Here is a 50,101-nt window from a genome sequence, read left to right as displayed (position 1 = left end):
CGCGATATCTTGACAAATGATAAAAATTATGATAAGATTGATTTGGATGAAATCTGATCACAAATAGATTGATGGACTATCTTTTATTGTACCAAGTTAAACTTTACTTATCAATCTATGTTTACATGATGAATGACATGAAAGTCCTGCCTTGAGGGCAGGACTTTTTGATTTCTCCGCTACTCGTCGGTCGCTGCAGTGGAGTGATCTGCCAACCGGTTAAGCCGCTCCAATTGGTGACCGTATTCGTACATTTCAGCTGATACGATAGATAAACGCAACACACCGGTTCGCTCAGTCGCATATTGATCCAGCATCCGCCGCAGAAATTCGTCGTTTTCCGTTTCAAATTGCATCGATTCGCTATAGCTTGGCTTCAGCTTGTCATCAAACTTCAGCATAACATGTTCGTGGAACTTCGTAAGCTTCTCCAAATGCTCGTCGAATTCCTGATTTAATTCCGGCGTACGGGCGGCCTGGAAATAATGCTGCTCCACCGCATTCAGCACCTCAACTCCTTGACGAAGCGTGCGCAGCATTTGCTTATACACGACCAGCTGACGATGATCGCTAAATTTCGGTGCTTTGATTTTCTTCTGATCTTCTTCCATCAGCTTATACTTATCCGCTAATTGAGTGATCGTATCCTCAAGTTTACGCTTATCAGACCGGAATACTGCTTCTTTAATCTCATCGGAGATCGCCGTTCTTAGCAGCAACGACAGCTGATCAAACGTCTGCCGAATCTGTTGCTCGAACTGTACCTTCGGCTTAGGCGGGAACAAGACGATGTTAATGATAAACGCTGAAAAAATACCAATTAAGCTAAGCAAAAAACGGTTTAACGCAAATTCCCATTGGCCCGACGCTTCCATTACGGACACGACCGTAACCAGTGTAATACCGATCGTATCCCCCATTTTCAGCTGCAGACAAATCATGATCACTATAATGCAAACCAAACCTACGGCGATGGGTTCATTCGAGAAGACCATGCCGCCCAGCATCGCTAACACAGCCCCCAGCGTATTCGTCTGCAGCTGATCGATCAAGTAACGCCAGGAACGATAAATGGTTGGTTGCATGGCAAAAATCGCAGCGATCGCTGCAATTACCGGCGAAGATAAGCCCAGTAAGGTACCGGCATATAAAGCCAGTGTTACCGCAACCCCCGTCTTTAGCATTCTCGCGCCAAATGTCACTTCCATTCCCCCTACGTCCCCCAGCACATTCCAATTATTTTAAGCAAAATTTTAACTAATATTAAGGTTCAACTCAGATATCCTGCCTGTTTTTGGTCAAAACTGATAAAGGCAAGGACCAAATAATTCTATACGAAGAGGTGAAAAATGTCCATGTTTATGGAGAACTTGAAACCGATAGCTGGCAAATTGACCCTTGCACTCCTGCTGGCTGCCGGTTCGGCTGCTGCGGCAGGAACCGCGTATGCGGAAACCGGAGCTCCGGCGGATCAAACACCGCAGGTGAGCCCAAGTCCGTCGCAGACGGAAAGCAAGCCGCATAAGCATCATCCCCACGGCCATTTCCGCGGCGGGCACATCGTCAAAGATACCGCCGAAATGCTGGGTATGGAGCCCAAAGCTCTGGTCGACCAACTGAAGCAAGGCAAAACATTGCTTCAGGTCGTGCAGGCTGAAAAAGGCTGGAGCGAAGAGGAGTATCTGAAGAAGCTGACCGACTCCGCGAACAAAAATATCGACAAAGCGCTGGCTGAAGGCAAAATCGATCAGGAAAAAGCGGACAAAATGAAGTCCAAACTTCCGGACAAGCTGAAGAAAATCATCAACCGCAACTGGAAGGACCGGATCCCGGGACAGCCAGCAGCGGATTACCAAAATAACAAGGTCAACTGGACCCATATGTATCACTGATGGCGAACACCACGGACAACCGTGAAAAAACCGCTGGGCGGCCAAAAAGGCTCGTTCAGCGGTTTTGCATTTATCGAATGAATTATTTCTCTTCCGACGATCCTGTATCCACTGCAGCTTCCGTTGTTTGATGCGGACCCCCCCCTACGGGAACCTCAACGATGTCCAGCAGGAAGATGAAGATCGGTACACCGACGATCAGTCCCCAGACCCCCAGGAAATGCTCGGAAACCAGCAGAATGAGGAAGGTGAAAAAGATCGGCAAGTGCGTTTTATTGGACATAAATTTCGGGTTTAGGAAGTAGGTTTCAACGGCATGAACCAGTGCAATCATGATCAGGACATAAACGATTTTGATCAATCCGCCAATTTTAAAAGCAATCGCACACAATGGAATCAGCGAAATGATAACCCCCATGACCGGAACGAGCCCGAGCAAGAAGATCATTATCGCTAGAGCGATCAAATTCGGAAACCCTAGAATCCATAGGAAAATCGTCGATAACACTGCATTTACCGTTGCAATCAGAAATTGAACTTCAATCACTTTACCGAAGGACTGAACGAATTTACGTCCGAAGTACTCCAGTTCCTTGAACAATCCCCCGATTTTGCTTTCTCGAAACTGGACGGTAAAGTTCGTCACCTTCTCTTTCTCCAGCAGGAAGAACAAGCTGAGCACGATCGCGATGAACAGATTTAAGCTCCATTCGCCGATATCGGTTAACGTGCTGAGCAAGAAGGTAAACCCGTTGTTAATATATGCCGATAGATCGATATCTTTCAAATATTCCACGATGTAATTCAAGATCGGGTTATCCGGTAACATCGGTGGATTCGAGTAGAACGAGATCACCTGGTTGACCAAGTCGGTCAGCTCGGTAAGCAGCACCGGCATATAATAGTAGACGGCCGAACCAAGCAAGGAAATGAGCAAGACGTAAATAAACAGCACGGTGATGGTTCGATTGATGCGAATCACCTTAGCTACGTTCCGGCTGATGAAGTTGTGCAGCCGATTGGTTAAATACGTCAAAATAAACGTAATGAGCAGCATATTCAGCATACTGCGGGCGAAATACAAGACGAGGACGACAAACAGCAGGGCAAGCACCCTGCGGAATCCCGCCATTTGAAACAGTTCCTTAAAAAACGTCATGAGTCACAAACGGCCCCTTCACAGTTACTGGAGGATATTCCCCTGCGTTAATCTTAAGCGAGCCATTAAGACTTTGCAAATAAAATAGTTAGAACCATGCCGGCTTAACGCAAACTGGTTTGGATACGGATGCGGTCTGGCCCGTAAACGTTAGGCGACCGCTATCGGAATCCACTGTAAAGACTGCCAACAAGTTGTTATCCCGGTTCGCCGCTATCAGATATTTACCGTCAGGAGTCAGCGCAAAATGACGTGGATGACCACCTTCACTGGAGACATGTTCAACTAAAGTGAGCCGTCCACTCTCAGGATCGATCGCATATTGTACGATGCTGTCATGACCGCGATTAGATCCGTATAGGTAACGGCCATCTGCCGAAATGGCGACCTCTGCGGTGGTGTTCTCTCCCGTGTAATCAGGCGGAAGCGTTGGGACGGTGTCCTGCAAGGCCAATTCACCCGTTGCTGCGTGATAAGTGAACAGAGAGAGCGAGGAGTTCACCTCATTGATGGAATAGAGCCACTGCCCGTTCGGATGGAAAGCAAGATGTCGCGGACCTGCTCCTGGCGGCGTAGACGTTTCACTCTGATATACCAACTTTCCGGACTCCGGTTCAAACGAGTATACGAAAATACGATCCAACCCCAAGTCGGCGACCAGCGCGTAACGGTTATCCGGGCTGAACGTAACGGAATGGGGATGCGGACGATCTTGGCGCACCGGATCAGCCCCGTGACCTTCATGCTGACGCTCGTCAACCAACTTGCCTGCTGTTCCGTCTGCCTGAAGCGCCACAAGGCCTACGTTCGCGCCGTGATACCCCGATACGGCGGCAAATTTGCCACTGCGGTCCAGTTGAATGTGCGAGGAAGAAGGGCGAATCGTTACTCCCCGGTTTAATTCAGATAGCTTGCCGCCTGAATCCACATCAAATGCAACAATCTCCCCGATCCGCTCCCCTTCCAGCGTCGTTTCGGAAATGGCGTACACCTTCCGGGAATCTTGCCGGATGCCTAGAAATGTAGGGTTCTTCAATCCCGACGCTTGATCCAGCAAACGGAGCTCCCCTGTATCCAAATTCATTTCATATGTGTAAACTCCGGGATCGCTCGCTTCAGCATACGATCCCACAAAAATCAGCAAACGTTGTTGTGAGTCTGACAAGTGAAATTCCTCCTTCATCGATGAAGCATGTTTAAATGATGTCCCCTATATTTTTCCGTAATTCATCTAAAAAGTCCAGTGTCTCACCCGGGATAAAATGAAATATTGAAACTCCAAATGAGGCCAGCTACCCAAAACAGTTAAAATATGATATACTGTAAGCGCTTCCGAAAGCATCTTCTAAAGGGGGATTTGGAATGATGAACGTCGGACTCGAAGAAAGAGGCGTTTATGAGGATTTTAATCCTTACGAGACGTATTTCTTCAAGATCGGAGCTCACGGACTGGTTTGCTTCCATGGACGGAATTACAGTATTAAACAGAGATTATCCGCCGAACAGACCTCGAAGTTGATCTCAGACCCTCGCTTTTTCCGCATCAGCACGAACTGCTATGTGAACCTGACCCAAGTCTCGGAAATTCGCGATAACGTTGTTTGGTTCCGGGATGAACGGCATGGGATTAAGACGATTTCTGTCCCCAGACGTAATCTGGAGCAATTGAAACGGCTTATCCCGTCTCAACGTGGCAAAGTCACTGCTGGAGTGAACTAACCCTCCGCTGACCTGCCCAGCCAACGGCAAAAAAGCAGCCTGACTCGCACCGTCGGAAGACGGCCGGGTCGGCTGCTTTTTCCGTTATTCCTGATTATTTCACGTAGAGACGGGCGCGTTCTTCCCAAATCTCACCGGGAAGCAAGCTAAACAGACCGATCTCCTCAGCCGGTAAATTCGACTTCGGTGCATTCACCAGATTGATCTGCGGCTCTGGACAGAAGAAGCCTTCCGTCGCCCCGTTATTCCAAATCATCCATTGCTTGTAGGAGGTCCCCACATCATACACAAGCGTCTTGCCCAGCTTCGTATCGGTCAGTTCCATCCGATTTCTGCCGTTTTGCGGCACCGCCGTATAATGGTTATCCATCGAAGCGAAGAACGGATAGACGCCCTCCCCTTTCATCTGCTCCTCTTCAGCCGTCAGCGGTTGGAAGGATCCGGTCGGGAGCATCCGCTCACTCATTTGCCAACGCTGCCCGATCGTCAGTTTAACCTTGTAATCCTTCGCCGTACTTTCAGGTGCAAACGGTGCATTCACGGCAGTATGAAAGGCCAGTAAGCATGGCATCTCTTTGTCACCTTCATTGCGAATGAACACTTGCTGAGCCAAGCCATCATCGCTCAACGAATATCTGAGTCGAATTGTAAATTTAAAAGGAAGGTACCGATACACCTCGTGGTTCTCGTCAACCGAGACTTTAACGGAAACATAGCTCTCCACCGGGGTCTGTCCGAAGTCCTCAACCTCCCAAGCCGTCGTATGTAGAAATCCGTGCAAATGGTTGTGGGTTGCAGCCTCGTTCACCGGGAATTGAAGAACTTCACCTTTCCAAGGGAATTGTCCGTCTTCATACCGGTTGGGCGGGAACAGCACCGGGATCCCGTGGACGCCGGGGTTGCTCTTGAATGCCTCCATCTCCTGTTCGCCCGGCTCCCGCAAGAAACGGTAACCGCTTTCGACATCGCGGTAAGCGATCAAATTGCCGCCGATTTCCGGCAGCAATACTGCCTCATAACGCCCGGATTTGAGCCATACTGCCTTTTCTCCTTGATAAGTTCCTTCATAAGCCGTTCTTTGTGCCATGGATGATAATCTCCCTTCATTGCTTAGCGCTCATCTTGTAATATACCTTAAAGCGCCTTCAAAAGTCACCCCTGTCCATCACACCATGGGCTGCAGATCATTCTGCCTCCATCTGCCATACATCATGCATCGCGCAAAATTTTGCGCCCGAAGCTTGCAGCCAAAACGATCATGGACGCTCCAACGATCAGTTGCATGCCAAAAATTTGCGTCCACAGCGGCCACGATTCAATCCATTCCAACACCTGCCCGCCAATCAGTGGACCAAAGAATGAAGCTACCCCCGTGATCGCCGAATACATCGCCATATACATCGGACGCTCCGATTTGGGTGTGTCGCCAATCATAAAGTTAAAGGCCAGTTGGTTAAAACCGCCGACACCAACCCCAAAGATCATATGAGCCAGGAAGAGCACGGGCAACACAGGCAGTATAGACAGTCCGCCCCAGCACAAAATTGCCAGTGCAATAATCGGCAGCGTCCAGAACAGCAGGCGACGATTGCTGTATCGCGCATTCAGATTTCCCCACACGTAAAAGCTTGCCATCATAAAGATCGTCTGCGTCACATTTAAGAGTGAAATGGTCTGATAATTAATGTTCAGCAGCTCCAGCATCACATACGAGTACAGCGGCACGACCAGGTTTTGCAGCAGCAGGAAGCCGGCCAGAAACAACGTAGCCTTCATAAAGGCTCCGTCCTGGAGCGGTTTGCGCAGCATCGGCATGAACTTGCTTTCCGCGGAACGCTCGAAAGCAGCATCGGGATAGAACATAAACACAATAATGTTGGCGATCGCACAAATCCAAATCACGATATACAAGTAGAAGAACCCTTGCGCCTCCGGATAATGGTCCAGCACCATCCCGCCCAAAAACATCACCAACGTGTTCAGCGCATTCAGAAACGTATTACGGATGCCAAAATATCTTCCCCGTACGCGCGCTGGCACGATATCGCTTATTAGCGAGTTCCACAACATCGCTCCAACCGTATTAAAAATAAACGCCGCGATATATAGAGCAATGAATCCGGTTACCCAATACTGATGCGGTAAAACAAACGGAACAAGGCCCGTTGCCCCCCACAGAATACGATGCAGACCAACGAACAGCACCAGAGCCCATTTGCGGCTGGTTAAACGCTGGATGAGATAAGCGACAGCGATCTGAGCAATATTCACGAACGTCGTGATCGCTAAAACAAAGCCAATTTGGGCTGAATTCGCCCCAAGGTACAGCAGGAATCCCGTCAGAAATTGACCGCCAAGCAACGTTTGGAAGATCGTGGAGGGAACACCCTCCCAGGTCGCGATCGCCAAGTTGCGGCGCTGGCGGGACGGCTTTCGCGATACCAACGATTTTTGCATAATATTGCTCTTCATGTTTGTTGGATACTCCTTTGGTTTCTCTCTCCGAATAGTTCTGTCTCTTTTTTTACATACTTCAAGTGATTCGTTAATCTGAAGGAATGGAGTGCTAATGAACGTATGCGGATACCCTTGAGGTTTGGGATGCTTCTTGTTAGTCTGACTCTGCCGCTGACCATGATCACTTCCTGCGGCCAGCAGGATCGAGTCCGATCAAATTCCGTCCCTCCGTCCGGCAATCCCCCCGTGAAAACAGAAGCGATCACCGAATCCAACGGTACAACTTGGGTACCGTTAAAGCTGGTGGCTCAGAGCCTTGGCTTGCGACTGCAGGAGAACCGAGACAGCGCGAATCTCGGTTATAGCGATGTGATGTTTACCGTTCAGCCCAGCCAAAGGCATGCGATCTCCTTCGGTCAGCCGATCGCACTGCCCCAGGCGCCGGTGCGTGAGAACGGCCAGCTCTATATGACGATAGATGCCGTATCCGCCTTGCTTCAAACGAAAGCAAAGATAGATACCCGCACAGGGAAGCTTAGCTTTGACCGCATCACCCCGGCGGGCAGCAACATGCCGCCGCAGACAGGAACGAGCCGATACGGAGTTCTAAGCGTTGCCGATCAACAGGATGAAATGGTCGCTTATGCCAAGCAATTTTTGGGCGTACCTTATGAATTTGGCGCCGCACCTTACGAACAGTCCAAAGCGTTCGATTGTTCGTCCTTCACTCGTCATGTCTTTAAGAAGTTTGGTCAAGATTTGCCGCGGCTGGCTCGGGATCAAGCCAAAGAAGGCGTACCGGTGACGCGGGATCAACTGCAAGTGGGAGATTTGATCTTCTTCACAGTCCCCGGTCGATTTCAATCCGACAAAATTCCAGGCCATGTCGGCATCTATGTCGGCGACGGCAAGTTTATTCATACCTGGGGGGAACCCGGAGTTCAAATCAGCCCGCTGGACAGCGGGTACTGGAGCACGGTGATTCTTTCCATGCGCCGGGTTCGTTAATTCCGCCCCAGAGCCTAAAGCAAAGGCCGGGAAACCGTAAGGTTCACCCGGCTTTTTTCCTGCCAATCAGCGATTTCCCTTCGATACAAATACAAAGTATAATGAAAGTAGGCATCACTTTCCATATAATAATTTATACATTAAAACCTGATGGATTTAGAGGAGAAAGACGATGGACAACGACAATCTGAAACAGGCTTATGAGGTGCTTGGACTGCCCGAAAACGCTTCCCGCGAAGAACTGGAGAGAGAATTCGACATTTTGTTGCGCAGATCCCGTTCGCGTAACCTCGATCCCGGCGAAGCCGAGGAAATTGAGCGTAAGATCCAGGCTTACAAGCAGATCGTGGAGACGGAGGAACAGCGCAAGCTCGCGGAGTTAACCCGCAGGCGTTATGAGAAATGGGGCAAGTTTGCAGGGACCGCTGAGAAGGTTGACGATTTTTTCCGGCTTTATCGCAATTATGTGATTATTGGAATCATCGCTATCGCAGCAATCATTTGGGGGACAAACGCTTATCTTAATCATCTCGAGGAACAAAGACGGCTGGCCGCCCTGCCTCCGATCGATCTGTCGATCATCATGGCGGGCAATTATATGACCGATGACCAGAACGGCGGCGTCGACGCTCTAGAGCAAGCGATGACAGCACAAATCCCCGGATTCCAAAGGGTGGAAATTGAAATGCTGTACTTACCCATGCAAGGAGAAGCCCTGACGACTGCAGATATCGCATATCAGCAAAAGGCGATGGCCGTGATCGCTTCCACAAGTCCGGATATTTATATTACCGATGCACCTACCTTTGAGTGGTTATCAAATGGCGGCGCCTTTCTCAGCCTTGACGATTTGGTTAATGGAGAACTAAAGGATTTTCTGACGGAGGACTCCCTTGTCAAGGATGTGTCCGATGAAGACAATACGGAGCATGTGTACGGCATTAAAGTTACCAACAGCCGTCTCGTCAAGGATCTGCCGTTAGGTTATACAGACTTAATTATTTCGCTCCGCGTTGACGCGAAGAACAAAGACAAAGCGATCACAATGATCAAGACTTACTTGGAAAATGTCCCGAAGGCGGCGGAATAGCCGCCTTTTTTTTCGTGCATTTTTCATAATTGATTAATTGCAGGGGATGCTATACAATAACCCTATAAACGCGCGTTTACGAAAGTGGGGACAAACCTTTATGCGCAGTGAAGACATCGCCAAACTGGCCGGGGTGTCCCGCAGCACCGTCTCACGGGTGATCAACAACTATCCGAACGTTCCGGAAGCAACGAGGGCTAAGGTGCTCCGCGTCATTGAGCAGCACCATTACGAACCGAACAGCTTTGCCCGGGCGCTCGCCGGCAAACGGACGGATACGATCGGCCTGTTCGCCATCAGCATGACAGAGAAAGAAGATACTAGCCGCATCTATCAGAACAGCTATTTTGCCCCAATCGTCGACATGGTCGTCGACACGGCCAATGCCCGCGGATTTTATGTACTGATTCATACCGTTTATTCGCCGGGCGACTTCCAAAAGGTGAAGCAAGCGTTCCTGCAGAAGCGGATTGATGGCGGAATTCTAGTCGGTACGCAGAAGGACATCGAGCTGGTTCGGGAAATGGTGGATCAGGAAGCGCCGTTAGTGCTCGTCGATTATGACATTGCAGAAATTATGACCGAACGCCTGAACAAAAATCATCTGGCAGTCATCAACTCCAATGATTACGAAGGTACGGTCCAAGCGATTGAATATTTGATCGAGCTCGGGCATCGTGACATCGGCATTTTGAAAGGCAGCATGAATACTTACTCGGGCCGTGAGCGATACTTAGCTTATGAGCACACGCTTAAGAAGCACGGATTGCCGCTAAATGAAGCGTATATCCTTGAAGGCGAATTTCTGAAGGATAGCGCCTACCGCGAGACTCATCGGCTGATCGAGCAAGGAAATTGGCCAACCGCCATATTCTGCGCTAACGACGATATGGCCATCGCAGCAATGGAAGCGTTTGCGGAAAAAGGGATCAGCGTTCCGGAGCATGTGTCGATCATCGGCTTTGACGATGTCGAAATCGCTTCCCGGGTAACGCCGAAGCTGACGACCATTCGGCTGCCCATCGATGAGATGGCCAAGGCTGCCGTTTTGAAAGTGATCGAGCTATGCGAAGCAGAGCAGCCCAACTTCAGCACCGTCAGCTTTCCAACTCGTCTGGTGATCCGGGATTCCTGTCAACCCCCGGCGAAATAACCAAACACCCTACCCTCCTCCCCGATCTTCAAATGATCGCCGGAGGAACCTTTTCTCATGATAATAAACGCGCGTTCACAAACGAAGGGAGAGTTCCTGTTCATGAAATTTGGAGCATTTGACGATCAGCGTAAAGAGTATGTGATTCATACGCCGCAAACCCCTTACCCGTGGATTAACTACCTTGGAAATGAGCAATTTTTCGGTCTAATCTCCAATACGGCCGGCGGTTACACGTTCTATCGCGATGCCCGCCTGCGTCGTTTGACCCGCTATCGCTACAACAACATTCCGCTGGATACCGGTGGACGTTACTACTATCTCCGCGACCATGACAACGGCGATTTCTGGACACCGGGCTGGATGCCGGTCAAACGCGAGCTGGATTTCTACGAATGCCGACACGGTTTGGGCTATACGTCGATCACCGGAGAACGCGGCGGCATTTCGGTCACGCAATTGGCGTTTATTCCGCTGGGTTACAACGGTGAAGTACATCGTTTAACGGTGAAAAATACGAGTACCGAGACGAAGAAGGTCTCTCTCTTCTCTTTTGCCGAGTTCTGCCTGTGGAACGCTCAGGACGACATGACTAACTTCCAACGCAACCTGAGCACCGGCGAAGTCGAAGTGCTGGATTCCGTCATCTACCATAAAACGGAATACCGTGAGCGCCGGAATCACTATGCCTTCTATTCTGTGAACCGCGACATCGACGGCTTTGATACGGACCGCGAATCGTTTGTAGGACTGTATAATGGCTTGCACGAACCGCAGGTTGTTGTTGCCGGCAGAGCTTCCAACTCCATCGCCAGCGGCTGGTCCCCGATCGGCTCGCATGAAGTGACGCTGAAGCTTGCTCCAGGCGAAACGCAAAGCCTGATCTTTATTCTCGGTTACGTCGAAGTGCCGGAAGAAGAGAAATGGGAATCCCCTGGCGTCATCAACAAAAAACCAGCGCTCGAGATGATCGAGAAATTCGCAACAGACGCCGACGTTGACCGCGCTTTGGCTGATCTTGCTGCGTACTGGGACGGCTTGTTGTCCAAGTATCAAATCCAAAGCAGCGACGATAAACTGAACCGCATGGTCAACATTTGGAATCCGTATCAATGTATGGTGACGTTTAATATGTCCCGTTCGGCTTCCTATTTCGAATCCGGGATCGGCCGCGGGATGGGCTTCCGCGATTCCAACCAGGACTTGCTTGGCTTTGTGCATCAAATCCCGGAACGGGCTCGCGAACGGATTCTCGACATCGCTGCTACGCAATTTGAGGACGGCAGCGCGTACCACCAATATCAACCGCTGACCAAGAAAGGAAATAACGAAATCGGCAGCGGCTTCAACGATGACCCATTGTGGCTCGTGCTGGGGACGGCGGCTTACATCAAGGAGACTGGCGACATCAGTATCCTGGATGAACAGGTACCGTTCGATAACAATCCAGACAATACCGCAACGCTGTTCGAGCATTTGAAACGTTCCTTCTACCATGTCGTACACAACCTGGGACCGCATGGCTTGCCGCTCATCGGCCGCGCAGACTGGAACGATTGCCTCAACCTGAACTGCTTCTCCAAGGAGCCGGGTGAGTCGTTCCAAACGACCGCGAACATCGAAGGCCGCGTAGCAGAGTCCGTATTTATCGCCGGCTTGTTCGTCTTCGTAGGCCCAGACTTCGCTGAAATCTGCCGGATCCGCGGGCTGGAATCCGAAGCGAAGGAAGCGCTGGATTGGACGGAGAAAATGCGTAAAACGACGTTGGAACACGGCTTTGACGGCGACTGGTTCCTGCGCGCTTACGATCATTACGGCGAGAAGGTCGGCAGCAAAGAAAACGCTGAAGGCCAAATCTTCATTGAGCCGCAAGGCATGTGCGTCATGGCAGGTATTGGCGTTGAAGAAGGCCTGGCCGCCAAAGCGCTTGCTTCTGTTGAGGAGCGCCTTGATACGAAATACGGGATCGTGCTGCAGCAGCCACCGTACTCGAAGTATTATCTGAACCTGGGCGAAATCTCCAGTTACCCGCCAGGATACAAAGAGAACGCCGGGATCTTCTGCCATAATAACCCGTGGATTATGATTGCGGAAACCGTATTGGGCCACGGTGATCGGGCGTTTGAAGTCTACAAAAAAATCGCCCCGGCCTACCTTGAGGACATCAGCGAAATCCACCGGATGGAGCCGTATGTATACTCACAGATGATTGCCGGTAAAGACGCAGTACGTCACGGCGAAGCGAAGAACTCCTGGCTCACCGGGACGGCAGCCTGGAACTACGTAGCGATCACGCAAGCCATTCTTGGCGTGCAAGCGGACTTCAAGGGACTGAAAGTGGATCCTTGCATTCCATCGGCATGGGACGGATTCGAAATCACCCGCGTTTTCCGTGGAGACACGTACGTCATCCGCGTAAGCAATCCGAATCATGTGGAAAAAGGAGTGGCCAGCATTACGGTGGATGGCCAGCCAATTCAAGGCAACATCATTCCGCCGGCTGGCGATGGCGGCGTCCATCAAGTCGAAGTAGTACTTGGCTAAGTACAAAAATAAAAAAGGTACAACTGCTCTAATCGAGCGGTTGTACCTTTTCTCTTTATTGAGTTAAGCTTTAGCGGGCTTCATGCCGTTTTCCTCTTTCCCAGTACCCTGACCTTCTTTATTGACCTGCACTTTGCGGATAAAGAACGATAAGATGAGAGCCACCAGCGTAATTCCTGTCGCCACGACAAAGGCAAAATCAATCCCGTTGATCGTCGCATCCCGGGTGATCAATGCGACTTGTTGCGCATTAGCCGGGTCTTTCGGATTAATTCCAGCTGCGAGAATCATCTCAGCCACCTTATCCTTGGTACGCGAGGACATAATCGTTACGAGCAGTGCGGTTCCGAGCGCGCCGGAGATGGTCCGCAGCGTATTAGACATCGCGGTGCCATGGGCATTCAGCCGCGCTGGGAGTTGGTTGAGACCCGCCGTCTGAATCGGCATCATCAGCATGGACATCCCAAACATCCGGGCGGTGTACATCAAGATGAGATGAGTGTACGTCGTATCGACGGTCAAGTTGCTGAATTCCCAGGTTGTTACGGTGGTGATCGCCAAGCCGATGACCGCCAGCCAGCGGGCGCCTATCCGGTCAAAGATCATCCCGGTAATCGGCGACATAATCCCCATCAAGATCGCTCCCGGCATTAACAGCAGTCCGGATTCCACAGGGGAGAAGCCGCGAATGTTCTGCAGGTAAATCGGCACCAAGATCATCGCTGCATACAGCGCCATGGTGATCACCACATTGATGATCGTCGTCAGCGTAAACATATCGTAGCGGAAGACGCGGAACTCCAGCAACGGCTTATCGGATTTCAATTGACGCCACAGGAATAAGCCCAAGGCGATCACGCCGACAATTAGACTGACGACGACATCCGTCTCGCCCCAGCTGGTGCTGCCTGCTTCGCTAAACCCATACAGGATGCCGCCAAAGCCGAGCGTTGATAAGACAATCGACAGTACGTCCAGATTCGGACGACCCACCTGGGTTACGTTTTTCATAAAGAACACACCAAGAAGAATCGATAAAATCGCAAACGGGAAAATAATCCAGAATAATACGTTCCATGGATGATGCTCAATGATCCAACCAGAGAGCGTTGGCCCAACCGCAGGAGCGAAGATCATGGCGATCCCCATCATCCCCATCGCTTGACCGCGCTTCTCAATCGGGAAGATCGTTAAGAATACGACAGTCATCAGCGGCATCAGCACACCCGCGCCGGCTGCCTGCACCAATCTCCCGATTAGAACCATTTCAAAGCTAGAACCGATTGCGCAAATGAACGTCCCTGCGGAGAACAAGACCATCGCGGAAATAAACAGCATCCGTGTCGTAAATCGTTCCATCAAAAAGGCGCTGATCGGAATCAATACGCCGTTCACCAGCATAAATCCTGTCGTTAACCATTGGATGGTCGTCGGGCCGACCCCTAAGTCGTCCATCATTTTCGGCAAAGCAACGTTCATCAAGGTTTGGTTCAAGAGGGACACAAATGCCCCGATTAATAACGCCATGACAATCGGCCATCTTTTGAAATTTACAGCCGGTACAGCAGCAGTATTACTGTTCATAGGTTTCCTCTCTCACTTTCTCTAAGGATGCGATAATTTTCCGGTGGGTCTGCAGCATCTGGTCGATGTCTTCCCCCGCTGCCTCCAGAACCGTCGAAAACGCGCGGGTATATTCGAGGTCCGTCTTCCGATAAACCTCCATTCCCTTATCCGTGATTTGCAAAAATACGTTTCTCCGGTCATGGTCCACCCGTCCGCGCTCTACAAGCCCCGCTTTGACCAGACGATCAATCACGCCGCTGACCGTGCTGTTTCCCAATCGCATCTGTTCAGCAAGCTCCGTCACCCCGATATGCGGATGTTGATGAATTCGTTTCAAAGCCATGAACTGGATACCGGTGATGCCGAAAGGCTCAGCTTGTTTGGATAGCAATTGGTAAAAGGCTTTCTTCACTTCGCGAAAGGACTCCACGATCTCATGCATGCGTTGCTTCTGATCCAAACGGTGCTCATCCTTTAACTATTAGTTATACTCCTTAATATTTCGTATGCGAAACAATCCATTACTATATTTAACAGAGCATCAAGTTTATTGTCAATATGGGTATCACAAATATTATCAATAGACAAAATTGGATGATTTTCAACCTTCGGATAGCATTTCGCGGAAGATTTCATTCTATACCCCTGACGTGTTGAATGATATAATCATGGTAGAATTCACCTATTACTTAAGGAGGACATGAATCCCATGACATGGTTCAACCGACTTCCCTTATCCGGAAAGATCTCCGCTGCCTGTTATCTTGTGGCCGCGCTCTTTGCCGTACCATCGCTGCTCGCCTTCATCCTGCTGGGACATATCGTCATCGGTATCTTGCTGATCGTCGTGTTGGCAGCGCTTACCTTCCCGCTTTCGCGTTACCTCCAGAAAGCGCTTACGGATTCATTCGACGATATTACCAGCGCTTCGGCCAAAATCGCCAAAGGGGATTTTACCAGTCGAATTTCGGAATCCGGAGGCATGGATGATCTCAGCCGCTCCTTCAACAGCATGGTGGACAAGCTGCGCAAGATCCTCCAGGAAACGTCGGATATCACCCGCAAGGTAATGGATTCCAGCCGGAAGATTTCCGACCGCAATCAGGAGCTGATTGAAGTCATGACCCAAGTCACCCACTCCTCCAACGAGCTGGCTCTGGGTGCCAACGCCATCTCCGAAGATGTCAGCGGCATGAAGGACGCGATTGGCGAGATTGAGCAGAAGGTGAGCAATTACACCGAAGCCTCCCGTGAGATGAATCAGCGTTCCGAAGAAATGATTCATCTGGTGGAGCGTGGACGTGAGTCCGTCTCGCGTCAAGCAAGCGGGATGCGGAAGAACATCGAAGCGACCGAGAAAGTAGCTGAGTCCATTGAGGCTTTGGCGAAGAACGCGCAGGGCATTACCAAAATTACAGCAACGATCTCTGAGATTGCCGAACAAACGAACCTGCTGTCGCTGAACGCTTCAATTGAAGCAGCGCGGGCGGGCGAGCACGGAGCCGGGTTTGCCGTCGTAGCCCACGAGGTTCGCAAGCTGGCGGAAGAATCCACCGCCTCAACCAAAGAGGTATTTAACCTGGTTCGCAGCATCGAACAAGACGTAAAACAAGCCGGACAGAACATTAAAATTAATGAAGAAGTGGTTCGGCAACAAAGCGAAATGATCCAGGAAGCAGAGCAAATCTTCCAAGAAATTGTACAGAGCGTGCAATATATTAGCGAAGAAATCGCCTCCTTCGCCAGAGAGAGCGAAGAGATGCTGGAAAGCGCACAGAACATTTCCTCTGCGATTCAGAACATTTCCGCGATTACCGAGGAATCGGCGGCGGGCACGGAACAGGTCTCGGCATCGATGAACGAGCAAATTACTTCGATTCGCGCGATGGCCGAAGAGGCCGAAGCGATGAAAAATGCCGTGTTCCAGCTGCAGAAGACGATACATATCTTCAAGTTTTAATCGAACTACCCTATCGCCCAGTCCCTTGTTTGCTAAGGGGCTGGGTTATTTTTTACTTTTTCGATAAGATAAGGAGAGTGAAATGAGAAAGGAGGGCTGGTTGCACATGCCCACAACCACCAATTTGACCCAGCTTTATCAGGAGTACCGACATGCGATGACCGCCCTCTCCTACCGGCTGATCGGCTCCTGGTCGGAAGCGGAGGATCTGGTGCAAGACGTGTTCGCCGAGCTCCAGCAGAACGAGCAGCTGGACGACATTCGCCAACCCAAATCTTATCTAATGCGCGCGGTCGTGAATCGCAGTCTCAATGCGCTGAAATCGCCACGGCTGTCTCGGGAGACATATACCGGGCCCTGGTTACCCGAGCCGGTCTTCGATCCGGGGCTGGAGACGCAACTTGACCGTGTGCTGCGGGAAGAACAGGTCTCTTATGCGTTTATGGTGTTGCTGGAGCGCCTGACTCCCGAGGAGAGGACCGTCTTCGTGCTAAGAGAATCGTTCGCCATGGAATACGAGGAAATCGCTGACCTCTTGGGAAAAAGCGTCGTCGCCTGCCGCAAACTACTGAGTCGGGCTCGGCAAAAGGTCAAATCGGAGCCCGCGATGGCCGCAGCCCCCGCTAACGATCAGATGGCGGAGACTTGGTCCCGCGAGTTTTTGAAAGCGGCAAAAACCGGGGACTTCGGCCCGCTGCTGGAATTGATCCGTGAGGATGCGGTGCTGATTTCTGATGGAGGCGGCAAAGTTCGGGCAGCGATCAATCCGATTCTCTCCCGAGCACGGGTTATTGCCTTTTGGCAAGGTATTCAAGCCAAAGGCACTCTGCAAGGCGACTGGGTACCGACACGGATCAACGGGGAAACAGGCTTGGTTCATTACCGTGATGGAAAGGTCGTGCACATCATCATGTTTGAAGGGGATGCGCAAGGACGAATCCGGCGGTTCTACTTGGTCAGCAATCCTGATAAATTAATTGGCGCTCCTCCACCTGGTCACAAATAACTCCCTTCCCTTGTCTTACTTGTGTAAGCATAAATCATTTTCCAATGGAGGGATCAGGGATGAAAGTCAGAATGGATCATTATCAAGCCAACCCCAGTGTGTACCAGGCGATGAGCCAAATGGAACGGCAAGTCACAGAGAGCGGCCTCGATCGGGTCTTATATGAGCTGATCAAAATCCGCGCGTCTCAAATCAACGGTTGCGCGTACTGCCTTGATATGCACACCAAGAAAATGCGCGAGCTTGGCGAAAGCGAGCAACGCACTGCCTTGGTCAGCGTATGGCGGGAATCCCCATGCTATACCGACCAAGAGCGTGCGGTGCTGGAGTTAACCGAAGCCGTTACCCGGATCGCCGATGCCGGTGTACCGCAGGAGGTATACGACCGGGTTCGCAGCTTTTTTAGCGAGAAAGAAACGATGGATTTGATCTTGGCGATTAACGTCATCAACTGCTGGAACCGCATCGCTATTTCCACGGGGATGTTCCCCGGTTGCCGTGACTAGGTGAGAACAATCGGCAAAAAAAGACCTGAAGGAGATAACCTCCCTCAGGTCTTTACAATATTTATAGCTTTGCTTTCAGGTGAATCATCTTGCTGCTGAAATCCCCTCGCACCGAAGCCATGGACAAGCCGGCGTTCATCAAACGGTCGCCGCCATACACCTCGCCGCTTCCGACCACTTCGTAATCCTTGGCCGGGTCAAGTCCTTGCAGCTTGACACTGCGCAGCGGGCCGTTAGGTTCCGCCAGGACGCGGAAATAGAACAGCAACGCTTCGTTCTGATCCGGGCGAACGAACATCCACGCCGTCTCATTGCCTTCGAACGGGCTTTGCAGACGATACAGATCCCCTTGCTGCACCAATCCGCGGATTTCTTTGTAAATGGCGATCTGACGTTTCGCCGTCTCCTTCTCTTCTTCCGTAAACCGAGTAAGATCTAGCTCATAACCAAAATTACCGGACATGGCTACATCCCCTCGGAACGTCAGCGGCGTTGTCCGCTCAACTTGATGGTTTGGCACCGCCGAGACGTGTGCGCCCATCGTCGACACCGGATATACGATGCTGGTGCCGTATTGAATTTTCAAGCGCTCCGCCGCATCGGTGTCATCACTCGTCCAAGTCTGCGGCATGTAGTACAGCATGCCTGGATCAAATCGGCCGCCGCCGCCGGAGCAGCTTTCGAACAATATATGCGGGAACTCGCTAGTCAGACGCTCGAGGAGCTCGTACAGCCCCAGCATATAACGGTGGGCAACCTCCCCTTGCCGCTCCGCCGGGCTGACTGCTGAACCAATCTCCGTCATGTTCCGGTTCATATCCCACTTCACATACGTAATCGGTACCGTCGAAAAAATGGTGCTTAAGCGCTCATACAGATACTGGCGCACATCGCTGCGCGACATATCCAGAATCAGCTGGTCGCGAGCTTCCGTACGCCGCCGATCCGGAACATGCAGACACCAGTCAGGATGCGCCCGGTACAGGTCGCTGTCCGGGGAGACCATTTCCGGCTCGAACCAGAGGCCAAACTGCAGCCCGGTGTCCTTCACGCGGCGAGCCAGATCCGCTAGTCCATCAGGCAGCTTGCGGCGGTCCTCGAACCAGTCGCCTAACGAGCTATTATCCCGGTCGCGCCGACCAAACCAGCCGTCGTCAAGCACAAACAGCTCGATGCCCAGTTCGCTGCCCGCCTTGGCAATCGCCTCAATTTTGTCCGCGTTGAAATCGAAATACGTCGCTTCCCAGTTGTTAACGAGAATTGGCCGTTCTTGGTCACGGAACTGCCCGCGGCAGAGTCGAGTCCGGTACAACCGGTGATAGGTGCGGGACATGCCTCCCAGCCCTTCGGCAGAATATACCAGCACGGCCTCCGGGGTTTGGAAGCTTTCGCCCGGCTCCAGCCTCCACGTGAAGTCGAAAGGATTGATCCCAATCTGAACCCGGGTTGTCCCAAACTGCTCCACCTCGGCCTCAGCGGTAAAGCTGCCGCTGTAAACCAAGCTGAAGCCATAGACCTCACCCTGCTGCTCTGTCGCATCCGGCCGCAACAGCGCCAGGAACGGGTTCTGCTGGTGGGAGCTCGAACCGCGGCGGCTGCTGATTCCGGTCACACCAGGAGCGAGCCGTCTGCGCTGGACATGGCGTTCGCGCGCCCAAGCACCGGATAAATATAATGCGTCGTAAGCTGCATCCGGGAAATCTACCGAGGCGCTGAGCGCCCGCTCCAGTTGAAGCGGCTCGCTGCTTCCGTTCGTCAGCCGAGCGGAACGGGCGATAGCGTCAAACTCGGCAAACACGGTGTAGCTCAGCACAACGACGAGTCCAGAAACACGGTCTTCCAACTCTAACTCGAGCGTTTCCGCCTCATGGTCTTGCTCGACATACACGGCAGGCAGCCCCTCCAGCGCCGGTTTCCCCGGAACAATCCGGTGGGAGCGATACGTCAGCTCCGTGGCCCGCGTACCGTTCGCCAGCCGCACCTGATAAGCCGGACTCCGGAAATCGCTTGTGCCGTACTGCGGATATTCCTGCGGAAGAGAATCCAGTGAAATGGACTTATCCTCAGGGATCGGGTTCGGACTAAATGAGGCGCGTTCCTGGAAGGTCAGCAGCTGATCGAGGTTGCTGCCATGGCGCAGCTTCGCCCCAAAATAAGCGTGGGCAGGATACCCGTGAACCAATTGAATGATGTAACTTGTATTGCGGGATTGCAAATGGAAGAGACCTTGCGCTTCATCGAAAAAGATAGGCATTCTCGATCCTCCTGGTAGGTTTCTTATCTGAATTGGAATGGCGTTCATCTTCTTCCATTCTACTATCAACCCCAGGAGGAGTAACGAGAATAAAGTGATCTTCTATATGGATATTTGTGATTTATTCTGGCTTCGCCAAACTCGTTCTGTCGCTCAGCAAAGACTTCGTCGCACTTCCAAATTGCCGAGCATAATAACGGTAGGACAGCAGGATGCCGATATGCAGCAAAGCCAATACCAAGGCGACATTGGAATACACGGCGGAACCCTCAAATGGATTTAGGGGATTCCAATGTGACGTCGCTCCGAAATCTACAGCTTTGCCGTAAAGACTGATGGCCACCGTGCCGGACAAGAAGCTCAGCATCGACAACATCCCCATGCCAACCCCCGTCAGCTCTTTGGGCAAGGTGCGGGATATCGTGTTGGACAACGCTAACTGCATGAACATCTGCCCCACATTCCCAAGAATGAGAATCGCGGCAACCCAACCCGCCGGTGCCCCGGACCCCCAAGAGTAAAGCAAGAAGCAACTAATGAGCAACGACGACGCCAGATAAAACACAAAGGCATTGCCCTTGGCGTCCGCCAGTTTGCCTCCCTTCCGTCCAAGGATGGCCGAAGCGGCAGCCCCCGGCACCATCGCAAATCCGATCCAACCGGCAGGAAGCCGGTTGACTTCAGCCAACAGTTGTGGCGTAAGGAACGGCAGCGCATACCCAATCCCCATAACCATCGCTGACAACATGAGACCAAACGAGTAGCTTACATTCCGAAAGAGCCGCGGGTTCACAAACGGTTGCCGGGCACGCACAATGCGCCATACAAACAGCAGAAACCCGATGAAGCTGCCGACATACAGCTCCCATCCTCCATAGGTCACCGCAAGTAATAACAATGTAACCGTACCGGCAAGCAAGCCTCCCCCAAGCCAGTCGACTTGGACGGATTGAAGCGGTTCATCGCTGAGGTATTTCCGGTAAAACGGCAACGTCACCAGCATCAGCATCGGCACGCAGAACAACCATCGCCAATCAACTACACTCACTAGCAGTGCAGATACAACAGGCCCAAGCACGCCGCCGATGGCAAGTCCTGTAGCGGTAATTCCGAGCGCGTATCCGCGGCGTTCCGCAGGGAAATACCGCACCGGTATAATCATCGCTGCAGCTGGTACGACAGAGGCTCCAGCGGATTGCAGCGTGCGGCCCAGCAAGACCATCCAATATGCCTGCGCCGATAGTCCGATTAATGAGCCAAGGCAGAACAGGATAAATCCAAAGGTCAGCAGTTTTTTCAATGGAAAAGCATCGGCCAATTTCCCATAGATCACCGAGCCGATGGCATAAATCAGCCCATAAATTGTGGTTACCCAGCTGACCTGAGCCACGGACAAGCCAAATTCCTCTTTTATATCCGGAAGTACGATATTAAAAAGCGTGGCGCCCATGGATGATAAAGTCATTGTAAACGCCAAGATGCGGATCAGTTTTTCACTCGCAGCAGATATGCCGGTAGAAACAGCATTTTTCATTGCAATCTCCCTTCCTATCGATCTCCTCACCACTTATTGTATGATTGAATAATAATAATGAAAAATATATATTAAATTATATATTCATACACTTGAGGTTATCGATTAAAGTAAACCAGAAGGAGTTGATGTCGAGATGGAGCTGTTGCAATTGGAATATTTTCGTACTGTTGCTCGTTTGGAGCATATGACCCGAGCCGCCCAAGAGCTGCATATCGCCCAGCCGGCGCTCAGTAAGACGATCTCCAGGCTTGAGGAGGATCTGGGGGTGCCGCTGTTTGATCGACAGAACCGTCAAATTCGGCTCAACGCTTTTGGTAAAGCTTTTCTGAAAAAAGTGGAGACCGCGCTGGATGTTCTGGAGGAAGGGCGCCGAGAGGTGGCAGATCTGGCGGGGATGGAGCGCGGCAGCATCCATTTGGCGACCAATGCGCTAGGGCGTATTACAGGGGCGCTGGGAGCCTTTCGCGAGGTTTATCCGGAGGTTAATTTCCGGATTCTCCAGACGTCTCCCGCATCCGATGAAGAGATGATCCAACTGCTTGAAAGCGGGGAGGTCGATCTCTGCTTCACCGCTTCCTCCCTGGATTATCCGGGGGTGTGCGAGCAACCGGTGCTAAATGCCGAAGTGTTCTTAGCGCTCCCCCCCGGTCACCGGCTGGCGGAACACGAAAGCATCCGCCTCGAAGATGTGGCGGATGAATCTTTTATTGAATATAAGACGGGGCATCCGTTTCGTAAAATCAACGAATCGTTCTGCCATGCTGCAGGCTTCCGTCCGCGCATCGTGTGCGAGGTCGATGAACCCAGCGCGCTGGGCAGCCTCGTTAAAGCGGGATTAGGCGTTGCGTTCATGCCAGCCTGTTGGAAGGATGAACGCCCTGGCTACCCGATGCTGCGCATCGAAAGCCCGGATTGCCGGCGCATTTACTCCGTTGCTTGGCTGGAACGGCGTTACTTATCTGAAGCAGCACGGCGCTTCCGTCAGTTCCTCAACGAATATTTCAGCGAGGCTTTGCCTCTTGCGACTTAGCGATGACTGCCGCGCGGCGGCCGCTTCAGTACATAGAAGCCGGCCAACGCCGCAGTCACCAGCGGTAAGTACTTGATGCCTCTGAGCCAGGAGAGATCCCCGCGAAGCAAGGTAACCGCACTGATCGCAATGATTTCACTGAGTACCAACCCGCCTATTAAACCACCGATCAAGGCAACAACAAACCAAAGTGTTTTTTTCATCGTAAAGTTCCTCCTAAATTCTGTCGAAGATTTGATTTCATTAGTCCGGAAGATTCCCGGATTTCGTTCCCACGCGATACGGCGTCGTCAAGCCTTCATAATTCACCATCATTGTCATCCCGTTAGCTGCATGGCCCAGATTGTGACAATGTTCCATCCACAAGCCTGGATTATCTGCTTGGAAAGCGACTTCGTATTCCTCCCCGCTGAACAGGAGAACGCTGTCCGCATAAATGGGACTTCCGGTCAGCGGTTTGCCGTTCTTGGTCAAAATCTTAAAGACGTGGCCGTGCAAATGCATCGGGTGCGGACCGCCAAATGTATGCTTAAACCGGATTTTGATCCACTCCCCTTCCTTCACCAGGATCGGGGGGATCTCGTGAAATTTTTTGCCGTTAATATCAAGAATCCCGAGCTTCAGATCATAGACCCGGTCGAACTTCATCTCCGAACTAATCCCGTCATCCAGCGGAGTACCATAATTCGTAAAGTCAAAATCCGGCGCATCTTTGCTCAGTGCTTCCGGCGTCGGCCCGCTCCCCAGCCGAATGTTCCAAGCTTTGTGTTCTTTGCTGTATACCTTGACCTGCCCGCTTGCCGGCATCGTAAACAGCACATCATACCGCTGGCCCCCACCGATCGGAATCCATTGCTCCCGGAGCATCCCTGGGCCATTCAGGTCTTGCCCATCCATCGAGATGACCTGAAACTCGGCCCCGGCTACCCCGATCCATTGGACTTCACTATATGCGTTAATCAGCCGCAATCGAACCGTTTCTCCTGGTGCTGCATCAAGCTGCACCCCCTCGTTATGTCCATTGGTCAGCTTCCACTTCTCGTTCAGCAGCTGCAAGGTGACCGCATAATCACGATCGTATTTAAACGCCTGCTGTTTGGGCTCAACGATCAGTCGGCCGATCAGCCCTTTGCCTGCCTGCTCCGAGCTTTGCTGATGGGAATGATACCAGTAGGTCCCAGGATAACGCGCGATAAATTCATAAGTAAATTGCTCGCCGGGCCATACCGCGTCCTGCGTGACTCCCGCAACCCCGTCTTGGGAGCAAGGCAGAATCACCCCGTGCCAATGAATTGTCACCCCTTTGTCGATATCCTGGTTGGTCAAAGTGACTCTGACACGTTCCCCTTCCTGAACCCGTAGCTCCGGCCCCGGCGTCGTTCCGTTGAACGTCCAGGCCTCTGTCTGTTTTCCATTGTCCAAGGTCAGGTTCGACTTCGCTGCTGTTAACGCAAAGCCTCTCACCTGCTCTCCTGCGGCAGGTTGGGCCTCCTTCAACTCGGTGCAGGATACCGCTGCTGCCGATGCGCCGGGGCCAGATGTTGCGTGACCTTCGTGTTCCTGACTTTCATGGCTGCCATTTGCGGCCCCATGATGCATTTGACTCATATCCACTTCCTCTGGAAAGCGTAAATCGTTGTAGCCGCAGGAAGCTAAGAGCAGCAAAACAACAAAGCCTGCGATCCAGAGTGTTGTTTTTTTCCATATCAAGCCGATTCCAGTCAACTTCACTTCCCCCTTCTTCTTGGCTCGATCCCATCATATCCAACAAATGTTGTGAACTTATGACGATCCTTTACGGGTTCCGTGAAATCTCGGGTCGGGGATGGAAAGCATGAAGATTACGGATATAATGAGAACAAAACAGGTCTGGGAGGACAATCATCTATGCCGCACACCTTACTGCTCGTTGATGATGAGCGTCAAGTGATTGAATTTATGGAGCCCTTTTTGCAACAGGAAGGGTTTCTTACTGTTACGGCTGCAACGGGACAGGAAGCCTTGCACAAAGCCGCAATCCATAAACCCTCTCTGGTCGTTCTCGATTGGATGCTGCCGGAGATGAGTGGAATCGAAGTATGCCGGGAGCTGCGAAAGTCAGGATCGGTTGGAATCATAATGGTGACCGCACGCGTCGAGGAAACTGATAAATTAATCGGGCTGGAGGTAGGTGCTGACGACTACATGACCAAGCCGTTTTCATTGCGGGAACTGGCGGCCCGCATCCGTTCGGTACTGCGTCGAATTGAGGGGAATTCGAGCGCCGAGACGTTGCTGCAGCGAGGAGAACTAACGATTTCGGAAGCGCAGTGCCGCGTATGGAAGCGGAATGAGGAAATTGCTTTGACCCCCACGGAATTCAAGCTGCTGCTGACGCTCGCCGCCAAACCGGGGATCGTCTACAGCCGACTTCAGCTGCTGGCTGCCCTGGAAGATGACTTCGCCAACGACGAGCGAACCGCCGACGCTCACATCAGCCGCATCCGCAAAAAAATTGAGGATGATCCGGCCCATCCCGTATACATCAAGACGGTTTACGGGTTTGGTTACCGGTTTGAAGCACCGCAGTCATGACGGTTTCCCGCAAGCTGTTTCTCGTCATTGTCGCATTTATTTTTGGGGTTAGCCTGATGTTTATGTTCTTCACCTATTTCACGATTCGGGACTCGTTAGAAGTGATGCTGCAAACCTCGAGGACAGGGGAGCTGAATCAACTGGAGGAGGAACTCGAAGCCTATTATGAGCACCATGGAAGCTCTTGGGCGGCACTAACTCCTGGGGATTTGGCACGCCTCGCCCCTGAGGGCAGGTTAGAGCCAAGCATCGGCCTGATGGATGTCGACGGTCAAATGCTGGCGATCAGCAGCCCTATCGAAGAGCGACTCATAACGCGTTTAGGCATTCATCGTAAACTCACCCGCCATGACCAAGTCATTGGTTGGGTTTATTACTATGACTTGGATGTAGCCAATTTGTCCAAGCTCCGAATCGGGACACCGATCTCGGTCCTGTTTTTGGTTGGAGCCGGGGCGTTGATATTTATCCTGCTTTCACTGGGCATGGCTTATTTCGTCTCCCGCTGGCTCACTTCTCCCCTGCGGCGGCTGGTGCCCATTATCGACCGGCTGGGCCGCGGAGAATTTGGGATTCAAGCCCCGGTCAGCTCCAAGGACGAATATGGCAACGTGGCCCAAGCGATCAACGACATGTCCGTGCAGCTGGCAAGGGCAGAGGAGGTGCGCCGCAATCTCGTTGCCGACGTCGCCCACGAGCTGCGTACACCGCTCACAATCGTGCGCGGCAAGCTCGATCTCCTGCAGCAAGGCGGCGGTGAGATTCGCCCGGAGAACTTGCTGCCGATTCAGGACGAGTTGATCCGTCTCACCCGGCTCGTCGGCGATCTGCATCAGCTGTCGCTAGCAGAAGCTGGCAAGCTGCCATTGGATCTTCGACCAACGGATATGGGCAACCTGCTGCGGGACGTTGTGGAGCGAGTCAGCTGGGAAGCCGAAGCCAAGAACATCGCTGTTTCCATCGAGGAGTTAGTGCCTTGTGCGGCGGCCTACGCTGACAGAGAGCGGATGATGCAGGTATTCCTGAACCTGGTGCATAATGCGATCCGGTATACCCCGGAAGGCGGACAAGTCCAACTATCGATGCGGGAAGTGGAAAACACTCCGAAAGATTCACACGCTCCGGTCCGGATGCTCCAAATCCGGGTTCAGGACAACGGCCCAGGCATTGCGCCTGAGCATCTGCCTTATTTGTTTAACCGCTTCTACCGCACGGATGAGGCGCGGTCCCGTCATGCCGGAGGGATGGGGCTGGGGTTAGCCATTGCCAAGGAGTTCGTCACCAACCACCAAGGCACCCTGGAAGCGGAAAGCCGCCCCGGGGAAGGGACGGCTTTTATCGTCACATTGCCAATTGCGCAGTAGAACAATTCGGCGCTGTTATTTTTCCTTAATGCTTGATTTTTTGCGGCGATTAGAGACAGTTGCTTCGCGAGCTTTCTCTTTGAGTATGATGGCATGCCCGGTTCGGCTGATTTGTTCGTAGAACAGCAGCGGCTCTCTCCGGAAGAAATGCTTGGCAACATGAATGGCGAAGGCGACATTCGCCACTAGAATGATTATGGCTAACAGAATCCGGAATAAGCTTGGAGCGTAGTTGTCTGGAAAAACCAGCAGTCGGTTCAGGCCAAACACGCCCCAATAAAGCAGCCCATAACGGACCACTAAGGGCAGCAGTCCTGCGGGTTGCCGCTCGCGGCTGGCGGACAAGAAGTTGTATACGGCGGCGGCTACTCGACCGCTTGGTTTCCGCTCTCCTTGATCTGCTGGAAGACCAATGAGTTGAATTCGGACCAACCATTTGCCGGGGGTGCGTCCGCCGGTCAGGTATGGGATGAGCATGAAATAAATCCCCGTGGACACGAAGTACGCTTGCTTGATGCCGATCTCATGAATGACTGTCATCAACATGCCCAATACAATATAGTCAAACATTAAGGCCAACCCGCGCCGGGTATAGGATACGCGCTTCGTTGTCAGGTCCACTCCGCGGTCCAGATGCTCAATTCGCGGCAGATACCGGGACAGCCATTCGGCTAACAGAAATCCAAGCATGCCCCCAAGCGTGTTGGTCATCAGATCGTCGACATCGAAGACGCGGTAAGGGTGATCGTAGATCCCGTAGATACCAGTCAACTGCGTCACTTCAATGAACAAAGACAGCAGGAATGACAGGATCAGGCTCGCAATTGGACCGGAACGAAAATAATACCGAAGCATCATCCCAAACGGCACCGTCAAAGCCACGTTCAGGAGAACCTGCCAAACTGCCCGCTCCTGAAGCAACCGCCAATAGGTCGACGGCTCTCCGGGAACTATCGAGGTCTCCTTCATAATGTCATGGATAAAATGAAAAGGAATTAATTGCAACGCCCCGCCGCTGAGCGGTAGATTGTGCCGACTGGTCGGAAGCGGCAGCATTACAAGGAAGATCGCATTCATCAAATAGAGCAGGAACAAATAGAGTACCAATGCCCGTACCTTGTTGACATAACCATGCCGCCGATATTGCACTACGAGGAACGGCAAAGTGAACAGCAGTGCCGCAATTGGAAATACGCCAAAAGCAAACGTAACAGGATATAAATAGCTTTTAAACATCACGCTTCAAACCTTTCAATTCCGGGGTTTTGTTCCGTTATCTTAACATAGAACAAAATTCATTTCGTTTAAGTTTAGTTTAAGATGAAGTAAATTTGTTCCACGTACGTGATCCGCAAAAAAAGTAAGCCCTAAGGAAATTGGATTTCCTTGGGCCTACTTTTTTATTCATATGATCATTTTACCGCTCTTCCGGATGATCCACATTCTCTTGCTGCTCCTCTGTACTGGAGGTTGGATTCTCTTCCCTTTGTGGCGCGGGCGCTTGGGAAGCCTTCAGTTCCGCTCGGCGGCGTTCGCGCTCCTCCCGGTTCTTCCGGCGCTTGATCCAGATTGGGATGACGATAAGGGCAGCGATGGCAAGCGGCGGCAGAGCCCCTGCAACGAATACAACAAGCCACTGGAAGAAGATCGACAAAATGTCGAAGCTGCCTGTCAAGGCGTTTTTCATCCGCTCCAGCAAAGGTGTATCATTACCCGATGCCGCGATCAGCTTGGTTGGATCCGGCTGGTAGAGGCGAATATCAATCGTTGAATAGGACACATTGCTGTCGAGATACCGCATTCTCCCTTTAATTTGCTCGATCTCCGTTTGAATGCGCTCCAGCTCATTCACGTATTCAACCAGTTGCTTGGTCTGGGTCGCTTCCTCTACGAATTTCAAGTACCGCGCTTCCATCGCCTGCTTAACCTTTAACCGAGATTCCAGATCAACGTACTCCTCGGAGACGTCCTGTCCCTGGATGTTTCGCTGCAATGACTCCGGCTTTAGTGCCTCCAGCCGATCGAGGAACGAAGAGAAGCCCGACGCCGGAACTTTAATCACAAAGTTGCCACCCAGCTCATGCTGCGATTGATTCTCGGAAAACTCAACAATGTAGCCGCCCGCCAGCGTCACCAGATTGCGGATCTCAGATTGCGCCTTGGCGTAGTCTTTCACTTCCATCACGACATGTGCCCGGTAGATCAGCTTGCGGTTGAGCCCATGATCAGTATTGGCTTGCTGAAATCCCGGCGCGGAGTTCACCGCCGCACTGTCGCTCCCTGTACTCCCGGCAGCCGCTGAATCCGGTGCAGCCGAACCAGAGGCAGGCACGACGGCTGTATTGGCTGCTGTCTCAGCTACGCCTGCTCCATCCATTTCGCTTTCCGCCCAGTTGCTTTGATTCATCGCTTCTTTCGAAGACGCCGAATCTGAAGCAGCGTTATTGCTCGCACTTCCGCAGCCGCTAAGCAGCAAAAGCAGAAGCATCGTAATAACGCCCCAAACCGTTAGCTTTATTCCCCTTTTCCCCATCGTTATGACCCCCTGTGTGGATTAAGGTTTCAAGACTTCCGCACGATACCGGCTTTGTCGGATTCATCTGTATGTCACCCTGCGGCGTCTCTTACCTATCCTAACGTGAAAGGGCTACCAAAAGTTGCCTGTCCTGTGAAATAAAAAACCGTCCCGCAAAGGCGGAACGGTTGATTGGGGTAAACCTATTCTTCATATTTGCGAACGACGATGACAGCGTTATGTCCGCCGAATCCAAAGGAGTTGGATAACCCGATCTTCAGCTCAGCTCGGCGCGCTTCATTTGGCACGTAATCGAGATCGCATTGCGGATCAGGGTTCTGCAGATTGATCGTTGGCGGGATGAGGCCTTCCTTCAACGTTTGGACCAGGGCAATCGCTTCTGCACCGCCAGCGGCACCAAACATATGACCTGTCATCGATTTATTCGCCGTAATCGGAATACGATAAGCGTATTCGCCAAACGCCTTTTTAATCCCCTTCGTCTCTCCAAGATCACCGACGGGGGTGCTTGTGGCATGGGCGCTGATCACATCAACCTGTTCCGGCGTGATCCCCGCCGAAGCAAGCGCCCGCTTCATCGCAAGGTAGGCCCCTGCACCTTCGGGATGCGAAGCAACCACGTGGTAGGCATCGGAACTGGCGCCGTAGCCGATCAGCTCGCCATGGATGCGCGCTCCCCGGCGTAGTGCGTGCGACAGCGACTCAAGCACTACGATCCCGGCGCCTTCGCCCATCACGAAGCCATCGCGTTCCGCGTCAAACGGCCGACTGGCTTGCTCCGGTGCGTCGTTCCGCTTGGAGAGCGCAGTCGCATTCCCGAAGCTGGCCAGCGCCAACGGATGCACTGCCGCTTCGGTTCCACCGGCGATCATCACATCGGCTTCACCGCTTCGGATCAGCCGGAACGCTTCGCCGATCGACGAATTGCCGATCGAGCAAGCTGTAACGGGAGACAACGTCTCACCTAACGCGCCGAACCGGATGCTGATCTGAGCTGCCGCCATATTGGAGATCATCATTGGCACCAGACTTGGGCTCACCCGATGAGGTCCGCGATTCTCGAGCACTTTCACGTTATCCGCCAACGTTTCAATCCCGCCGATGCCCGAGCCGACATATACACCAAAGCGCTCGCGGTCGATCAGCTCCGGATTGAGATCCGCATCCTGAATTGCTTGTTCAGCGGCAAACAACGCGTATTGACAGAAAAGGTCCATTTTGCGAGCTTCTTTCCGCCCGAAGATCCCCTCGCCGTCAAACCCTCGAACCTGCCCAGCGATCTTGGTGCTGAAATCTGCCACGTCAAAACGTTCGATCGGCGAGATCCCAGAGCGCCCTTCCTTTAACCCTTGCCAAAATGTATCTACATCATTGCCCAGCGGGGACACAATCCCCATTCCGGTAATAACCACTCGTTCCATAAAACATCCTCCTTCAGACATTTCATACATAGGAAGTACAAACTTGTTATCTATTGTAGCTGCAAAGTATCCTATTACAAGTTTTTAGTTATCCTAGTATAATTGATAACATCATAAGCGCGTTTTTCCAGGAGGAACTCTGCCGATGAGCACAGAACCGAGATTAGAGGCTTTATCCAAATTTTTAAAAACGCAGCGCGCCAAGCTGCATCCCCATACCGTAGGCCTTCCAGCAGGCTCCCGCCGGCGAACGCCCGGCCTGCGCCGCGAGGAGGTCGCCCAGCTCGCCGGGGTGAGCACGACATGGTATACCTGGCTGGAACAAGGCCGGGATATTAAGGTATCTCCCTCCGTTCTGGACGCAATCGCCGGAGCGCTTAGACTCAACGCCGATGAACGCAAGTACTTGTTCGACTTGGCGTCCGACAGCGGCTTTCATCCCGATTGGGTTGAGAAGGAGCCGGTGATTACCCCATCGCTCCATAAAATTTTGCGAGAGCTGAAATATTGCCCGACGATCATCTCCGACCGCCACTGCCATATCGTAGGTTGGAATCCTGCTGCTGCCCAAGTGTTTGTCGACTTCGAACATATTCCAGAGCAGGATCGCAACCTAATTTATCTTCTGTTTGCCAAGAAAGAGCTGCGCAGCCTCGCCGTGAACTGGCCCGATTTCGTCCGGGGGTTCCTGGCTATCTTTCGCGCCTATTATGGACAATATGTCGCCGACCCTTGGTATTCGCAATTTATCGATCGGATGTCACAACAATTCCCGGACTTCCAAGAGCTTTGGAATCAAAGTGAAGTCAGCGCGGCTCCAGAGGTCATGATCGAATTCCGCCATGCCAAAGCCGGTAAAATGCTATACAATTTAACCTCACTTCAGGTTCAAGGAGATGCCGATTTACGCTGCAGTGTGTATACCCCAATCGAAGGAACCGCAACCGAATCGAAGCTAAAAAAATTGCTGGAAGATACCTTTGGCAATTGAGTATTGACAAACCAGGAAGAAATTCGTATTGTGATTCATAGTGATGATAGTGAGAATCATTATCATAAATATCTGAACAAGGAGAATCACTATATGAAGAAGCTGTTTATTCCCCTCATTTTAGCCTTCACGGTTTTGGCAGGTGCTTGCGGTAATGAAACAACACAGCAAAATTCAGCGGCTAATGCAGCGGCCAATACCTCATCGGAAGGGACGGCAAATCAGACGGGCGGAAACGACTCCGCAGGAACGGAGACGGCTTCCGGCACGGTTACATATCAATCGGAGAACGGTCCGATCGAAATTCCTGCCCAGCCGAAGCGCATCGTGGCTCTATCCTACGCTCCCAACGTTGTGGCTCTGGGTGGAACATTGGTGGGCGTTGACACCTGGACGATGAATAACCCTCTGTTTACCGAGAAATTAAAGGACGTCGCCATCGTGTCCGAAGACAATCCAGAGCAAATCTTCGCTTTGGAACCGGATTTGATCATCGCCGGATCGCATATGAAAAATCTCGATAAACTTAGCGATATCGCGCCAACGATCGTTTATACCTGGGGCAAACTGGACTATTTAGCCCAGCAAGTCGAAATCGGAAAAGTGCTTAACAAGGAAGCTGAAGCCAAAGCTTGGGTTGAGGATTTCACGAAGCGGGCCAAAGCTGCAGGTGAAGAGATTAAGGCCAAGATCGGCAAAGACGCCACCGTGTCTGTACTTGAATATGATACGAAGAACTTCTATGTATTTGGGGACAACTGGGCTCGCGGAACGGAACTGTTGTATCAGATGATGGAGCTGAACATGCCGGAGAAAGCCAAACAAGATGCGTTGGGCCCGGGCTACTACACCTTATCCAACGAAATCATTCCTGAGTACGCCGGAGATTACATCGTATTAAGTCAGAACAAAGAGGCTCAAAACGAGTTCTTGCAATCGAATACGTGGAAGAATATCCCGGCCGTCAAAAACGGCCATGTGATTGAGATCGATACCGCCGCTTCAACCTACAGCGATCCGATCACGCTGGAGTATTTGCTGGGAATCTTCAAAGAAGGATTCCTCTCATTGCCTTAACGCTGAAGTTGATCAAAATGAAAAAGGGATGTACCCCGCTATGGGGCACATCCCTTTGTTATTTGGTTAAATAAACTCGATCCACTCAATCTCCAGCCCTGGCTTGATATAATCAAACTTCAGCTCGTAATCGCCCTCCGTCAGCTCAATCCGAAGCTGCTTCTGCGTCACCCATCTGCCGAGCGTACCGTTCGTCTGTACGGTAGTCAAGAGCTCACCGTTCAGCAGCAGATTGCAAGCCGACTGCGACAAGTTCATCGCTTCGTATCGGATATGCGCAGTGACCGTGTACACCCCAGCCTCTTGAACCTTCACCACCGCAGTTTCAGCATTCGCCAAAACCTTGGCGCTTTGTGAACGAGACAGCGTATATACGTTCACTCCTGCGCTGGCAATCGGAAGATCGCCTTGAGCGGCCTGGATTAGGCGGACTTCGTGAACCGGTTTCGGTTCCCGCGCTAATGCTGGAGCGTTCAGTAAGAATCGGCAAATATTCATGGCGCACCGTTGCAATTCTCCCACCGTCAAGGTTCCGTTGGCTAACGCTTCCAGCGTATTATCCCCCAGCGAGTTGATTTCCGCCCCATCGTTGTTCACGACCATATACAGATCGTTCTGCGCGCGTACCATAAAGGACGTGTTCTTCAAATCAGCCGGTCCGCCTTCTACGCAGTCGTTCATGACCGCCCACCAGTCCGTCATGACAATGCCCTGATATCCCCATTCATTGCGGAGAATCGTCGTATTCAGATCATAGTTGGAGGCCGCCCAATGCCCGTTCACCGGGTTATAGGAAGTCATGATCGATGTGGCTTCCCCTTCTTTGACCGCCATTTCGAAGCCCTTCAAATAAATCTCGCGTAACGCGCGTTCAGAGACGACCGCATCCACTTTCGAACGCGCCTTCTCTTGGTTATTGCCGGCAAAATGCTTCACCGTTGCGGACGAACCGCCCTTCTTAATGCCCCGTGTCACCGCTGACGCAAAGCAACCTGTCAAATAAGGGTCCTCGGAAAAATACTCGAAGTTCCGTCCATTTAACGGATGGCGATGGATGTTAATCCCCGGACCAAGCAGGGTGTCGATTTCATTTTGCAGGAGCTCTTTGCCCTCCAGCACATACAACGATTCTACGAGGTCAACATCCCAGCTGGATGCCAATAACGTTCCGATTGGCAGCTGAGTTGCTTTCAAGCCGCTGTCCATACGGATGCCGGAAGGGCCATCGGCGGTACAGGCCACCGGGATTCCGTACTCCAACAGGTTCTCTCCCACTCCGCCAAAAGCGGAAGCTGTTCCAGGTGTCACCTTCGGACTGCTCATGCCCTCGCCGCGTACGATCGTAGCCAGGTCCTCATCGCTCAGTTGGGCAACGAACTCCTCCAGGCTTGCTTTACCGGCTTGCACGTCCTTTAATTTAATTCCGCGGTTCCCCGTTTGCGGATAGGCTTCCGGCAGTCTTCTTTCGATGCGTTCCTTCAGCGAAATAGTACGTTGAGGCACTTCCTCCCGGACGATCTCATACGTCCCATCCGGCTTCCGGCTACCTGGTTTCAACCGCGAGAAACGTTGCGTAGGCGCTGCAGCTTCCTCCAGTTGCTCCACAACCATCAGTTCTGCCAACTGGTAGGCTGCTTTCCCGTCCACTGTTACCCGCTCCGTATTTCGGATGCTGTTACCTACATGAAACTCATAGTCGCCAGCTTCCAACACATAACAGGATTTATGCCCGGTATAGCCGCCATCATCATAGGACGCCATCCGCCGTACCGGCAGTTGCAAGGTCAGCACATCGGACTCCCCGGGCTGAAGCAGCTTCGTTTTCGCGAACGCCCCAAGCGCCCGGGCCGGTTTGCCCAATACGCCCTGCGGGGCTTCATAGTATAGCTGAATAACTTCTTTCCCGCTAAACTCCGAGCCGGTATTCGTTACCTCCACTTGGACCTCCAGTTGGGCATCTGTACCTGCTCCTTCGAGCTTCACCCCTTGTACTTTCCAGGCAAAGGAGGTATAGGAGAGCCCATATCCAAACGGGAACAGCACCTTGTCCGGACAAAATGTTTCGAAGTAGCGATAACCTACATAAATATCTTCTTCATAGAGATTCCGCTCTTCGCTGCCAAAGTTGGCTGTGGATGGATAATCTTCAATGTGATGGGCAATGGTATCCGGCAGCTTACCGCTCGGCGTGACATCCCCCGAGAGCAGGTCAGCTACGGCGTGACCGCCAATCATCCCGCCCTGCCATACGAACATCACTGCCCGAATCCGACCTTGATGGACGGGATCGTTGATCCAGCTCATATCGATGACATTGGCTACGTTCATCAACACAGCCACTTGATCGAAATGCCGGGTAACCGTTTCCAGATTCAGGCGCTCTTGTTCCGTCAACCGGTAACTTCCCTCGGTATCGGCGTTATCCTTATCCTCACCGGCCGTCCGGCCGATGATAACGATTGCCTTGGATGATGCTTGCTTCGCTTGCGCTACGATTTCGTCGGTTAAAGGCATTTCCTTCTGACACCAAGGCTCCGCAGCCCAACCGCCTCCGCCGTTATCAAACGGATTCTCGGCAATCCACTGCTCATATTGCTTCGCCAGCTGTTCATTTACTTGGATGCGAGGATTCGCCCGTAGTCCGTCCAAAATGTTGACGACATAAGGGACGTTCACCGCACCGCCAGAGCCTGTCCCGCTGCGATAGTAATCAATTTGGCATCTGCCGAAAACGGATACAATTTCATGCGCTCGAATCGGAAGCATAGCGTTTTCATTTTTCAGCAGGACGCCGCCTTCCGCTGCCGCAATTCTGCTGTACTCGGCGAAACCTTCCAAAGGAACGCCTAACATCGATTTGCTCATCTCTCTCTTCTCTCCTATCCGTTAGTAGATCCCAGCTTGGGATACATCAATAATAGTCCTAGTTTTTACTATACCAAAACCAACGTGAGGTTGAATAGAATAACGTACATTGGGATTTTGAAATTTAAGCGAAAAAATTAGCATAAATAAAGATGCCGAGATAAGGAATCACCCATAATAGCGGCAGCAGATTCCACCAAACCGCCGGTTTGTACTTGCCTTTGGCGAAATAAGTCCAGCCCAGGATCAAAGCGAGCAGCAGACCACCAGGATACGCCTGAAGATACGCGAATAACGCTCGCATGCCTGGGTGGACCCCTCCTGAATCATGGAAGAGGTAGGCGGAAATGCCAAGCACAATCAACCATGCCACGGAAAAAAACGCATAAATGAGCTGCGACACAATTAGAAAAATGAAGGTTTTTCGTTTAGGAGACATGGGAGTCCCGCCTTCCGTTCAGGAATCGCCTCACGTTAGTCGAACCATACTTCGGTGCTGTGCCGCATCTCAAACAGGCGTTGAATCTGTTTGGGCGTATTTCGTTCAAGCGATAAAGGCGGAAGCTCGTCACGACCGAAAAATCCGACCTCCAAAGTTTCCATTCCAGCTTCTGCGTGACCTCCGCCGATCTCGCACAATATAAAGATTTTGTAGATATGGTACGCCTCCGGGGGATGATCGTGGAATTTCTTGTCCAACACCGCCATTAACCGCACCGGAAAGACGGTAAGACCGGCTTCCTCCTTCACTTCTTTAACCGCAACCTCTTTAGGCGATAGACCGATGTCGGCCCAACCTCCCGGCAATGACCACGCCCCATCAACTCGTTCTCGTACGAGCAAAATTCGGTCATCCTGAAACACTACGCCGCGCACATCCACCTTAGGGGTAGCATAGCCGGTTTCATTGGCGAACAGCGCTTTAACCTTCTCCGTCTCCACTTCGGTATAACGGCTGACAATTTCCACGCTCAGCTCACGCAACATCTGAAAGCGTTCAAGATCGTACATGTCTTTGGAATAGGCCAGCCCAGCCTGACTAATGGCCTGAATTTGCTTAGCCCACTCCAGCCATTGCAGCTGCGGAATCGAGTCCGACATCTGAATCGCAACCTTTCGGATAGAAGTCTAAATCCACTGTACCACCATAGAAATCATATATGCAGCAGGGAAGATGATCAGTTGCGCCGCTAATGTTCCGAGAAACCTCGCGCCCATCAACATATATAGATCCTCCCCAGCATTTTATTCAGCTTCACACCGGCATAGCGTATGGAATACGACAGCGTCTCCGCCGCATGAATAATCAACGTTAAGATGCATACGATTACCAGATAGGTGGTCACTTTACTTCCCTCTCCAATAAACTTCCGCTATTTTTCGTTGCCATGTTTAAAATGTCCCGTGGCTTTTGCCATGATCAGCTGGGCTTCTTTGGGTGTCGCCGCGCTTTGAATCCGCGTGATAAATTTCTCCGCTTCTTTCCCAGAAAGGGTAGTGACCATGCGCCCTTTCCAAGAAATGAACACCTTTCGATTTTTCGTGATTTCATAAGTGAAAATCTCTTCATCCAAACGATTGCGTTTATCAACGTTCCCCAAAATAAGCCTCCATGAATGAGTTAGATTTTTTTCACATATTTGGCCATCATGGTGCGATAATCGAACAGAACTTCTTCTTTTTCTTCGGTATATACAAATCCATTGGATTTATAAAAGAGCGTGCCGATGTCGTTCTCACGTTCACACCAGGCGTAAATTTCAGTGATTAATGGGTTCAGACGAATTAATTCATTCAGCAACTTCTTGCCAATGCCCTTGCGCTGATGCTCTTTTAAGATATAAAGTCGAGTCAGCTCACTAACCCCTTCATCATCCGCTTCCGACAGTTGGCCAAACCCAACGATCTCTCCTTCCCATTCCGCGACCAGGAACTTCCGCGCGGCTTGCGCTTCGTCCAGTGTGATGCTTTGCTCTAAGCTGCTCTTGGCATAGGCGTGGGTCAAATACGTGGCGATAAAATGCTCCGGATAAATCATTTCATAAGTGCTGTTCCAGGTTTCCACAGCTACCTCTCGAATGCCGTCGATGTCGTTCAGTGTTGCCGGACGGATCAGCAGTGAATCCATCAGCTTCAATCCTTTCTGTTTCGTAAATAACGGGACCCAGCTTCGGATATGGACCTATCTCCAGCCGGGTCGTATATCAATAACGTTTCACTATACAAATTACTTCTTACAAAAACTATGATACACTGACCTCAACCGAGAAAGCTACCCCTATTCATGAAATCGCTTTCTTTAATACCAATGTAGTCGGCAACGCCTTGTCTGATGCGTTTCCAAGCTAAATTTCATCTTCAGGATATCGACGAATGTTGTCAGTTTCACAAACCATATACATAAGAACAAAGGAACATGATCAAAAAGCTGGTATTCCCAACTTAATACAGAATTGAAGAACACGTGCTACGCTTATCTGGTCACGAATCCCATTGAAAAATAACTGGAGGCGATTAACTTGCTGGTGAACAATGTGAATTGGCGGGAATTAGCCTTTCATCATATCCCGCGTATGCTCATTGATGAACACGAGCCGTTCCGTCCCATTCGGGTTGGCGTTACGGTGCTGACGGAAACCGGTCCGTCTCCTTCATTCAAACGAATGTTGTTAGTGGACGGGGAGCGTGTTGGATCGGTTATTGAATATGCCGTCTACTGGGACTACGATATTACACATCTTTACGATCTGGAGCATATGTGGATCTTCCTGTCTCCACAAGGTGCCGTTGTCGATTGTGAAGCCAGTTTTCATGGTAGATACCTCAAAGGTATCGCTCCCGGCAAAACGAACGTAGGGCCAGATGGACGTATCAGCTTATATTGCCAGCCGGGAAAACACGCCTTCTCTCCAATCCGCGATCTGTTCGAGCTGCTTCCCGACCTGCACCTGGCAACCGGAGCACATGCAGGAAAAGACGGCGTTCTGGAGCCCGACATGCTGCACGGCATGTATAAGACGCTGCCCGAGGCGGACGCACTCGCAACCGAGCATCTTCGCGGCTTCCAGTTTAATATTGCCGGCACCTACCATCCTTTTGAGTGGTCCCTCGACATGCTCGTTACCTGGGAAGAGCTGAAGCGGGAAATCCCCATCCGGATGAGGGATTTGCTGAAGCGGCTACATGAGTTGAAGCAATCGGGATCGTCAGTCCAAGAAGCGATCCACTAAGCTAAAAAGCCTTCCTGTCCGTGGTAACCGCTTGGACTGGAAGGCTGTAACAACAATTCCATTGCTGCAAGGGCGGCCGAACCTATTCTTTTTTGTTCTTCGGCACGGTAGTCGAGTCCGGTACTTCATCCGCTGTCTCCCGATCATCGCGTATGCCCGTTATCTCCTCAGCAGCTTCCGTTAGCGGAGCAGGGATCGGTCGTTGGCTGGACGGAGCCGATACCCTTCCCCTTCTTTCTTTCACCCAATAGATCCCGGCAAGCAGTGCAGTTAATCCTAACCCCACCACCAACCCGGTCCCTTGTCCGGAAATAAAGGGCATGCTCACGATAATGGCGATCATCCCGATCAGACCAACCCAGGACGTATAGGGGTAACCTGGAAGCTGACATGTAGCTTCCGGAGAGCAGGGCGTTACCCGCCGCCAGCGATAATGGGAGGCCAAAATGATAAAGTAGGAGAACAAGAGCGAATATCCTCCGCAGCTGACCAGAAAGAGGTACACCTGCTGAGGCAGCAGGTACCCCATCGCCAAACCGAGCAGCATAGCGGCTCCCGAGAACAGGATACCCCTATACGGGATATCATGCCGGTCTTTCAGCCATGCCGGGGCATGGCCTTCCGCTGCCAACGAACGCAGCATCCGGGCAAGGCCAAATGTCGAAGCCAGCATCGTAGACAGAATCGCCGTAATCATCACAATATTAATCAGCGTCCCAGCCCATCCCATGCCCCAGCGGGTTAGAGCTAAAACTAACGGACTTTGGTCCGCGATCATCCCCTGTGTTGGATACAACATCAGAATCACTGCGATCGCAGCGATATACAAGGCGAGCAAACTGATCAGAGTCATATTAATGGCCCGAGGAATCGTCTTTTTCGGGTTCTCCACCTCTGAAGCGGCTAGGCCAATGACCTCAAATCCCGAATAGCTGAACATCACGATAAGCATACTGCCCGCTATCCCTGCAATCCCCCCGGGAAACCACGCTTCATTTCGCAGTTCGCCTCCCCCCGCTGCTGGAGTCCCCGGAATCCAGCCCGCTATCAAGGCCAGCCCGATGACGATGAACCCGACGATGGCCAGCAGCTTCACCGCTGCCAGACCGCTCTCCAGCTTGCTCAGATAATCGGCACCAAGCAAATTAAGCAGCGTGATTCCGACGATAATGAGCATGCCCATCGCAACCTCCGAAAAGCTCGGGAACCATTCCCTAAGAAAGGTGGACGCCGCGATCGATTCACTGGACATCGCCAGAATCAAGCCCACCCAATACACCCAACCGGTAATAAAGCCAACGCTGCGTCCCAAACTCCGCTCCGCATACGTACGAAACGAGCCTGGCACAGGGTCAGCCACCGTCATTTCCGAGAGGGCATAGAGAATGATGTAAACCAGCAATCCGCCAAGGATAAACGATAGCAAAATGCTGGGACCCGCTGCTTGAATCGCCACGCCGGAACCGAGAAAAAACGAACCCCCGACGATCGTCCCCAGCCCCAGCATCGTTAAATGAAACGTCGAGATTCCTTTTTCGCCAGTCTTGCCATTGCCCATAAGCCAAGCCTCCCTCAAGCTCTTCGTAAACTATAGGGAGTATTGGCGTAAATTAACGAAATTATGTTGAATAAGTTTAGATATGGACTACATAGCAGCTTCTTTTCGCCATCGTTCCGCTTGTTCCCGAACCATCAAGACGAATTGCTCCAATGCAGGGGATCGCCACTTCTTCCGGTGTAATGCCAACTGTGTCGCCACCCGCTGCGATTCGTCATTCCAGTTCAGCTTCACCAGCTTGCCTTCTTCAAGCTCGCTGCGCACGGTGACCCGCGGCAAGAAGGAGACTCCCAGCCCGGAGATCACACACTGCTTGATCGCTTCGATGCTCCAAAACTCCAAGTTCGAGTCGCTCGCTTTTGTTTCTGATGTTTTGCTTTATAGCCGTCATGCTGCTTTACGGAACCGGGACAATGTCACTCAGCACGCTGATCCAATTTCCGAACGCAACCTTTATTCTCACGTACATGGGCGGCTGCGCTGCCGGAATTCGGCTCCTCAAAGGCAGCCGTATCGGCGTTGTCCTCAGCTGGATTTCGTTTGCGGCTACAGCCGTCGTATTCCGTTCACCGGCTGGGCCATGCTCTACCCGCTGCTGATCGCGCTGTTATGCCTCGGGATCCAGCTGCGCTTCAGCCGGCGGAAAGCCACTTCTCTGGATATCTAATTTAATACGGTCGTCACGAGGCTGCGGCGAAACAGCATCTGGTCTGTCCATCGCAGCCTTGCTTAAATCCGTCCTTCATCAAAATAGGTGACTTCCACCCCTCTGGCCACAATGGAGCTAATCCCTTCCGGATAATAGGGCATCAGTTCGTCTGCGCGCTCCACGTCAACCCATGCGATATCCAATATCTCCTCTGGACGGGTAATCTCCGGCTTGCCCCCCGTAATTTCCGCGCGGAACGTCAGCAGGATGACATGCTCCTCGTTTTTTATATGTACAAATTCATTCACAGCCACGATCCCGTGAACCTTCACATCCAGTCCTGTCTCCTCTTTCCCTTCGCGGATCGCCGCGATCTGCAGCGTCTCGCCAGGCTCCACCGCGCCTCCAGGCAGCGTCCAGGCTTCGTTTTCATTTTGCACCATGAGCACTTTGGTTCTCGTCTCATCGGGGATTAGCAAATATACCACATCTGTTCGTTTCATCGTTAGCCTCCAAATAATAAGTCCAATATCGTCGAAAATTTACCCGATGGCTGTCCCCGAAGCACATCTGGATCGTAGATTTCCACATGACCACAGTTCAGGCAGGAGACGAATAAATAATGGTTGTGCTGGATGTCCATCAGTTTGCTCAACCCGGTGCCGGTCATGGCCACTTCTTTCACCGCAGCTTGCCGTTTTCCGCACTTGCTGCATTTGAAACGACGCTCCAGCACCTCTTCGAGATCGAAGTAATCCCCAACCCGAGGAGGATCAACAAGGTCCCCCGATCCCGGCCCGGGGAATCCCTCCAGATGCTCAGGCAGCACCTCATGTTTGCATTCAGGACAAACGTCAGCAACCAATATGACCTGTTCTCCGCACCAAGGACACTGAATCACGCTTCACGCCTCCTTTAGGATTAGGCCTCAAATATTTTGCCCATATAATACTCATCGACGTAATTTCCATCCACTCGAATCGAATTTCGTTTGACGCCCTCGACTTCAAAGCCAACTTTCTTGTACAGAGCAACGGCCCGTTCATTAGGGATCATCACCGTTAACTCGAACTTGGTGATCTCCGTCTCCGCACGCCATGCCTCAGCAGCCTGGAATAAGCGGGTTCCGATCCCTTTGCCCGAGTAGGCTTGAGTGATGCCGACCACGATGTAACCGACATGCTTCGTTCGGTTGGCTTGACCGCCAAACACGGCCAAATAACCAACCAACTTCCCTTGATCCTCCGCTACCAGAATTGTGGAGCCGGCTTCGGACAGAATCGATTGAATCCGCTCCCGCTGTTCTTCAGCCGTCGTGTTACGTTCTCCCGGTTCATAGAGCATAAATTTCGTTTCTTGGTCCAGTTGCAGGCATAGTTTCAAAAAGCGCTCAGCGTCATCCACTCGAATTTCTCGAATTTCAATCATTTCGATCTCTCCATTGGTTACTCATGCTCGTTCCCGTTCTCCTTCGCTGCCCACTTGGCGGCTACCTGATCCTCACCTTTGAAATAATCAACTTGGCCGGCGCTCTCGTAAACTTCTTGGTAGGGTAAAATATTGATCTTCCCTGAATCAGGATATTCACAAACGTCCAGCCCCATGTTCGTACGAATATCCAGGTACTTGCACGGCTTCTCCGTATGGTTAAATAGCTGATGCGCCCCCGAGGGCCCCATTTCGAAGAACACGATATCCCCGGTATGTACTTCCTGATGCCCTTCCGGCGTCCGAAGCATCGCACTGCCTTCCAGAATGACGAAGAGTTCTTCTGCATTACGATGAAAATGATAAGGAAAAGAGTACTTCCCTGGATCCAGCGAACGGATATCAAACGTTAAATGCTTGGAGCCGGCCAGCTCTGCCAAGCGCTCGCTTGTATGCCAAGCGAACTCTGGCACGGGCGATTGCTTCTGATGATACTTCACACGGTCTGCATGATATAAATGTGCCATGTCTCTCCCCCTAATAAACAAATACCCGGCCGCCGATCATTGCTTCCTGGGGCCGGGTCATACGTTGGTCTTCTCATTATACATAATTTCAGACCGATTCGAGTATTCGCTTTCGTCTACAACGAGAAAGTTTGAGCTAGAACCTCGTGAAGGCCGGGCAACCCTTCGATTTCCACGCGTTCGATCGTCTCAACGAAAGAGATGCCTTGCTTCCGGTAAATTTTCTTCCAGAAAGCTACGGCAACAGCGTTATTCTGCAGCTGCTCCACCCGGATTTGGCCCTTCAAGCGCCGCATAATTTCGAAGACGGCCGTCTCCGCCGTTTTACCTCCGCGATATTTATGAAGCACGAACATCTCCTGCACCGTAAAGTCAATCTCCTCGGGCACAAACGGTGGGGCGCAAACCAGGATGAAGCCGGCTACTTTCCCCGAACAATAGATGAAATAAGGATGCAGTTCTTCCCGCTCCAAGTAAAGGGAAGTGTTCGCCAGATCAAATCGCCCGTCTTCCCCCGGTTCCTCGCCAGTAAACGCCGATAAATCATGCAAGTACAGCTGAAACAAATTAAAAAACAGCGAGCTTTGAGAAGGTAAAATAGGTGCGATTCGAACTTCCATGCACTAGCCCTCCTTGGTTTCGCGATTTCGAATTACCTTCCTCTTTTGTCCCGGAGATAGATATCTAACGCTTCGATGCCCCGGTGGGCCAGCCTAATAAACAAGATCAAGGCATATAAAATTAAGCCAGCGAGAACAAGATAAAACAAGAAAAGGAGAGCGGGTAGCACCCCAATCACTCCTACACCGGTCATACCTATCAACTCCTCACCTTAATCCATTTTGAACAGCTCGTGTTCTCAGAGGTCTACCGAAGGACTACCCCCGACTCCGACCAGCGTCTTGACCTCCGCCAAGTGGCGAATCTCATAAGTCGGCTGTTGGTTCAGTGTATTCGGGCGGTCATTCGGGTTATACCAACAGGTATCGATCCCGTAGTTTAGACCACCCTTTATGTCAGAAGTCAACGAATCCCCAACAATTAACACCCGGCTTTTGTCCGCTGGCCGAAGCCCCAATGCTTCAAACGCATAGTCAAAAATCCCCGGATGCGGCTTCGAATACCCCGTGTCTTCAGAAACGATGACAGCCTCGAACATTTGCGCCAATGCCGATCCGGCAATTCGGCTCACCTGCACCTTTTTGATGCCGTTGGTGATGATCGCCAGGTGAAACCCAGCTTCCTGCAATTCGCGGCAGAGCTCAGTTGCGCCTTCCAGCAGGAAGGTCCCCTCCCCAAGCAGCTCCAAATAGCGCTCACTAATCTCCTCTACCTGAGAGCGGGGAGTTACGCCGAGCTCCTTCACCAGTCTGGCGAACCGTTCCGTCCGCAAAGTGACCTGCGTCACCAGTCCCTGCTCCAAATCGCGCCACAGCTGCTGGTTAATGGTCTGATATGCCCGCATCACGTCGTCGGTACAAGGAATGCCCGCCTCCGTAAGCGTTCGGCTTAAGGCGTGGTTTTCCGCCTTCGGGTAATCAAATAATGTGTCGTCCGCGTCGAATAAAAGATGCGTATAAGTCATGGGGCTCCTCCTGTTGCATTCTCTATCCTCAAAAAATATTTACTGGCATCCGCTCAGGATCATTATTCACTTCCACTTATGCCCTTGCTTTAATCGGAATGTATAATTCGACCTTCGCCTTGCCCTGCGTGTCCTGCGCCGGATCGTTCATACTGAACTCCAGACAGTACCGATCATCCGGGTCGTATCCGCTGTCCGGCAGCCAATTTCCGAATATGCTCTGGTACAGCAGCGCAAGCTTTTCCGATGTATCATAAAAATAAAACTTCGCATAAAGCCCGCCCGGCAGCGTTTGGAAGCCGATCTCCGGCGGGGCATCCGCACGGCTAAGCGTATTCGGCACGGTGACGCAGGCATCGTACCGGCATTCCTCCTCCTCGGTCACGGCTGGATCGTCCAAGGAAATCCCGATAAAAGATTGCTCCGGCGGAAATAGCTGATGCTGCGCCGCCCACTTACCTAACTTTGCCCAGGCCTGATAGGTTTCCAGATAACTTCCGACATGTCTTACATACGCTACTTCCATCATGGGAAGCTCTACAATGTTGGCTTGCATTTGCCAAACCCTCCTTAACAAACTGTTTTTTACAGTTTGATCATAAAGGTTTGGCGCGGCATCGGCTTCCTGCCGATTGCGGTCCGATTGCGAAATATTGCGATCTTGCCGAGCTTGCCGAGCTTGCTCTCGCATCGCGGTTGGTGTACGACCAAAGTGCTTCTTGAACGCTGCATTAAAGCTGGAAGCAGACTCAAACCCGCAACTCAGCGCAATTTCCAGCACAGGTTGGTTGGTCTCCCGCAAGTAAGCTGCGGCCCGGGTTAGACGCTGCTTCATGATGTACGCAAACGGCGTCTCCCCCGTCACCGAGGTAAATATCCGCGAGAAATGATACTTCGAGAAGTGGGACAATTCGGCCAATTGATCCAAGTTTAGCTTCTGATGCAAATGCGCATCGATATACTTACAGACCTGACCCACCCTTTCCCGGTAATCGTTCATCTCGCTTCTTGCCTCCCCGAAGTCCCTTCCCAATAGAAGGGCCGTTCGAGGAGAGGAGGCAGCTTGGTGGCACGGTCTCCTTTGGCAGCATTGATCTGGGCTTGCGTCAAGAACAAGCTCTCCGAAAGATCGGCTCCCCTTACATCGGCATCTCGCAGATCCGCCCCAATCATATCGGCACCGCGCAGGTCCGCTCCCCGCAGATCCGCAGCGATCAGGTAAGCGCCTCTTAAAAATGCGCCTCGCAAATCCTCGCCCCGCAGCTTGGCACCAACCAGATCAGCCCCACGCCCAAAGCTTCTGTGCCGTCCAGAAGATGTACCAGCCTTCCGCAGCGCTTCAGCGCGAACGCGCTCACTCACCTCGAGCAACAACTCGTTGACCTTCGCGCGATGTGCTGCCACATCAAAGCGGATTAAGTCGTCCAGTTTGGCGGATGTCAACCGTTCCGTCTCGTCATAACTCATCCGCAAACGTTCATGTAAATGGCTGACCTGAGGCAGACTTAACGCTTCATCCAAGTACCAGAGCAATTCATGCAGCTGCCACATGATCGGAAACACATCAAACATCAGCTTGGATGATCCAGGCGCCTGGCGCCAACTCACTCCCGCGAAAGTGACCTGTGACACCCTTTGTCCTGCGCCAAAGCAATCGTAAACGGTGCACCCTCGGTACCCCTGTTCCCGAAGATTGCCGTGAATGCCGCAGCGGAAGTCATCCTGCAAATGACCGCAGGGCTGTCCAGCTGCTTTGTTCACAGCGAAGTCCACCGAAGCCGCAAAAGGCAGGGCTGTACAACACAAGCCAAAGCAATGCTCGCAGTCGGCCTGCAACTCGAAACGACGTCGGCCATCTGCCGGCTCCTTGGTTGTTCTATTGTCAGACATCGTCAAATTCCCTCACTTTTTGCCTATCGTCGTGTCTCTAATATAAACAAGGAACCGGGAAATGCATAGAGTTTCTTAACGATTCGGATCGCTGATTTGCGCTAAATGATGACGTGCATGCCGAATATAATCTTCATACAATTCCTCAAGAGTCATCGTGGTGCCGTCCGTAAAAAAGCACCGTTTCTCCCAATCCGACTCGGCGGCACTGTACAGCGTATTCCGGATTAACCCGTTGAGTTGGTTCCACACCAGGAGCAGCTCCTCGCGCCCATAATGCTCCTGATAGCCGTGACGTCTTACCCATTCATCCTGTACGTATCCTTCAAATGTAACCGGCTCATCTGAAGTCAGGATCCGCATAAACCGCACATGGTTATTGACTGCGGAATCACACAAGTGTCCGAGGATTTCCAGCTTCGACCACTTCTCCGGCGACGGTTTCTTCTGAAATTGTGTCTCTTCTATACCGTCAACCGTCGTTGAAATCTCCTCAAGCAAAAGCTCCAGCTGTTCCATTCTTTTACTCATGTACGCTTCTCCTCCTCAGATCACTTCAATTTGCCCAACAATCCCATCTTAGTCTAGAACAGGGATGGAAGTAAATGCCTATTTCCTAACTTTTGACTAATCCAAAAAAGCCTGCCGAAGCAATACAGATACCTGCTCCGACAGACTTTTAGCGATTGTTATGAGTTAACCTTTTTCATATCGTATTCATTCATTTTGCTACTCTCTCACTGCTCTCTCTTTATTTCAACTTCGCAACAGTAACGGCGACCTGCTCCAGTTGTGTCGAACTTAACTTCCCGTCCGGCGAACTCAGTGTAACGAACCGGTCGTCCAGCTGGAAGGACAGCATCGGCGTTTCGGATGGCGTGTACCATTTCGCTTTCGTACCGTTGGACAAGGTGACTGTTTTCCCTTCATAGTCATAGGCGTAGTCCCGCGGGGAAATCGTAACCGTCATATGATCAAAGATCAGATTTACGCCATCACCGGATTCGCCAACCATTTTGAAGGTATCCCCTTGGACCATTTGCTGAGGCGCGTAAGGCGTCTCAAAGGATTCGAATTGGGCAAACGCTTTTTTGATTTTTTCCATTTGAGCATTCGTATAGTTCACAGGAGTTAAGCTGGTGTCCGAATCCGGAGTTCCCGAAGATGGGCTGCCAATCTGCACCAGGTGCTGGCTCGCATCATAGTTCACCGAGACCTTAAGCACGTCTCCCAAAGCCCGTACTGGCAAATACGTCGTGCCATTATGGGTAATCGGCGCTAAAGGACGGCCTTGCCCGTCAACTGGAGCATAGGTTTTGCCATCGACCTGGATGCCGATTTGATTGTTCAGGTAGGCGTTGATTTTCTGCAATTTTGACCCGGCATAAACTCCGGCAGCTCCGGATAAGGTCATGCCTACTACAGCGAAAGCTAAAATGGATTTTTTCATGTTGTTGTTCATGTCGTTAGTTCCTCTCCCTAAATGAATTTGTTTTACTTAAAATCGATCACTTGAGTGACGAGCAGCGATTTCGGATCGTCCACCGTAATGCCCAGCCGTTGGCCCGATGGGCTCCAGCTTAACGGATAGATCGCGTGAGGAGGCGGATCGACCGATGCGTAATAAGGAGCGAGCGGAGACACCTGTCCGGAGCCGGTGTCAAAAATATACACGCCATTCATCCCCGGCTTATTCTCGGAATACACATCAAAGGCCAGCTTAGTGGAATCTGGAGACCACGTTACGTAAGAGATGACGTCGCCTTTGCCAATTAGTGTCCCTTGAAGGCTGCCCGCGGAGTCGTAGATCAACAGCTCACTTCCCTGAAAAACACCCGATTGGGTCACCGTAGATACCGCGATATAGCGGCTGTCCGGGGAAATTTGAAACTCCCAGACATCGCGGATTAAGCTGACCGGCTTCGATTGACCCGGATCAAATACCTTCAAAACGTTATAATTATCGGTATAGTAGATCCTGCCGTGACTGACGCCAAAATGGATAAACACATCGATGTCGGGATCGTCTAACATAAGCAGCGTCACCTTCCCGTCTGCTGCGGAAATTTGCCGGATTTCTCCTCGGCCTTCCATCGAGCCGGCGGCTAAAATGTACGTTTCCTCGTTTAGCCACCCGCCCAGTTCCAGGTAGTTCTCTCCCGGGATGTGCAGGATTTCCCCCGTTTGACGATTCTCTACAAAGTTGTCGGCCGTGTACTTATTCTTCCATTTCTGAATGAAACGGTACCGTCCATCTGGAGACGGGAACTCCTTCACAAGCATGTAGCCGTCCATCTGCTGTCCCTCCTCTCCCGCAGGCTCACGTGTCTGGCCGGTCACCAGGTTCACGATCGAGACCTCATAGGCGTATTGCGGTTCCTCCGTCGCCGTCCCGGATTTGACCAGTCGGGTCTTTTCCACCTTCACCTCGTCCTCCGAAATCCAGGACTGGATGCTCGAATCTTCAATGGCATGCATCCTGACGACGCGGACTTCCCGGCCAGGCGATTGTGGCTGTGCGTCTACAACCGTCAGTTGCCGCTTGGCTTCCGCTGGCTTACCCCCAGTTTGGGCGGGTTGTTGCTGCCCGTTTTGATGCGTCTTAGGGTCAACGACCGTAAGACGTTTCTCATTTGGTTGGCAAGCCGTTACGGTGCCCAACAAGAGCGTTGCTGCCAAAAGTTGAAGGGCAAAGGTGCCCATAGGGTGCTTCATTCCAGGTACCTCCTGCGTTTTTGCCACAGGTGTCGCCGACCTTACCGCTCAACCCCCTTGTTTCGGGGCGGCCCATTCGGTTCTCCCTGTTGACTTCAGTATAGGGAAGACTTTTCACATAAAAATATCCGACTTGTAACGTTCTTGTAACATCGAGTGGAAGTGTAACGGAGGCCGAAACTGCAAAAGTACAGTTCATTTCCCGCTGAGTGCTGAAAAATGGCCATTTAGGTGTAAAAGTGCAGTTCATCAAGGCCCAACCGCCTCTTTACGGCAAAATTGCTCTATGTCAGATGTACTTTTACATTTCATTGGCCCGAAACCAGCGGTTATCCAGGGAATCAAATGTACTTTTGCATTTGAATGCAAAAAAAGCCCCGACTTCTTCAAGTCTGGGCTGAAATGGGCTGGCTTAGCCGCCGCTTCCGGCAGGTTGCGGGCGTTCAAGCGGCAGCTCGATCACAAACGTGGACCCTTCAGGACCGGAAGCCGCCAGCTTCACCGAGCCATGCTGCTTCTCCGCCAAGCTGCGCACCAGCGATAGCCCTAAGCCTGTCCCGCCATGGGCTCTGGACCGGTCGCTGCTGACGGTGTAGAACGGGTCAAAGATGCGAGCCTGCGCCTCCGGTGGAATGCCGATCCCGGTATCTCTCACCTTAATTTGCATCCGGTCGCTGCCATCCACTACCGAGACGGCATCATTGGACAAAAACACTTTTCCTCCGGGCTTATTGTATTTCACGGCGTTATCTAGCAGATTCATTACCATGTGCATCACGTTATCCGCATCGGCCCATACCTTGCCGTCCT

General features: G+C 51.7%; 49 protein-coding genes and 3 pseudogenes (1 of these 52 running past the window's edge). 17 read left to right on the top strand and 35 right to left on the bottom strand.

The annotated features are described in order from the left end of the window. Positions 1–179 precede the first annotated feature (179 nt). Entirely contained in the window at positions 180–1,208 is a 1,029-nt protein-coding gene (locus PBA01S_RS06005; protein ID WP_036699284.1) for an FUSC family protein, read from the bottom strand. A 141-nt stretch (positions 1,209–1,349) separates the two neighbouring features. Between PBA01S_RS06005 and PBA01S_RS06000 the strand changes: the two genes are divergently transcribed. Beyond that, on the top strand, positions 1,350–1,892 hold the full coding sequence (locus PBA01S_RS06000) for a hypothetical protein (RefSeq protein WP_028537805.1): 543 nt from the start codon (positions 1,350–1,352) through the stop codon (positions 1,890–1,892). Between the two features lie 82 nt (positions 1,893–1,974). On the opposite strand, the gene PBA01S_RS05995 is transcribed toward PBA01S_RS06000, so the two are convergent. Together PBA01S_RS05995 and PBA01S_RS05990 are read right to left on the bottom strand one after the other, a co-directional pair. After that, positions 1,975–3,051, bottom strand: a complete 1,077-nt coding sequence (locus tag PBA01S_RS05995; RefSeq protein ID WP_127575541.1) for an AI-2E family transporter — start codon at positions 3,049–3,051, stop codon at positions 1,975–1,977. A gap of 88 nt (positions 3,052–3,139) precedes the next feature. Then, complete coding sequence (locus PBA01S_RS05990) at positions 3,140–4,234, bottom strand: lactonase family protein (RefSeq protein WP_127575540.1); 1,095 nt, start codon at positions 4,232–4,234, stop codon at positions 3,140–3,142. Positions 4,235–4,413: 179 nt separating this feature from the next. Between PBA01S_RS05990 and PBA01S_RS05985 the strand changes: the two genes are divergently transcribed. Next, positions 4,414–4,770, top strand: coding sequence for a LytTR family transcriptional regulator DNA-binding domain-containing protein (locus PBA01S_RS05985; protein ID WP_028537808.1), 357 nt, complete (start codon positions 4,414–4,416; stop codon positions 4,768–4,770). A gap of 94 nt (positions 4,771–4,864) precedes the next feature. On the opposite strand, the gene PBA01S_RS05980 is transcribed toward PBA01S_RS05985, so the two are convergent. Then, positions 4,865–5,857 carry an aldose 1-epimerase gene (locus PBA01S_RS05980; protein WP_127575539.1) on the bottom strand — a complete coding sequence of 331 codons (993 nt, stop codon included), beginning with the start codon at positions 5,855–5,857 and terminating at the stop codon, positions 4,865–4,867. 122 nt (positions 5,858–5,979) lie between these two features. Beyond that, entirely contained in the window at positions 5,980–7,242 is a 1,263-nt protein-coding gene (locus PBA01S_RS05975) for an MFS transporter (protein WP_085169048.1), read from the bottom strand. A gap of 129 nt (positions 7,243–7,371) precedes the next feature. Here PBA01S_RS05975 and PBA01S_RS05970 point away from each other — a divergent pair, with 129 nt between their 5' ends. The 4 genes from PBA01S_RS05970 to PBA01S_RS05955 all read left to right on the top strand — a co-directional run bounded on the left by PBA01S_RS05970 (position 7,372) and on the right by PBA01S_RS05955 (position 13,022). Continuing rightward, complete coding sequence (locus PBA01S_RS05970) at positions 7,372–8,235, top strand: C40 family peptidase (RefSeq protein ID WP_232228278.1); 864 nt, start codon at positions 7,372–7,374, stop codon at positions 8,233–8,235. A gap of 172 nt (positions 8,236–8,407) precedes the next feature. Then, complete coding sequence (locus tag PBA01S_RS05965) at positions 8,408–9,325, top strand: molecular chaperone DnaJ (RefSeq protein WP_028537812.1); 918 nt, start codon at positions 8,408–8,410, stop codon at positions 9,323–9,325. Positions 9,326–9,425: 100 nt separating this feature from the next. Beyond that, complete coding sequence (locus tag PBA01S_RS05960; RefSeq protein ID WP_127575538.1) at positions 9,426–10,478, top strand: LacI family DNA-binding transcriptional regulator; 1,053 nt, start codon at positions 9,426–9,428, stop codon at positions 10,476–10,478. Positions 10,479–10,580: 102 nt separating this feature from the next. Continuing rightward, positions 10,581–13,022, top strand: coding sequence for a glycoside hydrolase family 94 protein (locus PBA01S_RS05955; RefSeq protein ID WP_085169055.1), 2,442 nt, complete (start codon positions 10,581–10,583; stop codon positions 13,020–13,022). A 63-nt stretch (positions 13,023–13,085) separates the two neighbouring features. Here the strand turns inward: PBA01S_RS05955 and PBA01S_RS05950 are convergent, their stop codons facing one another. Both PBA01S_RS05950 and PBA01S_RS05945 read right to left on the bottom strand, forming a co-directional pair. After that, positions 13,086–14,606 carry a DHA2 family efflux MFS transporter permease subunit gene (locus PBA01S_RS05950; RefSeq protein ID WP_016312505.1) on the bottom strand — a complete coding sequence of 507 codons (1,521 nt, stop codon included), beginning with the start codon at positions 14,604–14,606 and terminating at the stop codon, positions 13,086–13,088. Next, the gene (locus PBA01S_RS05945) at positions 14,596–15,048 is read right to left on the bottom strand and encodes a MarR family winged helix-turn-helix transcriptional regulator (protein WP_016312506.1); all 453 of its coding nucleotides are present in this window, start codon (positions 15,046–15,048) and stop codon (positions 14,596–14,598) included. Before PBA01S_RS05945 ends, PBA01S_RS05950 begins: the two co-directional genes overlap by 11 nt. A 249-nt stretch (positions 15,049–15,297) precedes the next feature. On the opposite strand from PBA01S_RS05945, the gene PBA01S_RS22945 reads away from it, so the two are divergent. From PBA01S_RS22945 to PBA01S_RS05930, 3 genes are all read left to right on the top strand, one after another. Beyond that, positions 15,298–16,548 carry a methyl-accepting chemotaxis protein gene (locus PBA01S_RS22945; protein WP_028537815.1) on the top strand — a complete coding sequence of 417 codons (1,251 nt, stop codon included), beginning with the start codon at positions 15,298–15,300 and terminating at the stop codon, positions 16,546–16,548. Between the two features lie 106 nt (positions 16,549–16,654). Further along, positions 16,655–17,554, top strand: coding sequence for an RNA polymerase sigma factor SigJ (gene sigJ / locus PBA01S_RS05935; protein ID WP_164744092.1), 900 nt, complete (start codon positions 16,655–16,657; stop codon positions 17,552–17,554). A 59-nt stretch (positions 17,555–17,613) separates the two neighbouring features. Then, the gene (locus tag PBA01S_RS05930; protein WP_127575537.1) at positions 17,614–18,060 is read left to right on the top strand and encodes a carboxymuconolactone decarboxylase family protein; all 447 of its coding nucleotides are present in this window, start codon (positions 17,614–17,616) and stop codon (positions 18,058–18,060) included. Between the two features lie 61 nt (positions 18,061–18,121). Here PBA01S_RS05930 and PBA01S_RS05925 read toward each other — a convergent pair whose 3' ends face one another. Together PBA01S_RS05925 and PBA01S_RS05920 are read right to left on the bottom strand one after the other, a co-directional pair. Beyond that, positions 18,122–20,314: an alpha-galactosidase gene (locus tag PBA01S_RS05925; RefSeq protein ID WP_127575536.1), complete on the bottom strand. Its 2,193-nt coding sequence runs from the start codon at positions 20,312–20,314 to the stop codon at positions 18,122–18,124. Positions 20,315–20,435: 121 nt separating this feature from the next. Then, the gene (locus PBA01S_RS05920) at positions 20,436–21,848 is read right to left on the bottom strand and encodes an MFS transporter (RefSeq protein WP_127575535.1); all 1,413 of its coding nucleotides are present in this window, start codon (positions 21,846–21,848) and stop codon (positions 20,436–20,438) included. Positions 21,849–21,984: 136 nt separating this feature from the next. On the opposite strand from PBA01S_RS05920, the gene PBA01S_RS05915 reads away from it, so the two are divergent. Beyond that, positions 21,985–22,881, top strand: coding sequence for a LysR family transcriptional regulator (locus PBA01S_RS05915; protein WP_016312512.1), 897 nt, complete (start codon positions 21,985–21,987; stop codon positions 22,879–22,881). Here PBA01S_RS05915 and PBA01S_RS05910 read toward each other — a convergent pair. Next, positions 22,878–23,084, bottom strand: a complete 207-nt coding sequence (locus PBA01S_RS05910; RefSeq protein ID WP_016312513.1) for a DUF5957 family protein — start codon at positions 23,082–23,084, stop codon at positions 22,878–22,880. The two genes, PBA01S_RS05915 and PBA01S_RS05910, sit on opposite strands and share 4 nt — an antisense overlap. 40 nt (positions 23,085–23,124) lie before the next feature. Continuing rightward, positions 23,125–24,606 carry a multicopper oxidase family protein gene (locus PBA01S_RS05905; protein ID WP_127575534.1) on the bottom strand — a complete coding sequence of 494 codons (1,482 nt, stop codon included), beginning with the start codon at positions 24,604–24,606 and terminating at the stop codon, positions 23,125–23,127. A gap of 162 nt (positions 24,607–24,768) precedes the next feature. Here PBA01S_RS05905 and PBA01S_RS05900 point away from each other — a divergent pair, with 162 nt between their 5' ends. Both PBA01S_RS05900 and PBA01S_RS05895 read left to right on the top strand, forming a co-directional pair. Then, on the top strand, positions 24,769–25,455 hold the full coding sequence (locus PBA01S_RS05900; RefSeq protein WP_085169067.1) for a response regulator transcription factor: 687 nt from the start codon (positions 24,769–24,771) through the stop codon (positions 25,453–25,455). After that, the gene (locus PBA01S_RS05895) at positions 25,452–26,819 is read left to right on the top strand and encodes a sensor histidine kinase (RefSeq protein ID WP_127575533.1); all 1,368 of its coding nucleotides are present in this window, start codon (positions 25,452–25,454) and stop codon (positions 26,817–26,819) included. The genes PBA01S_RS05900 and PBA01S_RS05895 overlap by 4 nt, the downstream gene beginning before the upstream one ends. Positions 26,820–26,834: 15 nt before the next feature. Here PBA01S_RS05895 and PBA01S_RS05890 read toward each other — a convergent pair whose 3' ends face one another. The 3 genes from PBA01S_RS05890 to fabF form a co-directional block, all read right to left on the bottom strand. Continuing rightward, on the bottom strand, positions 26,835–28,055 hold the full coding sequence (locus tag PBA01S_RS05890; RefSeq protein WP_051416819.1) for a VanZ family protein: 1,221 nt from the start codon (positions 28,053–28,055) through the stop codon (positions 26,835–26,837). A 181-nt stretch (positions 28,056–28,236) separates the two neighbouring features. Next, on the bottom strand, positions 28,237–29,352 hold the full coding sequence (locus PBA01S_RS05885; protein WP_127575532.1) for a DUF4349 domain-containing protein: 1,116 nt from the start codon (positions 29,350–29,352) through the stop codon (positions 28,237–28,239). Positions 29,353–29,537: 185 nt separating this feature from the next. Then, complete coding sequence (fabF, locus tag PBA01S_RS05880) at positions 29,538–30,776, bottom strand: beta-ketoacyl-ACP synthase II (protein ID WP_085279045.1); 1,239 nt, start codon at positions 30,774–30,776, stop codon at positions 29,538–29,540. 145 nt (positions 30,777–30,921) lie between these two features. Between fabF and PBA01S_RS05875 the strand changes: the two genes are divergently transcribed. Continuing rightward, on the top strand, positions 30,922–31,767 hold the full coding sequence (locus PBA01S_RS05875) for a helix-turn-helix transcriptional regulator (RefSeq protein WP_028537824.1): 846 nt from the start codon (positions 30,922–30,924) through the stop codon (positions 31,765–31,767). A gap of 93 nt (positions 31,768–31,860) precedes the next feature. Further along, the gene (locus tag PBA01S_RS05870) at positions 31,861–32,844 is read left to right on the top strand and encodes an iron-hydroxamate ABC transporter substrate-binding protein (RefSeq protein ID WP_028537825.1); all 984 of its coding nucleotides are present in this window, start codon (positions 31,861–31,863) and stop codon (positions 32,842–32,844) included. Between the two features lie 66 nt (positions 32,845–32,910). Here the strand turns inward: PBA01S_RS05870 and PBA01S_RS05865 are convergent, their stop codons facing one another. The 7 genes and pseudogenes from PBA01S_RS05865 to PBA01S_RS05835 form a co-directional block, all read right to left on the bottom strand. After that, positions 32,911–35,709 carry a glycoside hydrolase family 3 protein gene (locus tag PBA01S_RS05865; protein ID WP_028537826.1) on the bottom strand — a complete coding sequence of 933 codons (2,799 nt, stop codon included), beginning with the start codon at positions 35,707–35,709 and terminating at the stop codon, positions 32,911–32,913. Positions 35,710–35,833: 124 nt separating this feature from the next. Further along, positions 35,834–36,013: a hypothetical protein gene (locus PBA01S_RS05860; protein ID WP_127575531.1), complete on the bottom strand. Its 180-nt coding sequence runs from the start codon at positions 36,011–36,013 to the stop codon at positions 35,834–35,836. 170 nt (positions 36,014–36,183) lie between these two features. Further along, positions 36,184–36,810 carry an NUDIX hydrolase gene (locus PBA01S_RS05855; protein WP_085169077.1) on the bottom strand — a complete coding sequence of 209 codons (627 nt, stop codon included), beginning with the start codon at positions 36,808–36,810 and terminating at the stop codon, positions 36,184–36,186. Positions 36,811–36,837: 27 nt separating this feature from the next. Continuing rightward, on the bottom strand, positions 36,838–36,927 hold the full coding sequence (locus tag PBA01S_RS23300; protein ID WP_368017496.1) for a hypothetical protein: 90 nt from the start codon (positions 36,925–36,927) through the stop codon (positions 36,838–36,840). A gap of 23 nt (positions 36,928–36,950) precedes the next feature. Next, a pseudogene (locus PBA01S_RS23295) lies at positions 36,951–37,055 on the bottom strand (DUF2837 domain-containing protein); the annotation flags it as partial. 27 nt (positions 37,056–37,082) lie between these two features. Then, positions 37,083–37,310, bottom strand: coding sequence for a hypothetical protein (locus PBA01S_RS05840; protein WP_028537829.1), 228 nt, complete (start codon positions 37,308–37,310; stop codon positions 37,083–37,085). A gap of 20 nt (positions 37,311–37,330) precedes the next feature. Further along, positions 37,331–37,837: a GNAT family N-acetyltransferase gene (locus PBA01S_RS05835; RefSeq protein ID WP_127575529.1), complete on the bottom strand. Its 507-nt coding sequence runs from the start codon at positions 37,835–37,837 to the stop codon at positions 37,331–37,333. Positions 37,838–38,234: 397 nt separating this feature from the next. Here PBA01S_RS05835 and PBA01S_RS05830 point away from each other — a divergent pair, with 397 nt between their 5' ends. Continuing rightward, a complete protein-coding gene (locus PBA01S_RS05830; protein ID WP_232228282.1) occupies positions 38,235–38,939 on the top strand; it encodes a hypothetical protein in 705 nt (234 codons plus the stop codon). Between the two features lie 82 nt (positions 38,940–39,021). Here PBA01S_RS05830 and PBA01S_RS05825 read toward each other — a convergent pair whose 3' ends face one another. Beyond that, positions 39,022–40,497: an amino acid permease gene (locus PBA01S_RS05825; RefSeq protein WP_028537832.1), complete on the bottom strand. Its 1,476-nt coding sequence runs from the start codon at positions 40,495–40,497 to the stop codon at positions 39,022–39,024. Positions 40,498–40,584: 87 nt separating this feature from the next. Next, positions 40,585–40,839 carry a LysR substrate-binding domain-containing protein gene (locus PBA01S_RS05820; RefSeq protein WP_232228279.1) on the bottom strand — a complete coding sequence of 85 codons (255 nt, stop codon included), beginning with the start codon at positions 40,837–40,839 and terminating at the stop codon, positions 40,585–40,587. 14 nt (positions 40,840–40,853) lie between these two features. Here PBA01S_RS05820 and PBA01S_RS05815 point away from each other — a divergent pair. Continuing rightward, positions 40,854–41,164, top strand: a pseudogene (locus PBA01S_RS05815) (amino acid permease); the annotation flags it as partial. Positions 41,165–41,226: 62 nt separating this feature from the next. On the opposite strand, the gene PBA01S_RS05810 reads toward PBA01S_RS05815, so the two are convergent. The 9 genes from PBA01S_RS05810 to PBA01S_RS05770 all read right to left on the bottom strand — a co-directional run bounded on the left by PBA01S_RS05810 (position 41,227) and on the right by PBA01S_RS05770 (position 47,107). Beyond that, a complete protein-coding gene (locus PBA01S_RS05810) occupies positions 41,227–41,649 on the bottom strand; it encodes an NUDIX hydrolase (protein ID WP_028537835.1) in 423 nt (140 codons plus the stop codon). Between the two features lie 2 nt (positions 41,650–41,651). Then, positions 41,652–42,047: a zinc ribbon domain-containing protein gene (locus PBA01S_RS23260; RefSeq protein WP_307719219.1), complete on the bottom strand. Its 396-nt coding sequence runs from the start codon at positions 42,045–42,047 to the stop codon at positions 41,652–41,654. 20 nt (positions 42,048–42,067) lie between these two features. Then, positions 42,068–42,574, bottom strand: coding sequence for a GNAT family N-acetyltransferase (locus tag PBA01S_RS05800; protein WP_028537837.1), 507 nt, complete (start codon positions 42,572–42,574; stop codon positions 42,068–42,070). Between the two features lie 17 nt (positions 42,575–42,591). Continuing rightward, positions 42,592–43,101 (bottom strand): cupin domain-containing protein, encoded by a 510-nt coding sequence (locus PBA01S_RS05795; protein WP_051416820.1) that lies wholly within the window; start codon positions 43,099–43,101, stop codon positions 42,592–42,594. 116 nt (positions 43,102–43,217) lie between these two features. Next, positions 43,218–43,721, bottom strand: a complete 504-nt coding sequence (locus tag PBA01S_RS05790) for a GNAT family N-acetyltransferase (RefSeq protein WP_028537838.1) — start codon at positions 43,719–43,721, stop codon at positions 43,218–43,220. A gap of 239 nt (positions 43,722–43,960) precedes the next feature. After that, positions 43,961–44,686 carry a YjjG family noncanonical pyrimidine nucleotidase gene (locus tag PBA01S_RS05785; protein ID WP_028537839.1) on the bottom strand — a complete coding sequence of 242 codons (726 nt, stop codon included), beginning with the start codon at positions 44,684–44,686 and terminating at the stop codon, positions 43,961–43,963. A 76-nt stretch (positions 44,687–44,762) separates the two neighbouring features. Continuing rightward, the gene (locus PBA01S_RS05780; RefSeq protein ID WP_028537840.1) at positions 44,763–45,686 is read right to left on the bottom strand and encodes an AraC family transcriptional regulator; all 924 of its coding nucleotides are present in this window, start codon (positions 45,684–45,686) and stop codon (positions 44,763–44,765) included. Next, the gene (locus tag PBA01S_RS05775; protein WP_028537841.1) at positions 45,683–46,576 is read right to left on the bottom strand and encodes a pentapeptide repeat-containing protein; all 894 of its coding nucleotides are present in this window, start codon (positions 46,574–46,576) and stop codon (positions 45,683–45,685) included. Before PBA01S_RS05775 ends, PBA01S_RS05780 begins: the two co-directional genes overlap by 4 nt. Before the next feature lie 75 nt (positions 46,577–46,651). Next, a complete protein-coding gene (locus PBA01S_RS05770; RefSeq protein WP_085279039.1) occupies positions 46,652–47,107 on the bottom strand; it encodes a DinB family protein in 456 nt (151 codons plus the stop codon). Between the two features lie 55 nt (positions 47,108–47,162). On the opposite strand from PBA01S_RS05770, the pseudogene pqqA reads away from it, so the two are divergent. Further along, positions 47,163–47,207, top strand: a pseudogene (gene pqqA / locus PBA01S_RS23290) (pyrroloquinoline quinone precursor peptide PqqA); the annotation flags it as partial. Between the two features lie 120 nt (positions 47,208–47,327). Here the strand turns inward: pqqA and PBA01S_RS05760 are convergent. The 3 genes from PBA01S_RS05760 to PBA01S_RS05750 form a co-directional block, all read right to left on the bottom strand. After that, a complete protein-coding gene (locus PBA01S_RS05760; protein WP_036699291.1) occupies positions 47,328–48,038 on the bottom strand; it encodes a stalk domain-containing protein in 711 nt (236 codons plus the stop codon). A gap of 32 nt (positions 48,039–48,070) precedes the next feature. Then, positions 48,071–49,291 carry a WD40 repeat domain-containing protein gene (locus PBA01S_RS05755; RefSeq protein ID WP_028537843.1) on the bottom strand — a complete coding sequence of 407 codons (1,221 nt, stop codon included), beginning with the start codon at positions 49,289–49,291 and terminating at the stop codon, positions 48,071–48,073. Between the two features lie 412 nt (positions 49,292–49,703). Further along, positions 49,704–50,101, bottom strand: the 3' end of a protein-coding gene (locus PBA01S_RS05750) for a sensor histidine kinase (RefSeq protein ID WP_028537844.1). The gene runs 1,117 nt beyond the window's last position; the window shows 398 of its 1,515 coding nt (coding positions 1,118–1,515); its start codon lies beyond the right edge, outside the window; it ends in the stop codon at positions 49,704–49,706.

The organism is Paenibacillus barengoltzii NBRC 101215 (assembly GCF_004000745.1).
In the GTDB taxonomy this organism is placed as follows: Bacteria; Bacillota; Bacilli; order Paenibacillales; family Paenibacillaceae; genus Fontibacillus; species Fontibacillus barengoltzii.
This window is presented reverse-complemented; position numbering and strand designations above follow the sequence as displayed.

What these genes read in the sequence shown, in the direction of transcription:
- PBA01S_RS05800 (WP_028537837.1), bottom strand. Translation starts at nt 42,574, where the DNA reads ATGATTGAAATTCGAGAAATTCGAGTGGATGACGCTGAGCGCTTTTTG.
- PBA01S_RS05900 (WP_085169067.1), top strand. Translation starts at nt 24,769, where the DNA reads ATGCCGCACACCTTACTGCTCGTTGATGATGAGCGTCAAGTGATTGAA.
- PBA01S_RS06005 (WP_036699284.1), bottom strand. Translation starts at nt 1,208, where the DNA reads ATGGAAGTGACATTTGGCGCGAGAATGCTAAAGACGGGGGTTGCGGTA.
- PBA01S_RS05965 (WP_028537812.1), top strand. Translation starts at nt 8,408, where the DNA reads ATGGACAACGACAATCTGAAACAGGCTTATGAGGTGCTTGGACTGCCC.
- fabF (WP_085279045.1), bottom strand. Translation starts at nt 30,776, where the DNA reads ATGGAACGAGTGGTTATTACCGGAATGGGGATTGTGTCCCCGCTGGGC.
- PBA01S_RS05855 (WP_085169077.1), bottom strand. Translation starts at nt 36,810, where the DNA reads ATGTCGGACTCGATTCCGCAGCTGCAATGGCTGGAGTGGGCTAAGCAA.
- PBA01S_RS05780 (WP_028537840.1), bottom strand. Translation starts at nt 45,686, where the DNA reads ATGAACGATTACCGGGAAAGGGTGGGTCAGGTCTGTAAGTATATCGAT.
- PBA01S_RS05885 (WP_127575532.1), bottom strand. Translation starts at nt 29,352, where the DNA reads ATGGGGAAAAGGGGAATAAAGCTAACGGTTTGGGGCGTTATTACGATG.
- PBA01S_RS22945 (WP_028537815.1), top strand. Translation starts at nt 15,298, where the DNA reads ATGACATGGTTCAACCGACTTCCCTTATCCGGAAAGATCTCCGCTGCC.
- PBA01S_RS05910 (WP_016312513.1), bottom strand. Translation starts at nt 23,084, where the DNA reads ATGAAAAAAACACTTTGGTTTGTTGTTGCCTTGATCGGTGGTTTAATA.
- PBA01S_RS05915 (WP_016312512.1), top strand. Translation starts at nt 21,985, where the DNA reads ATGGAGCTGTTGCAATTGGAATATTTTCGTACTGTTGCTCGTTTGGAG.
- PBA01S_RS05895 (WP_127575533.1), top strand. Translation starts at nt 25,452, where the DNA reads ATGACGGTTTCCCGCAAGCTGTTTCTCGTCATTGTCGCATTTATTTTT.
- PBA01S_RS05795 (WP_051416820.1), bottom strand. Translation starts at nt 43,101, where the DNA reads ATGGCACATTTATATCATGCAGACCGTGTGAAGTATCATCAGAAGCAA.
- PBA01S_RS05875 (WP_028537824.1), top strand. Translation starts at nt 30,922, where the DNA reads ATGAGCACAGAACCGAGATTAGAGGCTTTATCCAAATTTTTAAAAACG.
- PBA01S_RS05990 (WP_127575540.1), bottom strand. Translation starts at nt 4,234, where the DNA reads ATGAAGGAGGAATTTCACTTGTCAGACTCACAACAACGTTTGCTGATT.
- PBA01S_RS05950 (WP_016312505.1), bottom strand. Translation starts at nt 14,606, where the DNA reads ATGAACAGTAATACTGCTGCTGTACCGGCTGTAAATTTCAAAAGATGG.
- PBA01S_RS05920 (WP_127575535.1), bottom strand. Translation starts at nt 21,848, where the DNA reads ATGAAAAATGCTGTTTCTACCGGCATATCTGCTGCGAGTGAAAAACTG.
- PBA01S_RS06000 (WP_028537805.1), top strand. Translation starts at nt 1,350, where the DNA reads ATGTCCATGTTTATGGAGAACTTGAAACCGATAGCTGGCAAATTGACC.
- PBA01S_RS05925 (WP_127575536.1), bottom strand. Translation starts at nt 20,314, where the DNA reads ATGCCTATCTTTTTCGATGAAGCGCAAGGTCTCTTCCATTTGCAATCC.
- PBA01S_RS05785 (WP_028537839.1), bottom strand. Translation starts at nt 44,686, where the DNA reads ATGACTTATACGCATCTTTTATTCGACGCGGACGACACATTATTTGAT.
- PBA01S_RS05775 (WP_028537841.1), bottom strand. Translation starts at nt 46,576, where the DNA reads ATGTCTGACAATAGAACAACCAAGGAGCCGGCAGATGGCCGACGTCGT.
- sigJ (WP_164744092.1), top strand. Translation starts at nt 16,655, where the DNA reads ATGCCCACAACCACCAATTTGACCCAGCTTTATCAGGAGTACCGACAT.
- PBA01S_RS05975 (WP_085169048.1), bottom strand. Translation starts at nt 7,242, where the DNA reads ATGAAGAGCAATATTATGCAAAAATCGTTGGTATCGCGAAAGCCGTCC.
- PBA01S_RS05825 (WP_028537832.1), bottom strand. Translation starts at nt 40,497, where the DNA reads ATGGGCAATGGCAAGACTGGCGAAAAAGGAATCTCGACGTTTCATTTA.
- PBA01S_RS05835 (WP_127575529.1), bottom strand. Translation starts at nt 37,837, where the DNA reads ATGGATTCACTGCTGATCCGTCCGGCAACACTGAACGACATCGACGGC.
- PBA01S_RS05865 (WP_028537826.1), bottom strand. Translation starts at nt 35,709, where the DNA reads ATGAGCAAATCGATGTTAGGCGTTCCTTTGGAAGGTTTCGCCGAGTAC.
- PBA01S_RS05760 (WP_036699291.1), bottom strand. Translation starts at nt 48,038, where the DNA reads ATGAACAACAACATGAAAAAATCCATTTTAGCTTTCGCTGTAGTAGGC.
- PBA01S_RS05810 (WP_028537835.1), bottom strand. Translation starts at nt 41,649, where the DNA reads ATGAAACGAACAGATGTGGTATATTTGCTAATCCCCGATGAGACGAGA.
- PBA01S_RS05860 (WP_127575531.1), bottom strand. Translation starts at nt 36,013, where the DNA reads ATGCGAGCGTTATTCGCGTATCTTCAGGCGTATCCTGGTGGTCTGCTG.
- PBA01S_RS05980 (WP_127575539.1), bottom strand. Translation starts at nt 5,857, where the DNA reads ATGGCACAAAGAACGGCTTATGAAGGAACTTATCAAGGAGAAAAGGCA.
- PBA01S_RS05790 (WP_028537838.1), bottom strand. Translation starts at nt 43,721, where the DNA reads ATGGAAGTTCGAATCGCACCTATTTTACCTTCTCAAAGCTCGCTGTTT.
- PBA01S_RS05970 (WP_232228278.1), top strand. Translation starts at nt 7,372, where the DNA reads ATGCTTCTTGTTAGTCTGACTCTGCCGCTGACCATGATCACTTCCTGC.
- PBA01S_RS23300 (WP_368017496.1), bottom strand. Translation starts at nt 36,927, where the DNA reads ATGGGCGCGAGGTTTCTCGGAACATTAGCGGCGCAACTGATCATCTTC.
- PBA01S_RS05960 (WP_127575538.1), top strand. Translation starts at nt 9,426, where the DNA reads ATGCGCAGTGAAGACATCGCCAAACTGGCCGGGGTGTCCCGCAGCACC.
- PBA01S_RS05985 (WP_028537808.1), top strand. Translation starts at nt 4,414, where the DNA reads ATGATGAACGTCGGACTCGAAGAAAGAGGCGTTTATGAGGATTTTAAT.
- PBA01S_RS05870 (WP_028537825.1), top strand. Translation starts at nt 31,861, where the DNA reads ATGAAGAAGCTGTTTATTCCCCTCATTTTAGCCTTCACGGTTTTGGCA.
- PBA01S_RS05995 (WP_127575541.1), bottom strand. Translation starts at nt 3,051, where the DNA reads ATGACGTTTTTTAAGGAACTGTTTCAAATGGCGGGATTCCGCAGGGTG.
- PBA01S_RS05755 (WP_028537843.1), bottom strand. Translation starts at nt 49,291, where the DNA reads ATGAAGCACCCTATGGGCACCTTTGCCCTTCAACTTTTGGCAGCAACG.
- PBA01S_RS05770 (WP_085279039.1), bottom strand. Translation starts at nt 47,107, where the DNA reads ATGAGTAAAAGAATGGAACAGCTGGAGCTTTTGCTTGAGGAGATTTCA.
- PBA01S_RS05890 (WP_051416819.1), bottom strand. Translation starts at nt 28,055, where the DNA reads ATGTTTAAAAGCTATTTATATCCTGTTACGTTTGCTTTTGGCGTATTT.
- PBA01S_RS05955 (WP_085169055.1), top strand. Translation starts at nt 10,581, where the DNA reads ATGAAATTTGGAGCATTTGACGATCAGCGTAAAGAGTATGTGATTCAT.
- PBA01S_RS05930 (WP_127575537.1), top strand. Translation starts at nt 17,614, where the DNA reads ATGAAAGTCAGAATGGATCATTATCAAGCCAACCCCAGTGTGTACCAG.